We start from the raw sequence: 57,671 nt of genomic DNA on the forward strand, positions 1-57,671 counted from the left end.
GTCGCCTTGTATTCCGTGAAAATGATAACTTTCTTGTTCTGAATGCGTGAATCTTCGTGCAGGATATGCTTTAATTTCCGTATCTTATCGTCGTTTTCGGGCTTGAACTCCATCATATCTTCGATGAACTTAGAAAGTGTGTCCATATCCATCATGGTATCAACAAGCAGAGCATTGATATCGAAATCATTGACATCAAAGACTTCCTGTGTATTCCACACATAATCGGGCAGGCTGTCCTCAATATCTTCGATAGAGGTCTGATTCAAAGCTGCATATTCCTCGGCGTACCGTAGAATATCTTCTTGTTCAGCCTGTTTTCTCTCAACACGTCGCTTACTGCTCGCATCAGTATCCTTGTAGTCGTTGAGGAATTTGTTCAGACGGATATATATTTTGATACAAGTCTCCTTGAATGCTTCGATAGAACTTTCAAAGCGTTTCAGGAGCAAGATGCGGATAAGATTTACTACCTGCTGTTGACGACCTGTTACCATTTCGTCCATCTTGGACTTGTCCCCGATGAAATAATCATCGCTGTACGGCGAATAAATGGCAAGGGACAGGATCGTTATCGTTTTTCCGTTCTTGTCCTTGCGGTCAAAAGACTCCTTGAAGTCCTTTATCAGTCTGCCGTATGACTTTTCGAGGGAGTAGTTCGCAACTGTCGGCGGTTTTCTCTCGGAGAAAAGGACATTATTACCTTGCTCAGTCAGCAGACTCCGCTTAACGTAGGCACGACTGCGCTGTACAACAAGCTCCGTCACAAGTTTGTCTGCGCGGATAATATCACCGGATATATCAAAAGAATCGCTGATGGCTGTACCCGAAACCTGATCAAGCTGCTTCTCCATTTTTTTGAAATGACCTGAAAGACTATGGATACCCAACGGAGCAGCGGAGAAATAATCTTCCTGCCTATGAGTGAACAACTCAATAAGATGCTGTAAATCAAGGAAACTGTTATTGATCGGTGTGGCTGTCAGCATAAACATCTGCTTTTTACAGCCTGTCTGCATCATATCAAACAGCTTTCTGTATCTGTTGGAGGAACGGTTGCGGAAATGATGTGCTTCATCTATGATAATAATTTCCGCCTGCTGTGCGATCTGATTCATTAGATTCTGATTTTTATCAAGCAGCAGGTCGGTATGATTGATGATCTTGAACGGGTAGAAGCCCTCTAATATCTCAGGGATAAGGCGTTTTATAGTTACTTCCCATACGGATACCCTTGCAGATGCAGGAACGATCAGTACGACATTTTTACGCTCCTTCTTTACGAAACGCTCTATCAGCATCATGCCGACAAAGGTCTTGCCCAAACCTACACCATCACAAAGAAAAGCACCTGAATAACGCTCTGCTATCTGGATAAGGCTGTTATAGCCGTCCTTCTGATACTGCGACAAGCCTTTGTATACGACCGATTCGTTTTCTTCCCATTCAGATACTGTTTCCTCATGGCTCTTGAAATACTCATACATTGAGCGTAGATAAACATCATAAGGACTGAACTCACGGCAGTGCATCTCCATGACCTTTAACACAGCCTCGGTAATATCCGTGCCGTTCTGCCAATGCTCATCAAACCACTTCTGAAGCTGTTCAACTTCATCTTTTACCTGAACATTCAGCTCGATATTCTGCGTCAGTCCCGCCTTTGTAAAGTTGCTTGATCCGACCAGGGCATATCCCGAAGGAACATTCATAGCGGAGATAAACTGATCTCTGTATTCGTCACGGAAATATGTGATATATGCTTTAGCGTGAAATTTATTGCTGTCATATACACGGCACTCGATCTTGCCGGACTTCATAGCCTTTATGATAGCCGGAACGCCAATAAGGAATTCATTCTTTTCCTGCTCACGCTCCATACTGTTACGGAAACGCTCAATCATAGTCTGTGCTACTTCTTCTATGACATCTTTGGTGCGCTTAGTTACTTCGTTGCCGAGGATAATGCGTATCTTGTCGAGCTTCTGCCAATCTTCCCCTAAAGTGAGCAGACCGCCGATCTCGAAGTATCCTGTTGCAATATCCATCTGCTTGGAAATCGAACACCATTCGGAAAGATAATTCTTTACAGAAGCCTTTTCGCTGCTGTTGTCAACTATATATAAAGTATCGTGTGCCATTGCAATCCCCCTGACTATTGCATAATTCATAAAAGGGATCATAATGCTTTCAGACTGCATACCTGATAAATGCGGTGTTATACTATGTAAAGTATCTGGGGAGAGAGTAGGTTTCTTGAAATAGATACTTTTACGAAATCCGCATATTTTAACAGGTATTTGCTTTGAAAGACATAATATCCCATAATGAAATTATACAAGATTTTCCGTAAAATTTCAAGTATCAGGCTGAAAATCGGCGGTTTGTATACAAGAGGACTGACTCAGATGTGCAGATTGCTATTCTGAGGGCATTGGAGGGCTACTGAATGGAGAAAACAGGTATAACTATTACAAAGCGTAAAGATGGACGGTATGTCGGGAAGTTCATCGCTGAATACGCCGATAACGGCAAAGCGCAGTATCACTATGTCTACGGCAAGACCTATGAAGAAGCCGAAAACAAGGTGATGATAGGGCGAGAAATTACCACACGCTATCTTTCGGGCAGATATATCAAAGTCGGCAAGGTGTATCGGGAATGGCTGAATGCCGTGGTGAACCGTGTCAAGGAATCTACGCTTGCCAACTACCGGAACAAGTTTGAAAAGCACATTCTCCTCGAATTCGGAGATATACCCTGTGCCGACCTGACCGCAGGCAGGATAAACGCATTTATAAACAAAAAGCTCGCAGACGGATTATCTGCAAGCTATGTGAGGGATATATTTACTGTTTTCAAAACGATGCTGAAATATGCACAGGAGGAATATGGGTTCAGGCTTTCCCTGAAAAATGTCGTTCTTCCTAAAGCCGAAAGAAATCAGGTCGAGAAGATCAGCGATGCAGAGCAGAAAAAGCTCGTTTCATATCTGAAAGCCAATATGTCGCTGACTGCTTTCGGTATCCTGCTGTCGCTTTTTATGGGACTGCGTATCGGTGAGCTTTGCGGGCTGAAATGGGAAGATGTGGACTTTCGGAACAAGATACTGCATATCCGCAGGACTGTTCAGCGTATCAGTTCTGCCAACGGCAACAGGAAGACAAAGATCGTGATCTCAGCACCGAAGTCGGCAACATCGTTCAGAGAGATTGCTATCCCCGATATGCTCATGGAATATTTTGAAATGTTCCGTGATGAAGCCGATCATTTCATCTTATCGGGTACAGACAAGCCTGTTGAACCCCGCACAATGCAGTACCGCTACAAGAAGATACTGCATACTGCTGATGTGGAAGATCACAACTATCACAAGCTCCGCCACACATTTGCGACCAATTCCGCAGAGAAGGGATTCAACGTCAAAGCCCTGTCCGCCGTTCTCGGTCACAGCAGTGTCCCCCTGACACTTAACCGATATATCCACCCTGACCGCACCTATGAACGCAGGCTGATGAATATGTGTATGCAGTTGTAAATTGTTGTCAGAACAGTATCTTGACAATTGAATACTGACGGTTTTACGCTGTTTTTTGAGCTTTATCGTGAATGTATCTATTTCAAGAAATCGGCTTTTCTGTATTATAGAGCAACTGCGCGCAGGTCTTGCGCTGTATGCGCGCTGAATATGTGAAAAAAGCTCTCTACGATCATGTGGAGAGCTTCATAAACGTAATTAAGGCTCCCAGAATACTCTGAGAGCCTTGTTATTTCACATATATAGAAATAGATTGCCTGCACTATCAGAAAAGCTGTCCTGAATCAACGTCTACCTTGACTGCAAATCTATTCTGGAAGTGTAGTTCCTCTACGATAATAACTGCGGTATTATCAGGAGCCTTCCTGAGCGAGCCTACAAAGGTTATCTGCCCACCTTTTGAGTAGAGAAAACTTACTGATTTAGCGTTGTCATCAAATGCAAGACAGGTAAACGTGTCTGTCTCAACGGTATCAATGCCATTTCGTTTCGGCTGGTCAACAGCAATACTGAATTTGCAGTAGCTGCAATCCTCCACAGTTACAACGTCCAAATCGGTGGTGATGCGTCCTGTCATCATGATCTTGTTTAACATAGTCTACTACTCCTTTCAGTCCTCGTCGCTGCACTCGTCCAGCCCGTGCAGGAGCTGAATATAAACGCATTCAGCTCGTTCATGCTCCTCGCCGTCGGCGGACATCATAAGTTCAAGGAAGTATGCCTTAGCTTGTTCGTAGTCATTCCAGACCTCACGCTTACCGTTGCATATGGTAGTGACTTTGTTTGATCTCGGCATTGCCAATTCAGGTGTTTTCAACATAGCTGTTACCTCCAAAAGTTTTATCGTGAATCCATTATAGCGGATAATTATTTCAGAGTCCAGCATATCAGGATAATTGTAATAATCTTTGTGCAGGGCGCAGCAATATTACAATTATCCCCGGTGCAATGCGCTGTATTATTCAAGGTCATTTCGCTTGCGCTTTTTCTGCTGGTCACGGCTCCGTTCCTGACGGAGATACTGTTCGATCTCTCTTGCCGCCTCGGATAACTCTCTTGCCTTCTGATCGACGGCTTTGTATTCTGCATTCTTCTGTACCCGTTGTGCAGTCAGATCAGCGATCATCTTCTCGAATTTCTCCACAGAAGGAGTAGTCCCATCGGGATACCATTCCAGTATTTTTTGTGTAAGCATATAATGCTCGGCAAGTGATTCACTATGTTCATTTTTATACTTTTCTTTTTTACGTCCGTTGAGCGCCATATATTCCTGATGTATCGGTTTCACCTCACGGTATTTGCGGAGCGTTTCTGCACGTTCTTCAAGCGACTTGATCTCACCTGAAATGTGGTTAAGATCCTGCACAAGTGCTACCCTTTTACTGAAAGCTGAAATGCCGGAAGTCTTGGCTTCATCAACCGTTACGCCGTACTTGGCAAGAATGTTCAGTGCCTTGCTTGTGATCTTCATATTCTCACGGTCAATGGCATCACGGATAAACTTGTTTTCTTCAGCCTTCGGGGAAATAACTCTAACTTTAGTTTTCGGAGTATAAAGCATTATGCCATTGTACTGTGCGATACGGGCTTTTATCTGCTCAGTCTCATAATACCAGCCCAGTGTTTTCGCCCTTGTGAATTTTGCACGGGAATTATTCTCTTTCTGCTCTGCAAGCATATATTTCAGGTCGATTTTATGGTCAGGATTATAATCGACAAGTATGCCGTACTCAGCGCATTTCAGAAGGAAATCATCAAAATCTTTGCTGACCTTTACTACCTGATCTATGGCATATTTCAGCTTGGCTTTCCATGACAGACCTTGACGGGACATATCCCATTCCCAATGGCTCTTGCCTTTGCTCTGTTCGGGGTTCTGAATGATGGACAGATTGTTCTCACTGCATAGCTCGTCCGAGATGCGCCGAAGCTCTGCCCAGGCACGGTCTTTCTTATTGCCTTGATTATGCTCAGTTTCAAACGTTTTGCCCGTGATCATGTTCGTATTATTTACGATTATATGTGCGTGGATATGCTCATGATCTTCGTGTACGGCAATGACATATTGATACTGCTCTTGCAACAGTCTATGGCATAGTTCTTCTGCAATCTCCATAGCTTTTTCAGGAGTGACTTCTCCGGGAGAAAAGCTCTGAATTATGTGCTGTGCTTGGGTGGTGCTTCGTCCTGTTCCAAACCGTTGTCGGACAGCTCGGAATTGTTCGGCTGCTCGGACTGGTTCTGTCTCGCACATAAAAGACTGGACAAGTGCATGACCTCTGGTCTTATTCCCGTCCACGATGTATTCAAGGCTGTCGCACACTGAACTCCTGATTGAATGTAGTTTAGTAACTGCCAAATCTCGTTCACGCTCGCTTTCATTGTTGTAATATCTTCGCTGTAAGCACGTCCTGTTCCGTTCACTCTGCGGGCTACCTGATTCACATTCGCAGCAAGCCCACGAACTGCACCGACGATGTTCTTCATATCGTCCTGATCTATCATCAGAACATAGTGTGCTTTGGTGCAGTCACGGACATAGCTGGACTTTCTCATTTTAAGCAAATCAGCCTGCTTGCAGATATGCTCCCACTCCGTATCATTGAAGCGAATATTAAGAGTATGATTACGGCACTGATCCCGTCCGTCGATATATTCCTGTTCGTCTGCTGTGAGATTATCGAGAGTGACCTTTTCAAGCACTCCGTCAAGCTCCTCTTTCAAACCATCACGAGTATAGTTCAGAGTAAGTTCCGCGCTGTCCTTGTGACCGTAATCACGCTTGTAGATTTTCTCTGCCTTTGTCATAAAATCTTCCTTTCGTTCCTGACCGCATCAGCGGTCTTTTTTATTTAGGGGTCTTAGGGGAACTTTTCCCCTGACAAGCATCGTGTTTTGTTGCCCGTTTTCCGAAACGCGGCACAAAACACCGTGCTTGCAAACTGAGAGTGCCGATTTCATCGACACTTATATAATCCGCCTGCGGCGGTTGTTTTCTCGCTGTAATAGCGGGAATTCGGAGCGATAGCGACTCTATCTTTTTTTCGTCGCTCCTGCCGACGATTATATTGTAAAATTCCTCGGCGCAATTATTGCGCAAGTTGTGCGGCAGTTTGATGAAAATGTATCTTTATATATCTACCGAAGAATTTATGGTTATGTTAATGTTTCTTCTGAGAATTTTCAGTATGTTTATAGCAGTTCTTCTCATTGCTTAAAATCAACAGCGAATTTATGTTTATATTGTGTATAGAACTGTTGCATTTTTAAAATCAACTTAGTTGCATTTTCAATGATTATGTGGTATACTTAATATGTAAGAAAAGGTATGTTCTTACTTATAAACGTTTCGCATTTTGGAGGAAGATAATATTTCGGAGGACTATATGGCTCTTATTGATACTTATAGAACAAATGTTGCAAAGAAAAGAGAGCAGTTTTCCAAACTGTTTTCAGAGAAAGCTAAGGAAAATGAAAAAATAGCTGCAGCAAGAACTAAAATTGAACGTGCCAGCGATGCTATAAGAAAAACAAATAGTTCAGCTACCATTAAATCTAAAACCAATGATATAACCAGGGCTGAAAAAGACATCACAACGTCTGAGAAGAAAATTGCCGTTCTTGAAAAACAGATTGCAAAGCTTGAGAAGGAAATAGCTGATGAACAAAAGAAAGTTGAACGTGAAGAAAAGAAGATTCATGATCAACGGATTAAAGAGGAAGCCGAAATGCAGAAAAAAACACAACACCAGATTTTAGAGTTAAATAAAACAATTCAGCGTCATGCTGACATACATTCTAATTTGCAGAATCAAATAGATGAATTACAGAAATTACCTAAAACAATTACTGTATTATTTTTAGCATCAAATCCCGTAGATACTCCTTCGCTACGGTTAGATGCTGAATGTCGAGCAATACAAGAAATGATTAGGAAGTCTGAATATAGGGACACAATAAAATTTGAATCAAGGTGGGCTGTACGAACTTCTGATCTTCTACAGGCTATAAATGAAGTTAATCCTGATATTATTCATTTTAGTGGTCATGGAGATGACGATGGTACGTTAGCATTTGAGAATCCTGACGGAGAATGTAAATTAGTTACAAAAGAAGCTATGGCACAAACTATTATGACACTTTCCGATAAGGTGCGTCTGATTTTCTTTAATGCTTGCTTTTCAGCTATTCAAGCGGAGAATATCGTAAAGTATGTAGATATAGCCATTGGAATGAACACTTCTATAGGCGATGAAGCGGCACTCGTATTTGCCTCTCAGTTTTATTCTTCTATAGGATTTGGTAAGAGTATAGAAGTATCTTTTAATCAAGCCAAAGCTGCTTTAATGTTAGAGGGTATTCCTGAAGAAACAACACCCGAATTGTTTGTTCGAGATGGATTGCAAGCTAACAGTATTATTTTAGTTCAACCAGAATAACATCATCTATAAATCAGAAATATTTTCGTAAAAGCTGTGAAGCGGGATATACTTCCGCTCCGCAGCTTTTTATTATTTCCGGACAAATTACACTGGGGAAAATGGAAATTTCACTAAAAGTTCGTGCGCAATTGCGGCTGGACAAACGGCTTCATTGCGCGCTATAATTTGATTGTGGAGATACCACGTCAAACACAAACAAAACAAGGAGAGAATAAAACGGAAGGAGGTGGCGGTATGCTTACCTATGAACAGCAGACAGAAAAGCTCCTGAGCAAGCGTCAGGCGGTGCTTGACCGTATCGAGAGCGACAAGGCTGAAATTGAGAAGATCAATGCCAAGCTGAATGCTATCCAGCTCGCTAAGATCAGGGACGCACTTGGCTGTGATGAGCAGGGACTTTTTGAGCTTATTACAAAGCACCCTGAACAGCTTGCGAAGCTCAGACAGGATAGCATTGCCGAGAGAGATACAGATACATCTCAGGACGATGATGAGTTCGGTCAGCAGATGAGCTTTACTGACAAGAAAAATCCTTATGAGGAATGACGAATGATTGCTGTGATAATCGGGACGGCAGCAATGCTGTTCCGCACAGCTATCATAAAAGTATAAGGCAACAACAAAACGAGGGTAAGATAGAGAAAGCGAAGCCCTCACTCTATATGCGTAGAGATAGACAAGCAAAGGAGAAAGTTCGCTATGAATAATAAAGATAATATTGCCGTAGAAAATACGGCAATTGAAACTGTGTCCGAGTACAAGATCGGGCATACCCTTTACACGGTGACTACCGTGTTCAACCCTGCTTCAAAGGCAAGCCTTTCGGATATTCTGAAACGGCTCATAATCCGTGAGTGTGAGGATTTCCTCGGTGAATCCGGACAAGAACCCGAGAAGCAGGCTGTGTAACTTTGGAATATCGGCGCATTGTATTTATTTTCGGTGCGCGCTATAATGATAACATAGCTTGCTGTATCTGTCGGAAAGGAAGGTTAATATGACAGACAAGATCACAGCATTATATTGTCGTCTTTCACAGGACGATATGTTACAGGGTGAGAGCAACAGCATCACCAATCAGAAGGCTATCCTCAAGAAGTACGCAGAGGATAATGGTTTCAGAAACCCCATGTTTTATGTGGACGATGGTGTGAGTGGTACAACGTTTGAACGTGACGGCTTCAAGGCTATGATGGTAGATGTAGAAGCCGGAAAGGTCAGCACGGTTATTACAAAAGACCTTTCAAGACTTGGACGTGATTACCTGAAAACCGGAGAATACATCGAGATTATTTTCCCTGATTACGATGTTCGCTATATTGCGATAAATGATGGTGTGGACACCTTCAAATCTGAAAATGAACTGATGGCTTTCAAAAATATTTTTAACGACTGGTACGCTCGTGATACGAGTAAGAAGATCAGAGCCGTTTTCAAGGCTAAGGGACAGTCGGGAAAGCCACTTTCTGTGCCGATTTACGGTTATAAAAAGTCGGAAACAGATAAAAACTTATGGTTGATCGATGATGAGCCTGCAGCAGTAGTGCGAAGGATATACAAACTTTGCATTGACGGGTACGGACCGACTCAGATAGCAAAAATCCTCACTGCTGAGGGAATACCAACACCAACAGCATACGCCATATCACAGGGCAGGAATCCCGTAAACAAAAACGCCAATCTTAAACGCTGGGACGGTAGAACAGTATCGGGAATCCTCGTCAAGGCGGAGTATTGCGGGCACACCGTCAACTTCAGGACACGCAAGAAGTCATACAAGATCAAAAAGACTATTCGTAATCCGCAGGAAGAATGGCTTATATTCGAGAACACACATGAGCCTATCGTGACGCAAGAGCAGTTCGACTTGGTGCAGGAACTCCGCAAACATAAGCGTCGTCCGACTAAGCATGAGGAAGTCAATCCATTTTCGGGTATGGTCTACTGTGCGGACTGCGGAAAGAAGATGTATCTGTGTCGTGCGACAAGTCTGACCGCCGACCAGGAGCATTTGAAGTGTTCCACATATTCCTCGGACAAGGACGCTTGTTCCGCACACTTCATCAGAACTGTTGTACTGAATGAGATTGTGTTGAACGAGCTAAACAAACTGCTTGTCAGGGTTAAAGAGCATGAGGACGAGTTTGTGCAGGCGGCTATGGACAATTCCGTTCAGAAGCAGTCCTCTGAGCTTACAAAAGCAAAGAAAGCCCTGAAACAGGCTGAAAAGCGTATCATTGAGCTTGACAGGCTGTTTACAAGGCTTTATGAGGACAATGTATCAGGGAAAATTTCCGATGAGCGATTTGCTGTCATGTCCGAAGGATATGAGAACGAACAGAAGCAACTAAAGGCAAGCGTTACTGAGCTTACTGCCTATATCGAAACCGCCGAACAGAAGTCCGCCGATGTGACCACTTTCATCAGCGTGGTGCAGAAGTATGAGCATATCACAGAGCTTACGCCTGAGATCATGCACGAACTGATTGAGAAGATCGTGGTTCATGCTCCAGACAAGAGCAGCGGGCATCGCACGCAGGAAATCGAAATACATTACCGCTTTGATGTTGCCGTAACGACTGCCGTTGCTGACAGTATGAAGTACGACAAAAAGAGAAAGGTTGCGTAACCAAGGCAGTTACGCAACCTCATCTTAAAATCTTAAATACTTCTTTATCGGCGCTCCTCTAAAGCTCTCCTCCTTGGCATTCTATCTTCAGCACAGCTAAATCACCCACTTATCAAAACTTTTACACCCCAGTCTCTTTACATTTATAAAAAAATATGCTATAATGATTTGTAGTTTGCTGTAAGATGTTTACAGCATATCACCATACCATGTTCAACCACCGCAAACCCGCCTGTTTACGCGGCTTGCTTTAAATACACCGAAAGGATAGATGGCAGATTGGAGAATAATAAGATCACCCTTTACGGCTTCAATAATCTTACCAAGACCCTCAGTTTTAATATCTACGATGTTTGCTACGCTAAAGGTCAGAAAGAACAAAAGGATTATATCGAGTATATCGACGAGCAGTATAACTCCGAACGTCTTACCAAAATACTCTGCGACGTTACCGAGATGATCGGTGCCCGCGTGCTTAATATTTCCAAACAGGATTATGAACCCCAGGGCGCTTCCGTGAATGTCCTCATAGCCGAAAAGGAGCTGGATAAGGATTCTATCGACCCCTCCTGCAATCTGGGCATTCTACCCGATACTCCCGAGATGATACACGCTCATCTGGATAAGAGTCATGTGACCGTGCACACCTTCCCCGAGTATCACCCCGATAACTCTATCTCCACTTTCCGCGTGGATATAGACGTATCTACCTGCGGTACTATATCTCCCCTTAATGCCCTGAATTATCTGATAGCCAGCTTCGATTCCGATATCATCACCATCGACTACCGCGTTCGCGGATTCACCCGTGATGTGCTGGGCAAGAAGTTCTTCATCGACCACGATATCACTTCCATTCAGGATTATATCGATAAATCTACCCTTACCAAGTATGATGCCATCGATGTCAATGTATATCAGTCAAATATTTTTCACACCAAGCTGCTGATAAAGGAGATCGACCTCCAGAACTACCTGTTCAAAAAGGACGTATACGAGCTTACCCCGAAACAGCGTCTTGATATCACCGACAGCCTCCGCCGCGAGATGATAGAGATATACAGCGGAATGAACATTTATTAAGTTGTCACCAAGCCCCTTCCCCGAAAAACGGGTCAAAGGGGCTTGATATGCATATCCTCTTCAAAACCGCAATAGAAGATATGTCCCGAAAAGAATTTTTGTAGTACTGTTTTTTGTACATTTTGAATATCACATTTTTCGCAGAGTCAAGTGCTTTGCGTTAAAGAGGAGTGAGCATTTTGAGCTTAGACCAGACAAAAGCGCCGCTTTACGAGGCACTGAAAAAACACATGAAAAACCGTATCGTCCGGCTTGACGTGCCGGGGCACAAGGGCGGACGTATGAATAAAGAACTTAAAGCCTTTCTGGGAGACCAGTGTATGGCTTGCGATGTCAATTCCATGAAAAATCTGGATAACCTCTGCCACCCCGTTTCGGTCATAAAGGAATCCGAACAGCTGGCGGCGGACGCTTTCGGGGCTGACCACGCTTTCTTTATGGTGGGTGGAACTACCTCCGCAGTGCAGACCATGGTATTCACTGCCTGCAAGGCGGGGGAAAAGATAATCATGCCGAGAAACGTCCACAGGAGCGCCATAAACGCCCTTGTTGTATGCGGTGCTGTGCCTGTCTACGTTGATCCCGGCACCAACAAGCGTCTGGGCATACCCCTCGGTATGTCGGTAAGCGCAGTTGAAAAGGCTATACGCGAGAACCCCGACGCCAAGGCGGTGCTGGTGAACAATCCCACCTACTACGGCATATGCTCCGATATCCGCGCGATAGTCAAGCTTGCCCACGAACACGGTATGCTGGTACTTGCGGACGAAGCCCACGGCACCCACCTCTATTTCGGTGAGGGTCTGCCATGTTCTGCAATGGCGGCAGGGGCTGATATGGCGGCGGTCAGTATACACAAAACAGGCGGCAGCCTTACCCAGTCTTCACTTCTGCTGTGCAAAAACACGGTATCCGAGGGCTATGTCCGCCAGATAATCAACCTGACCCAGACAACCAGCGGTTCATATCTGCTGATGGTCAGCCTTGATATCGCAAGAAAGAACCTCGCCATGAACGGCAAGGAACTTTTCGCAAAGGCAGTGGCTTATTCGGACTACGCCCGCGAGGAGATAAACAAGATAGGCGGCTACTATGCCTACGGCAAGGAACTTGAAAACGGCGATGATTTCTACGCCTTCGATTCCACCAAGCTGAGCGTTCACACCCGTGATATCGGGCTTGCGGGAGTTGAGGTATATGATATCCTCCGTGATGACTACGATATCCAGATAGAATTCGGCGATATCGGCAATATCCTCGCCATAGTATCCGCGGGAGACAGAGAGCTTGAAATAGAGCGTTTCATATCCTCACTCAGCGAGATAAAGCGCCTTTATTCAAAAGACCCCACAGGTCTTTTTGACCACGAGTATATCGACCCGCAGGTGGAAATGACCCCGCAGAAAGCCTTTTACAGCGACAAGCGTGCAATGTGGATAAATGAGAGCGAAGGTCAGATATGCGGAGAATTCGTAATGTGCTATCCCCCCGGAATACCCATACTTGCCCCCGGCGAGCGCATAACAAAAGAGATAATCAGTTACATAAACTACTGCAAGGAAAAGGGATGCCTGCTGACAGGTACCGAAGACCTTGAGATAAACTATATAAATGTGGTAGAATAACAAGGGTAATAATATGGACAACAAAACAACTAAAAAACGGCTGGGCTGTATAATAATCTTTGCGGTCATAGCTGTCGGACTTGCGGTGATGGTCATATTTGCTCCCGATATAGCGAATTTTCTGCTTATGAAACAGTCTTTTCAGGAGTACACATCTTTCGGAAATAAAGAGATAAAGATGATACGCGATGATATGGGCGTGACTGTTGAGGGCAGTACAACTCCTGTTAAGCTGACGGTCAGCCATGCTGCGGGGGACTATTGCTATCAGCTTTGGTTAAAAGATATCGATGGTGCCGAAAAGTTTATGGAAGAATGCTTTGACGGCACATACTCTGCCGCTGAGATAACTGACCAATATAATATGTGTGTTTATGATTACGAGGACTATAAATTGGACAGTTCGTGTGCTTCGTACAGCTGTGAGTTTGTAAACAGCAAGGGTGTTAAAAGGTTCGATGAATATTACATAGTGTTTTACAAAGAAGACGAGAGTTTTAAAGCAAAGCTATTTGCAAGAAAAACATAACAGACACAAAGAGGGTAATAATATGGACAACAGACAAGATCTTAAAAACCCCAACGAGATAAAGCAGCCCCTTAGCAGTAACAATATACAGGGCTTTCAGGGCAACGGGGCATTCTATCAGGAACTTGCACCCACAAAGCAAAAGCGTGGTCTGCGTATAAACGCAAGTATATCGGGCAAGACCTTCGGCAGACTGGTGCTGGGCTTTGTGGCGGCTTCTGCCATCGGGCTGATAGCGGCTGTAATAGTGATACTCAGATTTATCTTCGGGTGAAGCCATGGCTGAATTTATCATACGTGAAGTACGCCCCGAAGATGCCGATGATATCGCAGAGATAAGCCGCGAAGACCTGGGATATCCCTGTGATGCGGAGATGGTAAGAGCGAATATATCGGGGCTTGACAGTTCCCGTGAATCTGTTTTCGTTGCCGAGACGGACAGCAGTGCCGTGGGATATATCCATGTGGAAGAGTACAAAACTTTGTACTTTGAAAAGATGGTGAACTATCTCGGGGTGGCTGTAAGCGGCAAATACAGACGTCTGGGAATAGGTTCGGCGCTGATAAAAGCGGCGGAAAATTGGGCTGTGGAGCGCGGTATACATCTTGTCCGCCTGAATTCGGGCAGTACCCGCACAGGAGCTCACGAGTTCTACAAGCGGCAGGGCTACATCAGCGACAAGATGCAGGTACACTTCACCAAGAGATTATGAGTACATAAAACAGGGCAGGAATGAATTTGAATGATAGAGGACTTTGACGAAAAAAGATTCTCAAAAAAATTAAATACAGGCTGTTTCACTACGCTGATAATATTTGGCGGGCTGATACTTATCGGTTTGGGTTACCTGATATATACTGCAATACACTACGCAAGAATCACCAATATCAAGTGGGACAGTTTTGATAAGGAACGCATAGCAAGGATCGAGATATTTCTCGATATGACCATGCCCGATGATGTCAAACCTGTATGGTTCAGACGGGAGTCAGGTGCGGGGGACAGCTATTCGAGGCTGATAGTCGAAAATATTAGTGACCCGCAGGATTTTCTGGGTAAAGCATTTCCCGATTCCGAGATAACAGAGTACACCACCGATGAGGAAGATATCACGAAAAATGAGGTATCCTCACCCGGCAATGAAAAGAAAAACGAACTGCAAAGAATCAGCCCCGATAGTGAATTGTTCAGCAGTTTCAAAGACGACCTGAACTTTGCAATCAAGGAAAAGGGCTACAGCATTGAATTCACCGAGATATATGACCGCGTATTCGCCGATAGAATCAAGGGTATGTATGACATCGGCTTTGGCAAAACAGACAGCGGATACTGCGCTGTGATAAGGTTTTTGACATATTAAAATATAGAAGAGAGGGAACACCATGGATCTTTGGTTTACTGAAAAGCATACGGACGATGTTAATTTTACAATAAAAGTAAAGAAACAGCTTTACTCGGGCAAAAGCTATTATCAGGAGATAGATGTATTCGACACCTACGAATTCGGGCGGGTGCTGGTGCTGGACGGCTTCATCATGCTGACCGAAAAGGACGAGTATATCTACCATGAGATGGTAACAGCCGTGCCTATGGCTGTCAATCCCGATATCAAGAATGTGCTGGTCATCGGTGCGGGTGACGGCGGAACTGTCCGCGAGCTGACCCGCTATGAATCCATCGAAAATATCGATATGGTGGAGATAGATGAACAGGTGGTGGAAGTCTGCAAGGAGTATCTCCCACAGACAGCCTGCAAGTTCGATGACCCGAGAGTACACCTGTTTTTTGAGGACGGTCTTAAATACGTCCGCAGAAAAAGCAGTGAATACGACCTTATCATCGTGGATTCCACCGACCCATTCGGTCCGGGAGAGGGACTTTTCACCAAGGAATTCTACGGCAACTGCTTCAAGGCACTGACGGACAGCGGCATACTGATAAATCAGCATGAAAGCACCTACTACGACAGCTACGTGGATATGGTGACAAGGACGCACAAGCGCATCGGCGCAAGCTTCCCCGTATCCATGGTGTATCAGGCGCATATACCCACCTATCCCTCGGGACACTGGCTTTTCGGCTTTGCCTCGAAGAACCTGCACCCCGTATACGACCTTAAAGCCGACCGCTGGAAAGAGTTCGGCATAAAGACAAGGTACTACAACACCGACCTCCACAAGGGCTGTTTCGCACTGCCCAATGATGTGCTGGAGATACTGGAGAATTCGTAACAACTGGAGGTTACTATGAAAAACATATCGTTGAAGAGAAGTTCAATTATATTCAATCTGATCGAAGGCGTTATTGCGGTTATCGCATTAACAATAAGCTATGCTTTTATTTTCGAGAAAAATAATCAAGACCATGACATTGGATTAGGTTTGTTTATTTCATTTGTATGGATGTTAGTTTTACTGATACCGAATATTTTTTACAAATTAATTGGAAAATTCCATATAAAAGATACTTTGTATTTTCAATTAGCTCCACTTGTTTTAGGTTCCGGAATATATATTATATTTCAATTAGTTCTGTATTGATTACTGACCTATCTTGGGAACACTTTTATAAAAGCAGGAGATAATGTAGAATTCGTGATTGCTGGTACTCAGGTGGTGATATAATGTGAAAATCGTTATCCGTATCGTGATCGCTTGCTATATTGTTATCCTAACGGTCTTTCAAGGACTATATATTTATTACGGCGGAAAACCTACGCTTTTCTGGCTGTCGGTGTTATTGGAAATACTCTCTGTTCTATCATTGCTTGGATCTGGAGCGGGGATCAGTCATTTTCTTTCAGTAAGAGAAATTGTTAAAAATGGGATAAGCACCAAAGCAGTAATAAAAGATCATCACGTTGAATGGAGTAAAATGAAAAATTATTATCCGATCATTCAGTTTCTTGATACCTCAAAGATCTCACATAAATATCAAAGCAAGGTCGGAATGACTATACTGCTCAGAAAATACAGAAAAGGCTCCAAAGTTAAAATATCATATCTCGAAAACGAACCGTGGGAATTCGTTATTGTTCCTGCATACTATTATCAATCGATAATAGAGATGATAATGTTTACGTTTTTGGGGCTCCCGGCTGTGATCGGCTCTTTCATTTTAGTGAAGTGCTAGATACGACCTATATTGTGAACCCTTTTATAAAGCAAGTTTTAAACACCAACGTCTATACCGAAAGGAGAATAATAATGTTAGAGAAAAATGTACAGACTTTCATCGCCTGCGACTGCGAGTACGATGAAGCAAAGATAGTAATGTTCGGCGCACCCTTTGACAGCACCACTTCATTCCGCCCGGGAACGAGGTTTGCAAGCCAGGCGATGAGGAGCGAGAGTTTTGGCATCGAGACTTTCTCGGTATATCAGATGAAGGATATGCTGGATATAAAGGTATTCGACAGCGGCGACCTTGAACTGCCTTTCGGTTCTCCCGAAAGAGCGCTGGACGATATCAAGAAAAGGACTGCCACTATCCTTGGTGACGGCAAGATACCCTGCATGATAGGCGGCGAACATCTTGTTACCCTTGGGGCAGTAAGAGCCTGTGCCGAGAAATATCCCGACCTGCACGTTATACAGTTCGATGCCCATGCCGACCTCCGCGAGGATTATCTGGGCGTTAAGCTTTCTCACGCCTGCGTTATGCGCCGCTGTCAGGAGATACTGGGCGACGGAAAAATATTTCAGTTCGGTATACGCAGTGCCGATAAGAGCGAAGTTGAATTCGTTATGCAGGAGCATACCTCCCTCAACCTTTTCGACTTCCGCACTCTCCGCGAAGTAGCGGGCTATCTCGGCAACGCACCTGTATATTTCACCCTTGATATGGACGTTCTCGACCCCTCGGAATTCCCCGGCACAGGCACTCCCGAAGCCGGCGGCGTGCATTTCGATGAACTGCTTGACGCTATCGAAGTCCTTTCCGAGCTGAATATTGTGGGCTTTGATATGAACGAGCTTTCCCCTGCCTATGACCCAAGCGGCAGAAGCACAGCCCTCGCCTGCAAGACTATGAGGGAGATGCTGTTGAGATTTCACAGGTAATATTTTCCTGCTTTCACTTTAGAACACCACTTGACCGTCGGTATACTCGGGTGTCATCTTCCCCCGCCGCAGGCGGGGGAAGATGACCAACAGCTATCCGCGGGATAACAAATCGCAACCGACCGTTGCGCCATTGCCTTTGCGTGACGGTTGACAGCGGGTGCTGTCTGTGTTATCATGGGTTTAAGGTCAGTACGGCAAAACTTTGGAGGGTGTATGGAATTTGAAAAAAAGCCCGAAACAAGCTTCCTTGTCAGGGACGAGGCAGAGAAAGTAAGCAGGGATAAGGGCATACCACCCGAGAGGTTATCAGAGTTCGCAAAATCGGGCTGGAAGGACATCATCACAAAATTCTGCTATACATTCCTGGATATGAAAAAACAGCGCGGAAGCAGCCTTGCTTACAGCTGGCTGAATTTCAGGGAAGGACTTGCCCACAGTGAGCCCGTGAGATGTGGGGCTGACGAATTCGCCTATTTTGCGCAGGTACGTGAGCTTATCCTCGCAGAGGACAGGGACAAAAAGCTGTTCCTGATACTTTCACAGGGCTGGGTCTATGAGGGCTATGCCGCGGAGATATTCTCGCTTCTGCCCGAGCTTTTCTATCTTGAAGATGCTTAAATACTTTCGCCTAAATTCAGGTGGGTGATATGCCACTGCGATGACGGCGAATGTGCTGTGTTTTCTGCCGTTAAGAACTAACCGAAGGCAGCACCGCGAAACCATATTATAGCAGGTCTTCCTTTTGTGAAGACTGCACATGAAACGCTCCGTATAATTGTTGATGATAACACCAAAAATCTCTGCCGCCGAAACGTATATATGATATAAGCGGCAAGGTGCTTCAGAACAGGTGAAAAAATTATTACGGAGGTTACAGCTATGATATGTTTGCGCGGTATTGCCCTATCTTACTAACGGGGTGATATTATGGACAGAAAACTCATGATAAGCGCAGTGACAAAATTTCTTGCAGGGCTTGTAATGCTTGCTCTGCTGATATTCCTGCCTGCGGGGACGCTTGCTTTCACACAGGGCTGGATATTTATGGCAGTGCTTTTTCTGCCGATGCTGATGATAGGCATCGTGCTGGCGCTGAAAAGTCCCGAACTGCTGAGAAAGCGCCTTAACAGCAAGGAACAGGAAAACACCTAGAAAGGCGTGGTCATATCAAGTCTGCTGATGTTCCTTGCGGGCTTCATCACGGCGGGGCTGAGTTTCCGCTTCGGGTGGCTGAGACTTCCAATGTGGGTCAGCGTTACTGCGGCGGTGGTATTCCTCATCGGCTACGCCATGTACGCCGAGGTACTCCGCGAGAATGAATACCTCTCCCGCACGGTGGAGGTACAGGAGAAACAGAAAGTCATCGACACGGGGCTTTACGGCGTTATACGCCACCCCATGTACACCGCCACCATTCTTATGTTCTGCTTTGCACCGCTTGTACTTGGTTCGGTGATATCCTTTGTGATATTCCTTGCCTACCCTGTTATAATAGTAACAAGGATAGGCAACAAGGAAAAAGTCCTGGAAAACGGACTCAAAGGCTATATCGACTATAAGAAGAAAGTAAAGTACAGGCTGATGCCTTTTGTGTGGTAGATATCTGCGGTCAGAAGCTTTCTCCGCTGTATTTTTACCAACGAAATGTTTTGTGAAAAACATACATCCAACGCTCCGTATATTTATGTAAAATCACGCCATAAAAAGGCGCCTGCCGAAACGTATATTAAATGTACGCGGCAGATGTCCGCAGAAGTGATAAAACTATTACGGAGGAACCAATTATGAAAACAAACAGGAAAATCCCGTCAGTGACTTCAATTTTAGATAAGATAGAAGTCCTGATGATAATATTAGCAATAGCAGGGATAATTTATTTTACTCATTCGTTATTCGCTTTGATAATCGGCATAGCAGGGTTAATTCTCTTCAGATACGTGAATTTATTTTCACAGACAAGTGAAAATGATATGCGGACAGGCTATGAAAAAAAATCCGGAAAAATCAAAGCAATAATGCCTGTTTTGAAAAAGATATGGGTTGTGATGATACCGTTAAGCATATTATGCTTAGCTTATGTTTCTAAGTCATTTCATAGGATTCCGCATTTTGACAGAACACAATTGGAAATAGAATACAGCGATGTGCCCGAAGGAACTGCATATGTAGACGTTCTCGTTAAGATAGACAGCAGTGATGAAAATTACACCGATTTCAATGTTATTCCCCAAAAGCTCATAAGCAAGGGAATTGACAACGAAGGTAGCTCGGTGTTCAATTCTGAACCTATAGATATAAATAAAAACAGTGAAATAGCTAAGTATGACGATGACGGCTATAAGTCACTTTCTCTACATTCAACATATGTGAAAGATTTTGACGTAGTTAAGCCATACGGATATGAACATGATGATATGATGCTGAAATGCTCTGCTGAAAAACTGTATAAACAGTACGGAAAGTTCAGGCTTGCTTATGTAGGCAAAAACGGCGAAGTTCTCGGCGTAACGAAGAAAACGTCCCACACCTATGATATTGATGAACCTTATAAAGTTATCGCTGATGGCGACAAGGCGACGTACAGTACATGGGGTAACTCACCTTTGTTTTATGTGGCTGTGTACATCATTCGCATCACGTTCTATGTAACGATCATCATTATTGCAGTGGCGATCATTAATCATAGCGCTGAAAAGATCAGCTGGGATAGCTGGGTTCGGGAACAGACCCGAAAAGACCGCGACAACAATGGCGAAAGTGGTAGAAATCTATGAACAAGGAATGGTCCGATCTTAACAAGGCTATGCAGCAGCTGCTGAAAAAGCGAGATACTTTCAATGAGGGCATCGCCGCACTTTTCAGACTGCGTGACGAGCTTTATAATACAATGCTTTCTCTGCGGGAAGAACTTTCACGCGGGGACTTTGATGCCATGCCGTACCCAAAGGCTAAGGGCTATCATTGCAAGAACATCGCCTACTCACTGTGGCATATTTTCCGCATTGAGGATATTACGGCGAATACCCTTATCGCTGACAGGGAACAGGTGTTTTTCACAGGTGACTATCAGCGCCGTATCAACTCGCCTATCATCACCACAGGCAACGAACTTTCGGGCGACGAGATAGCCGGTTTCACGAAAGTGCTGGATATCGGAGCGCTTTACGAATACACCAGTGATGTAAAGCAAAGCACCGAGGATACCCTATTGGGTATGGATTACGATAAGCTGAAAACAAAGATACCCACAGAACGCCGTGAAAAGCTTATATCCCTTGAAGTCGTCAGCCGAAGCGAAGACGCATTCTGGCTGGTGGACTACTGGTGCGGCAAGGATATCCGTGGGCTGATACAGATGCCCTTTTCCCGCCACCACATAATGCACACCGAAGCTATGCTGAGGATAAGGGACGGTCTGCCGCGGCGGACTTGATATGATAATACGCGGATATTCTCCGCTTTACCCAAATAAATTATTAAACCGAAAGGAAGATGTAAAATGTCAAGAGCTTTGATAATAGGTGCAGGAGGAGTAGCAGGTGTTGTTATACACAAGTGCTGCCAGAACAGCGAGGTGTTCACAGATATCTGTATCGCCAGCCGTACAAAGGCTAAGTGCGATAAGTTCAAGGAGGAGCTTCAGGGCAAGACCAAGACCAACATCACCACCGCACAGGTAAACGCTGATAACGTTCCCGAGCTGGTTGCGCTGATGAAGGAGTACAAGCCCGATATCTGTATCAACGTGGCTCTGCCCTATCAGGATCTTCATATCATGGACGCTTGTCTTGAATGCAAGGTTGACTACCTTGATACCGCAAACTACGAGCCCGAGGATACTGCTAAGTTTGAATACAGCTGGCAGTGGGCTTACCGCGAGAGATTCGAGAAAGCAGGCATCACCGCTGTGCTGGGTTCGGGCTTCGACCCCGGCGTTACAGGCGTATTCTGCGCTTATGCCCAGAAGCACTACTTCGATGAGATAAACTACATCGATATCCTCGACTGCAACGGCGGCGACCACGGCTATCCTTTTGCGACCAACTTCAACCCCGAGATCAATATCCGTGAGGTAAGCGCAAAGGGCAGCTACATTCAGGACGGCAATTGGGTAGAGACCGAGCCTATGGAGATCAAGAGAGTATACAACTTCGATCAGGTTGGCGAAAAGGATATGTACCTGCTCCACCACGAAGAGCTTGAATCCCTGGCACTGAATATCAAGGGCATCAAGAGGATACGTTTCTTCATGACCTTTGGTCAGAGCTACCTGACACACCTGAAATGTCTGGAAAATGTTGGTATGACCTCCATCGAGCCTATCATGTACGAGGGCAAGGAGATAGTACCTCTCCAGTTCCTGAAAGCAGTTCTCCCCGACCCTGCAAGCCTTGGCCCCAGAACAAAGGGCAAGACCAATATAGGCTGTATCTTCCAGGGCAAGAAGGACGGCAAGGACAAGACCTACTATGTATACAACGTATGCGACCATCAGGAGTGCTACAAGGAAGTCGGCTCACAGGCTATATCCTACACCACAGGAGTACCCGCTATGATAGGCGCTATGATGGTGCTGACAGGCAAGTGGAAGAAACCCGGCGTATACAACGTCGAGGAATTCGATCCCGATCCTTTCATGGAAGCACTGAACAAGTGGGGTCTGCCCTGGACAGAGAATTTCAATCCTGTACTGGTAGATTAATTCATAACACTAAAAGCGAATCGTTAGTGTGTTCATTAATTGTTGACATTCGCTTATACGCCGCTGTGGACGGTCATTCCAGCGCACGTAAAGACGCAGCTGAGTATCTCTTTAGCGGCGTGTTAAGGGAATGCTATATGGTTTCAAAACTATGATTTTTTTTGAGAGACATTTTCCTATATTATGCGAGCTGTTTGAGTCGGACTCGGTGGTATTTCTTATCATCGGGGCGATGTTTGGATTCCTGTTTGGTTTCAAACTAACAAACCGCAAAAGCAGGATACGCGCTGTGATCTCATGTGTGGCGGTATACGCGGTATGTGAGGGTATAGGCAACATCCCTATGCGTGTAAACTTTTTGCTGGATTTTATTTTGCTGATCGTAGGCACAGCTGCACTTGGGGCTGTTTTGGGGATACTGCTGAATATGCCTGTTTACGGTTTTTTTGCTGAAAAAGAATAAAGATATCGTGCGGCAGCATGATAGGTATAAGGGAGGTCAGAAAGATGACTTTGTGCGAACTTGAAAGACAGCAGGAGATACGTTTCCCGCAGGCTTTCCACAGGATATACGACAGCGGTGCCATGAAGTGGCTGGAGCTTAGTCGGGCGGAGCTGAAAGCAAGTATCAAGGAGTATGTCAGTGATACCACAGCATTTCTCATGCTGGACTGCGACTGCGAGATGTACCTTTTTGAGGAAGTACAGTCGGCGGCAGAGGAACTTGCACAGCTTTCACAGTGGCAGGAGGAGGACAAAAAGCTCCGTATAAAGGACGGACTTCGGATAGTGCCTTTTGGTCACAGCGGCGGCGGGGACATCTACTGCCTGCTGTATACTCCCGATAATGCAGAGCCTATGGTGATAAGGTACTTTCACGACAGCTACGAAGCACCTCAGATCATGGGGCGTGACTTTGACGAGTTCATGTACATACAGCTTCTTCTGGCGGCGGAAAACGAGCAGGATGTTGAGGACGAGTATTTCCGCAATAATACTGCGTATCTCAGTGAGAAGTACCGTGATCTTACAGAAGGGAAGTCCGCAGATGAGCTGACAGATGCACTGTCTGAGATCAATTTCGCTCCCGCGGACATATTTGAACGAATATGACTATAGTGCAGAAAAAAGACCTTGCAAACAAGGTTATAGAACGGCTTGAAGAACAGTACCCCGATGCGATATGTTCGCTGGAATATGCACAGCCCCATGAACTGCTGATAGCTACCAGACTTTCGGCACAGTGTACAGATGCGCGGGTGAACATCGTGACTAAGGAGCTGTTTGCGAAGTTCCATTCAATCAACGAATTTGCCGATGCGGATATAGCTGAAATTGAGGAGATAGTGAAGCCCTGCGGACTTTACAAGACTAAAGCGAAGTCCATAAAAGAGATGTGCATACAGCTTCGGGACGAGTACGGCGGAGTACTTCCCGACACCCTGGAGGGGCTTACGAAACTCAGCGGCATAGGGCGCAAGACGGCGAACCTCATAATGGGGGACATATACCACAAGCCTGCGGTGGTAACGGACACCCACTGCATACGCATAACTGGCAGACTGGGACTTGTGAAGAACAAGGAGCCTGCAAAAGTTGAGGCGGAGCTTTGGAAGATACTTCCCCCGGAGAAGAGCAGTGACCTGTGCCACAGGCTGGTGCTTTTCGGCAGGGAGTATTGCACGGCAAGAAGCCCGAAATGCGGCGGCTGTCCGCTGAATGACATTTGTATTTCAAAAACTGAATAGACTGCAGTTTTGCGGGTATAATGATACCGAGGGTGACCTCGGTATTTTTTTATGGGGGTGTATGTATTGGAAGAAAATAAAGGTCTTGCCGAACTGCTGGGTAAGGATAAGGAGAGCAGAGCGTTTTTTGCATCCCTTTCTCCTGAACTGCGCAGGCTGTTGATGAAGAATGATGCGGGCAATTTCATTATGCTTCACCGCGCAGTCTCAGAAAGCGGCAGACAGACATTCGCAGCAGGGGATATGACCGACGGACAGACAGTATCAGCTTCTGAAAGAACGGGTTCATTCCCGTGTGGAGATGATATTTCCCGGGAAACATGGGAAAAGCTTGGCGGCAGCTGATAGTATTACAAAAAGACACTTCCGCCATAAACAGGCAGAAGTGTCCGTTGATTAATATATTCTGATCATCCGGTTTACACTCCAATTGATTTGGTGTAATATCAGAACTAGAAATACTCGGCGCTTATCCTGATAACATCAACACGATGATTCATTGTTATATAGCACTTTGTAATGGTGTGTTAATGGGATGACCATGTTATATATTGTAATCAGCAACATTATTACGCTCGGTGATCAGGGTGATGAGGTCACTTTTGGATATCGGCTTTGAGTAGAGATATCCCTGAGCGTAGTCAACCTCAAGATCGCGAAGCATTTGCAGCTGATGTTCTGTTTCAACGCCTTCCACAAGTATCTTGCGGCGCATCTGTCTTATCATACGCACGCTGCTTTCAAGGATTATCTGTCCCATCTGACCCTTTTCTGCACTCCATAGAATACTCTTATCTATTTTGACAACATCAAAATCAAGTCGGAATATAGACTGCATATTTGAATATCCTGTGCCGTAGTCATCCATAGAAAAGCGGAATCCCTGCCTTTTAAGGATCCGTACGACGCGGCTGAGTATGCTGTAATCACTGGCAGCTATGGATTCGGTTATCTCGAAATTTATCATTTTTTTGTCAATTCCGAAGCTTTCTGCTATCTCTATGATATGTTCAGCAAATGAGGGCTGCATACACTGCAGCACCGATAGATTAACATTTATGCATTCCATGCCGTTTTCTTCGGGAAATCCGCTGTTGATAAATGAGCATACTTCACGGAAAACATATTCATCAACTTCGTCGATAAGACCTATCTGTTCTGCTATTGGAATGAATTCATCGGGGAACAGGTTGCCCATTTCGGGATCATGCAGACGAATTAGTGCTTCAGCACCGTACAATCTGTTATCCTCGACGTAGAAAGTAGGCTGGTAGAATACCTCAAAATTATGCTGTTCAAGTCCGCGGGCAATAGCACTTTCAACAGCAGCACGTCGAAGCAGATAGTCAAGGTCTGAGCCTGTGAGGATGTTTTTATCAAGCTTATTCGGAACAGGGCTGTCCGCCATATACAGCGCATCACTGACACTTCGTATTCTTTTAGGTACATCAGCTGACATTATGAGTACTTTCAGAGGGATCTCATTATCGCCTATACGCCATGGCTGTTCAAACCTTTCACTTATGGTTTTTGCAAGCCATTCTACCTTTTGTTCGTCTGTGCCCATGACAGTTATCATAAATGTGCCCGGATTTGTGCTGTAGATATAGTATCTTGGCACAAGTGAACGCAGGTATTCAGCCACAAGTCTTGAAAGTGCTTCTGAATTATCCGAACCTGTAGCACGTTTGATTATCTCGGTATTCGTGATTTTTATACACAGCAAAGAAAGATTTTTTCCGCTGACTAAATATGTATGCATATCAGCTGTGACAGCGCGGCGGTTATATATGCCCATGCCTGCATCCATGCGGTCATCTTCTATTTCGATAGCTACCATAACACCGAGAAGGGCTATAGCCTCTGAAAGCAGCTCAGAGCGGATGTCATAGTTTATCAGCTGTAAGCATATCCCGAATATCACCAGTATAAAGAAGTATAGCATAGCTGTTCTGCGTTTACGGTTCAGTGCACGCCATGAGAACAGCAGCATGAATATTGCCATGGTTATATACAATCCGCTTATGACATAAACTACCATCAGTCCCCAGTTGCGGTGATAAGTCATATTGCGGTCATAGTAATACATACAGTTTGTAGCCGGATTAAGAAGTACTATCAGTTCGATTATTATCTCGGGGAAGGCGAGGGCGATATAGCGTTTTCGCTTGCCGTTGAAATTAACACCGCATACCGAAAATACGTATAGCAGGAATATTGCGGGAACGGATGAGTGTATCAGGAAGTAAGAAAAATGCCCTGTTTTTACAAGTATCTCAGCTGTATGAGATATAGCAGCGCGGGAATTATTGCAGACTGCAAGTATCTCGGATATGCAGTTGAGGTCCAGCATTATAAGCATAGTAAGATATATTTTATTCTGCTGTTTGTCCGTACGTCGGTTAAGCAGCGTAAAAAGTATGCCGGTAGTGCCTATGAGCATTGAAGCGGCGTACATTACGATCTTTGATATGGTTATATATGACATTTGCTCCCTCCTCTTTGAAAGGATCTTATAATCCGGTCAGTCTTTAATTACAGCAGATCTATTTTTAAACGCTGTAGACTGACCTTATTTTATAAAATTATTATAACATATTATTACGCAAAAGTAAAGATATAGAGGGGGAAAAATGAATATTTTTCTGATAATGCTGCTTTACCACAAAGATACTGAGGATATGTTTACCTGAATTATAACTTCAAACCGCTTTTATCGACCAAGATCGCTTATTTGTGTACAAAAAAACTCCCTTGCCGATTATCAGCATGGGAGTTTTATATATTTAATAATCAATTTCTTCTGTTATGCTCTGGGCATAGCGTACACGGAAAACGTGTATTATCTGTGCAAATATTATAAACACAAGACCCAGTGCAAGAAGTATGCAGTTTACTATGATCAATCTGTCAGTAACACCGTATATCGCACCGGTGATCGCATAGTAGATACTTGGATCTTCCATGAAAAGACCGTCAAAATAGCCTGAGAAGCGTAAGTAAAGTGACGGTATCAGGAATAACAGTGAGCTGCAGAATAAGATTGTTCCGATCCAATAAGGCAGATCAAATGGATGATGCCTGTCAATGTACCACATCATACCCAAAAGGCTCAGAAGTAAAAACAGACATATACCCATAGCCATGCCCATTTCAGGCACGATCTTCTTAAATATAGAAGAATAATGGCTGTCAGCCAGTTTCTTTACCATAAGTATATCAAAGGATGATACAACTTTCTTTTCAGCATTATCAAGGGTGTTGTCGATCAAAGAGTAATATTCCTGATCCTTTTCTATATTATTGGCTTCTGAATATTTCTCAACATAGTCGATAACATCAACTTCAAAGTCTGTAAAATCGTAATCAACAACAGGTTTTGAAAGAGATCTGCCGAACATATATTCAAGAGAGCTTCTCACAAGTTTTTTAGCAGTTGCAGAAACTTTCTTTTGGTTAAGACTCTTGGTATAGACTTCCTTGGGAATGGATGTTGGATTGGAGTACTGACCGAAGTATTCATCCAGTTCATTATACAAGGCGGTATCAGCTCCGCTTTTACTTATTGTCCAAACGTAATAATCTGTATTGAAGATCATAGTATCGCAGAAAATAAGCAGCTGCATGATTACTGCGGCAATTGTTGCGAATATGGCTAAGGTCAGCATCGGGCCGTAATGATATAATCTTTTCATTCCTTTCATTCCTTCGTCTTGACCTCTTTCCATTCAATATCCTCCAGCTTGCATATATACGCAAGTCGATATTCAGACATACCGAGTTTACCATTGTTCCAGCACGTATACATAGTAAGTCTGTCATCGTCTGTGGGATACACGTATTTGTAATCCTTCTCGTGGAAAACGACTCTTTCATTTATAACGTAGGTACACTTGCAGTAAACAGTCTCAAGTGTAACAACGTCGCCGATCTCGCACTTTGGCAGATTGTAGAAAAATGTATGGTTGTGACCTGCGATAACTACATTACCGGGTCTGCCTATATATACAGAACCGTTATACCAGCCTGCACCTGATTCGAGAACATACGGATCAGTACCGCTGTATACAGGCACGTCTTTAAGACCTGCAGCCTGACAGTTCAGCGTAGCATAGAAATCACCGTAGTAAGGATAGACAATGACGTGTTTTTCCTGCTCGCCATTGACCTCTACCTCGATCTCCTTTATCTGATCCGGAGCATCATCATCACGGTACTTGTTAAGTGTACGCAGATTTCTGACTTCCATTGGTGTAGCACCAAAAGCAGTGTCAAGATAAGGTTTATACTCTTTATAGGGTTTGAATAAAGCAAGAACAGCCACACTGCACAATATCGCCAATATCAAAAAGGGTGTGAGAACATAAGTGAATGTCCTCAACACCCGTGATGACGAAGTTTTATGCCTATGAGTGCGGTGTTCCGTCTTTTTTACGGCATCACTCATAATAATTCACTCCGAAATGTTTACTTTAAATCAAGCCTTGTTCTTCTTGGCGATCATGAATACACCAAAGCCTGCAACTGCAAGTGAAACTGCTGCAACAGCTGCTGCTGCGTTAGAAGTTTCAGTCTCAGCACCGGTAGCTGCTACGGGGTTGTCACTCTTGATAGTTGTACCGCTGCCGCCATTGTTGTTTTTGTTGCCGTTGCCGTTAGAAGAGCTGTCATTACCATGCTTATGCTCAGCTGCAACAGAGAAGTGAGCGTCATCTACCTTAGTGATAGTAACGATAACATCGTGCTTTTTACCCAGAGCGATAAGGTCATCCTGAATAGCCTTCTTATCAGCCTCAGTCCACTCCTTACCGATAAGGATCTTATCAGCCTCGGTCAGATCAGCGGGAGCCTTATTAACTACCTGCTTAGCGCCGCCCTTGCAGTAAGGTGCAACATAAGTATCTCTGATGTTGTTCAAATCAGCGATCATATCATCATACTGAGCGCTTGTGAAGCAATCCTTATGTACCTGCAGGAAATTATCCAGTTCCTGTACGTTGTTGGACTGTACACCTGCTTCTTTAGCAGCCTGAACTGTTTGTTCATATGTTGCAGCAAATGCAGATACAGACATTGTTGCTGCCATGATAGCAGCAGCTGCAAATGCGGAAATCTTCTTGATCATCTTTTTTTCCTCCAAACTCAAATGATTTAAGGCATAGCCTTAACTATTCCTTCTTTGACACCATTAATGATATCATAAAACGTTTGAAATTGCAATAGCGTATATGTAACTTTGTGCAAAGTGCATAGATTTTTTTTAACCAATCTAATAGAATATAATAAAATAACGGTATTATTTTTTTGATTTATGCAGTATTTTGTTAATCAAATATTATCAGATGTGGAAAATGGTGCCATTGGTAAACCATTTTTACCAAATACTGTAACTTCACCGTAGTTTGTCCAGTTATACCTGACAGCTTTAGGTGACGGAACTTTTTCTGAAGCAACTATTGCTTTTCCGCCTCCGAGTGCAACATCTGCGGGGTGGAACACACCGTCTTCACCTGCTATCTCAAAGCCTTTTATACAGCCTTTGACTTCAAAGCCTTTTTCGGCATTGGAAAATTTGACCTCAGCTTTTCCATCTTTGAAAACGCAGCTTTCAAAGATCGGGCCGAAAGCATCTACGTCCATACCGTATACCAGCTTTTCAGCCTGCAGACAAAGTCTTTCACCAACAGGGAGTTTATCCTTGGGGTGAATCTCGTTGAATTCGCCCTTGTCAAGTATTACAGCTATACCTGTATTTTTAATAGTACGGAATGCTTTCATCTGTGCTGAACGTATCTTGCACCAGTGTTTATAGTCAGGGTCAGCGGCATAGCGGTGCATGGGGAGCTGTACCATTATAAAGGGCAGCGTATCATCGCCCCACACTTCGCGCCATTTTGCTATCAGTGTTGTCAGAAGTACGTAGTAGCTGTCGGGCTTGTGGTCATCCGATTCACCCTGATAATACAAAAATCCGCGTATTGTATAAGGACATACCCTCATTACCATGTTTTCAAACATATTACACGGGCGGAAGGGATTGAATTCATTTTTTGGTCCCGGCCATCCGTATACGCCTATCTTTTCTTCAAGCTGTCCCCATGACATATCCGGATCATCTTTCCAGTATTCCTGTGCTTTTGCTAGCCAGTCTTTTTCATGCTCAAGAAAGCCTTCGTATTCGGCTTTCTGTTCTTCAAGGGTCTTGCCTTTTATGGTTTCCTCATATTCCTCTATGTAAGCGGATATACGCTTGTCATTTTCAAGTGATGCTCTGTCCAGCCAGCATGAAGCCGATGTACCTCCCCAGTTGCATCCGATAAGTCCAACAACTACACCAAGTTCCTTTGAAAGCTTGCGGGCAAAGTGAAGACCAACTGCGCTCCAGCATTTTGAAGCTTCGCTGCCTGCTCTGCTCCATACTGCATTTTTGCTTTGTTCTTCAGCAGCCTCTGCTGATGCTACCTTTGGAGTGTAGTAGTAGCGTATCGGTGTATCTTTGTCAAGTTCAGCAAGATATGAGGCGCCGTCCTTTGCGTTCTGTATCTCAAGCTCCATATTGGATTGTCCGCCAAGGAACCATACCTCACCAACGGCAATATCCTTGAAAGTCAGTGTATCAGTGCCGTCTGATACCGTCAGCGTCAGATCCGCGGCTGCTTTCATCGGAGAAAGCTCGCAACGCCATTTGCCGTCCTTTACGGTACACTCTGCACTGTTATCACCGATAGCCGCAGTGATGAGTTTACCGTCTTCGCCTGTACCCCATACAGTTATGCACTTTTCGCGCTGGAGCACCATGCTGTCAGAAAACATCTGTGAACATTTCAACATTATTATTCCTCCCCGTATTACCCATTTTTATCCATACAGGATCATTTAATTACCCAAAGTATCAGTCTGGCGATAAGGTATACAGCCTGATACAGCAGAACCACCCAGCCGCCGCAAACCGTTAGTATAAACCCAAGTGCGATGCCGCTTGTGAAGCCTTCACGACCGTACTCCCTCGGGCTATTGCTGTTCCTGAGTGCAGGCGCTGCCCAACCTGAGTCGATACCGAATATGGCTGAGTGTATGCCCAGATAAAGCCACAGCACATAGTATATCAGCGAAATGCGGAATATCCATGTGAATATGAGCCCTATAATATTCAGCATCACGGCACCTCCCGAACGGTCATCCTTACTCGTCCCGATACTCTTGATCTTTCTTTTGATTTTACCACAACGATATGGTTTTGTCAACGTAAAAACGCCCGGAAAACGTAAATTTTTTCGGGCGTTCATGTTTAATTATTTGGTCGGTCTTATTTAAGATCAAAGACCCTCAGGATTGTTCTTTATAAAATTCCAGCTGCTTGCAGTCATTTCATCGAGGGTCAGCTTAGCTTCCCAGCCGAACACTTTCTTTGCCTTGTCGGGATTTGCATAGCAGGTGGCTATATCGCCCGCACGTCTGGGCATAACCTTGTACGGAAGTTCCTTGCCGCAGGCTTTCTCAAAGCTGTGAAGTACATCATAAACGGAAGAACCCTTGCCTGTTCCGAGATTCACCGCATCGCAGCCTGTATTTTCCATAACGTATTTCAGTGCGCACAGATGCCCCTTTGCAAGGTCAACAACGTGTATATAATCGCGCACTCCCGTACCGTCGGGGGTGTCATAATCATCACCGAAGATACCCAGCCTTTCCAGCTTGCCCACAGCTACCTGACATATATACGGCAGCAGATTGTTGGGTATGCCGTTGGGGTCTTCACCGATGAGTCCGCTCTCGTGTGCACCGATGGGATTGAAGTATCTCAGCAGCGATACCGACCACTCGGGATCTGCCACACATACATCACGTAGTATCTGCTCTATCATCACCTTGGTGTAGCCGTATGGATTGGTGGCAGATGTAGGCATATCCTCGGTGTATGGAGCTTTGTTCACGGGACCGTAAACAGTAGCAGAGGATGAGAATACTATCTTCTTGCAGCCTGCCTTGCGCATAGCCTGTATCAGCAGGAGAGTGCCTGTGATATTATTATGATAGTATTCAACAGGCTTGGCAACGCTCTCGCCAACAGCTTTGAGTCCTGCAAAATGGATAACTGCATCGATCTTGTTTTCCTCGAATATCCTGTCCATCGCAGCGAGATCGAGCATATCAGCTTCATAAAAACCAAATTCCTTGCCTGTTATCTTCCTTATCCTGTTAAGTGCTTCGGGCTTGGAATTGGAAAAGTTATCCATAATAACTACATCATAGCCTGCATTCAGCAGTTCAACAACGGTGTGGCTGCCTATAAATCCTGCACCGCCTGTAACGAGTATCATAGCCATGTCAGATTACCTCCGGTAAATCATTTTAATTAATATATAATCATTATACCATATTCTGCTCATATTTCAATTGACAATTCTGCTAAAAATATGTGACTGATGCTGTTACCCGCGCGAGGGTTATGACAGCTTTTCTTTCAGCTGCTTTTCGATATTATCAGCATCGTCTGAGATTATCAGGATATCAAAACCGCCTGCGCTGAATATCTTTGCGTTATCAAGTTTGGTCATTTCATCGGGACGGTAATCGCGGAATGTGGAGATGCGGTCATCAAGACGCTGTTTCAGCAGTTCCTGACCGTCAGTGCCCTCAGCGAACTTTACAACGGATACCTCGTCTGCATATCCGCCTTCTTCATTATAAAGTATGGCGCCGTCACTGATATTCTCAAAACCTGTGCCGTAAAGCCTTGCAGCGTATTTGTCATATTTCCCCTCAGACTTATGAAGCCTGCCGTCCAGGTTATCTCCGCTTATGCCTTCGATCAGTTCTTCCGCAGAGATATCCGCAGCTGCCTCTGTGCTTTCCGCCGAAGAGGACTTATCTTTATCTGCATTGTTTTTTGCGCTGCAGCCGCCAAGCATTATCGCAGCGGCAAGTATAAGTGCTGTGTATCTATTTTTCTTCGTCATAGTTGTCTGCCACCTCAAAATCTTCATATCCGTCTATCTCGTGATTTTCGTAAAGATATGATATTATAGTATTGTATATCACGCGTTTGCAGCAATCGGCAGGAATACCGAAATATTCGTCCGCCTTTTTGGATAGTTCTTCTTTTATATGAACTCCGTCATTAAGATAACCGCAAAGGATATCGGCAAGCTGTTCTGTCGTTTCTGCGCTTTCACCGAAATTCTTGCATTTCGCAGTGTTGGCGTAGATGATCGGCTTGCGCATTATGCCGGGAGATATCTCGTCGGGATCATCAGTGATTATAAGCGAAGCGCGGCTGATAAGTTTATCTGCATCAAAATCATCAGTAAGCAAGGCTATATTGTCGTGCTTCGGCAGAGCGCACGCTTCGTCATTTGTAACACCTTCAAATGCTATGGTGAAGGTGTATCCGCTTTCTGTCAGCGCATTGAGCATACTTTCGTTTTCCAGCAGTTTTTTGAAGCTGCAGAAGAATTCGCTGTCAGCAAAAGGCTCCTGCTTCACGGGGATATACCTCGCAAGCATTAGCAGCATCTTTTCGTTTCCTGATCTGTCTTTCACAAGATCGTATGATGTAAGTCCTGTCATACGCAGTACCTCAGTGTTCTCGTAGCCGTATTCAGGCTTTCTGAGTTCTTCGGCATACTCGCCGGTACCACAGAAATACAGCCGAACATTGTCGTAAAGACGGTGATTCTTCTGCAGCGTCGGCATATCACACGGACTGTTCTGTAAAAATATGGTATTAGCATGGCAAAGGCTTGCAGCTGTATTGAGCTCATCTTCGTTTGTAGGAAAATTGGTCTTCATTACATCGGGTACGGTAGTTATGTAGGCCTGTGCATTCATGAAAAGAAGCTTGTGCAGCAAAGTGCCTTTGTATAGCGGCTTGTAGCCGTCTGCGATAAGACGCTGTGCGGCAGGGCTCTCCTTGTCTGTAAGATAGTAGCAGTACAGCTCATCGTGCCTTGTCATAGCGTAACGGAACATATCTTCCGCCGCACCGCCGCCATTTTCTGTATCATCTGCAAATATCCATATATTCCTGTTCTTGAACCACGCTCTGCTGCAGCGATAAGCGGTCCTTAGTGTAAAGGGCATACCGCTGTATGCCGCACGTGCCATGGTCTGTCGGAAGTACCTTCGCTGCTCCTTCTCTGTCAGCGGAAGTGTTACCAGTCTGCCGCTTTCGGCACGGGCGAAATATCCGTTGCCCAGTGGGAAAATGCTGTCAGGAGCTCCGTTTTCAAGTTTGCTCCCGCGAGAACTGAACAGCGCTTTAAGTTCGTATTTGCAGCCTTTGAACAGTATAAAGAACCTGAGCTCATTTCTGCCATCTGCGATAGGTACGCTCAGATGGAACGTGCGCTTTCTTTCCAGCTTTTTTCCGAAAAACATTGTGGGCTTGCCTTTTCGGTCATAGGTAAGCTTGTATTCGCTGCCCGCGTATTCTGCCGTGACCTTTGTGCGGCGCTCACTGAAAATGTTGTCGAAGCTTCCGTCTATCTCAATATTATCCTTGTAAAGGTTAAGCTGTACTATCTCGATGAACATATTTGTGCTGTCTGAAAGGATTATGTCCTTCTGCACCGAAAACAGTTTTTCGCTGTTGTAGCTTATATCGGGGAAATAGTTTTCGTGACCGTGCTTCAGACCTAGCAGAAGACGCTTTTCCTCAAAGCGGCAGTTAGATATTTTGTCCAATATTCCGTACACATCACATATTACTTTGTCCTCTACGGGATGCAGTACCTTTTGCAGAGTGTCCGTCAGATATTTTCTTTCTTCCTCGGGATATTCGTTTTTCACCAGACCTCTGTTTATGCACCTGATTACTTTCGAAGTTATGAAATGCTGCAAAAACAGTGGCAGTCTTCCGTCTTTACCCTTGCAGTTTTCGGTAAGGGGGATAAGACATTTTTCAAATACAGCTACCGGGTTTTCTGCAGGAGTAGGCTTGCGGTCTGCCAGCCATGCGGTCAGGCGGTCATCGTAGTAGAATCTTTTGCCTTCGCACAGGGCATTCAGCATACATTTCTGCTGTGTGAATTCTCCTGCTTCTGTTTCAAATATGTGCTGTGCAGCAAAAGATGTACGAAATAATGTACACTCAAACGATGACGGGAAGCAGCTGTGATCCTTGTCAAGCATGATAATACCTGCTTTTGCTGACATCGGGAAGAAAAGATCCTCACCTCTGCCCACAAGTCTGCCGCAGGCGATATCTATGCTGCTGTCATTATCCAGCTTTGTTATCAGCTTTGAAAAATAGTAAGGATCTACCTTTGCGCCTGCACGCATAACGGTGCAGTGATCTGCATTGGCATATTTGATGAATGTGTTCAGCAGTTCGGCTTCACTCTTGCCGCCGATGTTTATAAAGGCTGTCATTCCGAAATCCGAAGAACGCTCCAGGTACAGCTTTTTTCTGTCGTCCTCGGTGAAGTCACCTGCGATGATGAGGAAGATATCCTTAACGAGTCCGCCCGATTGTCCTGCGATGTTTTGTACAGTGTCTAGTGCGACTCTGTCGGAAGCCCCTGCTATAAGCAATACAGAAAGCTTCATATCTCTTCCTCCTTTCTGCCGAATATCTCAGCTATTATCCTGTCGGTGGAATGTCCGTCACAGCTGCCCATGTGATATCTTACACATTTTTCCAGTTCTGCGGCAGAACGGTGATAAAGTTCATTTTCTATGGCATCAGAAAGCTCAGCTGCATTCTGTGCAACTGTGGTTGGAAAACTGTGATAATCAACATAGAATCCGCGCTCCGTATCGAAGTCGTCAAGATCGGGCGCGAAGAATACGAAAGGCTTGCGGTAAAGCAGCCAGTCGAATACCACGCTGGAATAATCTGTTACAAGTATATCTGCCACAGCAAAAAGCCGTTCTGCAGGGAAACCGTCATCTGGCTGCATATGCGGATGCAGCTTTTTAATAAGGTACCAGCCGTTATCGGCGCATACTTTTTCAATATCCTCACCGCCTACCACGTATGGCTCGGCTGCGTTTCCGCGGAATGTGGGAGCCCAGAGCACTATCTTTCTGCCGACAGCCTCGGGGTGGGCTTCAAAGAATTTTTTCCTGCAGAGGTCATTGTACTTGCGGCTGTAATATATGTCAGTACGGCTTATACCCAGTGAGCGCACATTATCGTATCTCTGGCGGAAAGAGCGAGCTATCACGGGGGCAACACAGGGTGCGCTTACCGTCCACAGGTCATAACCGCCAAAGACCTCACCTTTATAAAAGGATGGTACACAGTCTTCGGAATCATAGCCTGCTTTTTTCAGCAGTCCCCCAGAATGCCAAAGCTGTGTGACAAAGGTACCGCTGCGCTTGCGGCAGCTTGATACGGGCAGGAAGGTGTCACATATAAACACATATTCAGCCCTGCCGTAAGCTATCATAAAATCAAGTATAAATCTTACCAGCTCATGCTTTGAGCATTTCTTGAGATCAAGGTAAAACTCCTTTACGTGTACTCCCTTCATTTTTGCGACTTTGTGCCGCATCACACGCATACTGAACGGACAATTGCTGTGGTGGGCATCTGCAAACAGTACAAGACCTTTTTCTATCTTGCCGCGTGAGAAAATAAAATATATACATGGCAGAAGCATATTCTGCAAAAGCATCTTAGCGATCTGCCTGAGTTTCAGTTTAAGGCTCATGGTGAACTCCTCGTAAGTGATGTTATGTAAAGCCCGCAGTACTAATGGCTGTAACGGGCATATTCTTCCTTATACAGTATAACACAAATATATCGGGGTGTCAATCTTGCCCCTTTGAGTATGGACAGGGTAGTTACGGTGAAGAGTATCAAGTTAGCAAAAATCAGTTAAAGAATCACAAAAAATGAACATTAATGCAGGCGCGTATTGTTGACTTGTAACTATAAATATGATATAATAAATACGTTATTTACACGGCAGAGATCTCTGCCGGACGACTTTATATCATGCGCCTCTGCGGCGCCACAATAATAGAGGAGGATTCATTAATGAAGATCTATTCGGTCAACGATCCCGAATTCAGAGAGTTCGGAAAGGTACTGGAGGGCTATGATACCAAGGAGCTTATCGCGGCTATGAATGCTGTTGAAATGCCTGCAGATGGCGTTGCATACGAGCCCTGGATAGATTCTCTGGAAAAATGCGGCATATTCAAGTCCCTGGAGAATAATGCTTTCGGTGGTATGCCCATAGAACTCGGTATGTGCTGGGGTCATAACAAGTTACTGAACTGCCTTGAGTACCACAGGAACAGCGAGATAAACATCGGTGCGACAGATTTCGTTCTTCTGCTTGCCAAGCAGGAAAAGATAATCGACGGCGTGCTGGATACCGCTGATGTAAAGGCATTCCGTGCACCTGCAGGTGCTGTTGTTGAGGTTTATGCTACATCTCTGCACTATGCTCCCTGTCAGACTGAGGACGGTGGTTTCAGAGTAGCTATAGTACTCCCAAGAAACACCAATACAGATCTTGCCAAGGGCGATATAATTGATTCAGAGGACAAGACCCTCTGGGCAAGAAACAAGTGGCTGCTGGCTCATGCTGATTCTGCTGAGGCAAAGCAGGGCGCTTACATCGGTCTGAAGGGCGAGAATATATCTATCTGACCACTGTAACAGTGTAATACAAAAAAAGAAGCATCGCGGAGATGCTTCTTTTTTTGTATTATGGTTATCCATATTTTGTATTTAAGTCAGGCGAAAAGCTTTTTGCCTTTTATCCTTGCTGCAAGTTTGGAGATATCTGTAATATTGAATTTACCGTCGCAGTTCACATCAGCGACGACCTGTTCGTATTCGCCGATACTTCTTTTGCTTTTTATGTGGGCAGCGGCTTTTGATATATCGGTAACATTCAAAGTACCGTCACCGTTTATATCCCCGAGCCTGTTTAAGTACACATCTATATCGGAAGGGACATTGTTTCCGTCGAATTCCATAACTCTGGTCACATAGCCGTCAGCTTCCATCTCGATCCTGTACTCAGTGTTGTTGGTGATTTGTGAAAACGGATCCGGGCTCCACGAGTAAAACAAATCCATATTCATTGGTGACGGGAACTGATCGCGGCAATAGATCACTTGACCATCGGAATAAACAGTTACCTTGATGAGTGAAACACCGTTGACAAGCAGCAGCATGGGATTGCTGTAATTTTCGCATTCTTCGGATCTTACAGCATACCTGATCTGTCTGTTGTTGTATTTCTCGGTAAACCTGGTATTATATGGAAGTGCTTCCCACTCGTATGTTTTTTCATTATATATCTCCCAGCCCTTTGAAACTATCTTTCCGTTATAGATATGATCAGGTACCTTTATATCTTTCAGCAGCGTGCCCTTATCTATACGCTGTGAACTGGGTATAGAGTTGACAAACGGCAGATTTTCGGTATATGTCACTGAATTGTAGCCCCTGTCAGTGATAGTGATAGTATAGTCAGAAAGATCGGTTATGTCGTAGCTGAATGTCAGGCAGCCGTTCTCATCGGGAACCGCAGGTAAAGCATCGAAGAAATCATAGTCATATTTATCGGGCTGTATATAAAGTACATCATCAAAGAATGAGAACAGATCTGTGCTGCTGATCCTGTTTTTGGGTACAGAACCTACACCCGTTCCGGCAGGGATGATACTGCTGTTGGGATCCAGGTTGTTTATCGCAGTCTGAACGGTATCAAAAGGTATACCCTTATTATCTCCGCTGCTGCTGCCGATTATGTATATTCCCTCGGGATGTTTGTCCTGTGCTTTTATAGTGAGTATCTTTCTGCCGCCTTTTTCAGCGATCTTTATGTCGCTTACAGAGGGAGGCACAGTATCGACTGTTATGCCTAAAGACTTTTTCTGTGCAGTGATATCACGGTCACTGTGCATCGGTTCCATTTCGAGATCGAGGGTATAATCACCGTCTTCGGCAAAGTATACAGGGTCGAGATATATCTGGGATGCCTCTTGTGTGTAGATCGGGTTTTCGTATGACAGAAGGGGTATTATGCTTCCGTTCTGACCGGTCATATATGCTTTTTTGAGTATGCCTGTGCGTTTGCCGAAATAATTATAGCACATTATGTCAGCTATATCGTCCTGATTGGGTGAAATGAAATATCTGTGACGGGTAGCTTCATCCATCTTTTGGGATGCTGTTTCAAAGTCTTCGATCATAAATGCGTTAAGGTATTCGGATATGGATACCGAAGCCGGAAGGTAATTGCCGAGAAGCGGAGTTTTCATAACGTTTTCCATAAATTCCGTATTGCCTTCAATGAAATCATCACCGATGATCGGTGCAGCGTTCCAGTCACCGTGGAAGCCTGTTATCGGTACAGATATGTCTGAACAGTACTCAGCCCCGGAAAGTGTAAGGTAACCCTCAGCGAACCAGCCGTTTTTGAATATCCCGTCAAGTGTGTTAACATTGTCGGGGTCAAGGGTCACATTAACGGTGAAGGTCATCTCACTGCCGGCCTTTACGGATATATCATCCGTTGAAAATACTGCAGAATGTTCAAGGACTGCCGGCTTATCCGTGAGGATCGGTGAATATGTGAATTCATCATCTTCCACTGATTCGGATATCATTATAAGATCCGCACTCTTAAAGTGTACATCCTTGTCACCGTAATTATGCAGGGTAACATCGAAACTGAATTCATCACCCAGCATTGAACCGAGGCATACGGATGCATCTCCGTTGTTTGTCATGGTAACACAGCAGTTGCCCAGGGCATTCATATCCACCATTCCTGCGCCCTGTCTTCTGGGAGAGTATGGGATGTCGTCAAGCATTACCTTTTCGGCGGTATTCATAAGCAGAGCCTTGACAAGTGCTGTCTTTTCACTGCCCGAGACCTTCCATCCCTTGTTTTCGATATACTCCGCAGCCAGTGCCGAACAGCCTGCCGCAAAAGGTGTAGCCATAGAAGTTCCGTCCATGCTTTCGTAACCATCATACGAAGCAGAAAGCACTCCCTGACCGGGGGCTGCTATCTCGGGCTTCAGTTCAAGTGTCTGTACACTGCCTATAGATGAGAAATCAGCTATACCCTTTATTTCATGCTCGGTATATTCATCAAGATCTACGATGATATGGTGATCGGTCTGGGCAAGCACTCTTTTGCTGCCGCTGAGATCTGTTCCTATGGCGATAAAATCAGGGTCATCAAAAAGCTGATTCTCTGAATGAAAATCATTATCGCATGAGCACAGCAATACACCTGCAGCACCTGCTTTTTTAGCGTTTAGTTCAGTTTCGTACAGATCATTCCTGAAAGAAACATTTTCTACCAGCACAAGCTTTCCCTTAACGTCATGGGCTTCTATCTCTTCTTTGCTGCCTGAACCGCAGTTTACAAATTCGTATTTAACTTTACCGTGTTTTTCTTCTGTTGTAGATGCTAAACAATATACTTTCGTGTCGTCAGCAAGTTCCATTCTGTTATACAGATCAAAGGATACACCGGTGGCTGCAACAGTGAAAACATCATCAAGAAAACCGGGAGTATCTATTATACTGCGGTCAACATCTGCGGGGTCAGATTCGGGAGTGCCGGAATTTCCTACTGCTGCACATACTACTACCCCTGCATTATCAGCGTTTTTCAGAACTGTTCCGTAAAGTTCTTCCTGATCGGTGCTCAGACAGTGCTGCCCGAAACTCAGGTTGACAACGTCTGCGCCCAGCTTTACAGCATCTTCAATACCTGCCACAGCTACAGAGTCATCTATAGAAGGTCCGAAATAGGGACTGTAATCAAATCCTGCCATGAATATAAGCTGTGCATCGGGCGCTGCACCGCTCATCATATCACCGTCATCGTACGGATCCACTCTGTTGCCCGCAGCTATGCCGCATACGTGCGTACCGTGGAACATCTCCTCGACATCACTGCCGACAGCATAGCGATCGTCTTTATTGATAAGTGATACCGCGTATGGGATCTTGCTGCTGCGATAGGCTGAGTCGGGGTCGATATCGAAATTCAATCCTCGGTTCTCCACAGCATTTTTGATATCATCCTTTGTGAGCTTTACGAAAGAATCATCCTCGAAGGCTGAGAACATCTCATGGTCGAGGTTAAGCTCGGTATCAATAACAGCGATGACCTTGCCCTTGCCTGTGATATCCGTATCGGCGCAGAATTTATTTATGCCCGTGAGTTCACGGTAGGTCTGCATACTGGGTATCTGGTTTGTTTTTGATATCATTATGTCCTTTATACCGCTGAGCTTGCCGGCTTCATCTATCAGTTCGCGGGGAAGCGTGCAGGCAAAACCGTTGAATACTGCATCATAAGTAAAATCCAGCTCTGCATCAGGGTATAGAGAAAGTATCTCCCCGAAAGCATTGTGACGCATATTTTCCAACTGCTGTACTCTTGCCTTTGCAGCGTAGGTATCAAGATAGTCCGCACCCATATCTCCCTTATCTGCAGCAAGTACAGGGTCACCGTAAAGCTCCACTATGACCTGCACTATATCGTCATATACAGCTTTTTTCTCGGTGCCAAGGGCAGCTGCAGGAAGTATATACGATGTACCTACTGCGACTGCAGAAACTATTCCTGTTAATTTTTGTAATGATTTTTTGTTCATATTGTCACCTCTCAGAATAAAATGTAAAAAAATGGTGTTTATCATTTGAAAGACTTATTTCGCAGAACTTTATACTTTATAAATTATACCTTAACTAATTATATTTGTCAATGATTATCCTGATACTTATGAAAATATTAAGAAGCCCCGGAAATGTCAGTCAAGCTTGCTATTGCTAAAATAACGAAAGTATGTTATAATGTCTCTACAGGGAGTGATGAACGTGGACGAAATGTCTTTTTCATACAGGGTCAAGTCAGAGATCATCGAGAGGATAAACACCTCACAGAAAGCTGATGCCTGTCTTATGGGGCTGCTGTGCTGCTGTAACGAACTCAGCGACAAGGGTATACTTTTTCTTACCGAGAACACTTTGGTAAAGGATTTTTTCGTGCGCAACGTGTGCAGGATACTTAAAGACGATGCCGCTGTGGACGTAAGTGAAGCCGAGCGCCGAAGCGGTGTAACGCTTTACAGCCTTACTATGCCCGATAAGGAGCAGAGGATATATCTGCTTGACTATTTCGGTATGGATGAGAGCAGAAGGCTGACAGAGGAGTATCTTCCCAAGGATAAGTTCTTCCCTCAGCTGGCGGCAGGGATATTTCTCGCCTGCGGTTCTGTGAATGATCCCAGCAAAAAGTATCACATGGAATTCGTTATGCCCACGCTGGATCTCTGCAACGATCTGGGTCTGCTGCTTATCGAGCGCCATGAGATCCTCCCGAAGCACGTTGAGCGCAAGGGTGCTCAGGTCATGTATATAAAGGAGTCCGAGAATATTATTGATATGCTGACGCTTATGGGTGCTACAATGTGTTCAATGGAACTTATGAACGTCAAGATGGAGAAGGATGTCCGCAATAAGATAAACCGCGCCATGAACTGCGATAACGCCAATATAGATAAGACCCTGCGTGCGGCTGAGCGGCAGGTGGCTGATATAGAGCTTATAGATCAGAAGATCGGACTTTCGGCGCTCCCCGAACAGCTGAGGGAAATGGCTGAACTCAGGCTTGAGAATCCTGATTACAACCTGAAACAGCTGGGTGCCGAGATGAACCCGCCCATATCCCGTTCAGGTGCTAATCACCGTTTGCAGAAGCTTGCTGAAATGGCTGAGGATCTGAGAAAAAAGCATGACGCTGATCGGAGCTGATTTTTGCTCACGGTGAAAAAATGTTTTCCGTGTTAAGATGGTTTCTGCACTTGACAAAAGTTGGATTTGGGTATATAATAATATCGTTATTTATTTGACAAAGGCAACTTATTATAAAACGGTAAATTGCGGTCTTATTGTGAGTGAACAACTCAATACCGCTGACCATGACTCGGGAGGGCAGTTCATAGATGGGTAAGAACGGTAATATATCAACATCGGTCATAAAACGTCTGCCGAGGTATTACAGGTTCCTTGGTGAGCTTGAAAAGCAGGAAGTCGAGAGAATATCTTCAAGGGAGCTTTCCGAGAAGATGAATCTTACTGCATCTCAGATAAGACAGGATCTTAACTGCTTCGGCGGTTTCGGGCAGCAGGGCTACGGGTATCATGTAAAATCTCTCAGGGAGGAGATAGGGCATATACTCGGTGTGGATAAGGAATTCCCGACTATACTTATCGGTGCGGGAAATCTCGGCAAGGCGATCGCCATGCATATAAATTTCGCTTCCAGGGGATGCAGACTTGTAGGTATATTTGATGCTAATCCCCGCCTGACAGGTGAAACTGTCGGCAGCATAGCCATAAGGCATACCGATGAGATAGATGCTTTCTGCGAAGAGGAACACCCTGTCATCGCTGTGCTGTGTATACCAAAGGCGAATACACAGGCTATAGCGGATAAGCTTGTTGAGCTTGGCATAAGATCATTCTGGAATTTTTCACATTACGATCTTACCATTGATCACAAGGGCATCGAGGTTGAGAACGTCCATTTGGGTGACAGCCTGCTTACTCTTACCTATCGTACAAATCAGCTGGATAAGCCTGAGGAATAAGAACATATAGATGCAGCCCGTGAGAATCATCTCGCGGGCTTTTTTGTACCAGAAACGGCATACCGCAAAGGTATGCCGTAAGATCTTTATATTGATGATGTATACTGCTATATGAGTCTGCGGATACATACTATAGGTGGATTATACAGCTGGTAGTAGGCAAGTTCGGAGTATATTATGCCCACACTGCTGTTAGCAGCGTGTACTATCCTTCCGTTGCCGTTGTATATTGCTACGTGGGTTATACTGCTTATGCCGCCGTATCCGAAGAATATAAGGTCGCCTTCCTGCAGATCGTTATAGCTTACGGCTGTGCCGTAGCTTGCCTGCGAAGCCGCAAAATGCGGCAGAGATATGCCTATCTGAGCGTAGGAAAGCATAACAAGTCCCGAGCAGTCATTGGCGCGGTAGCTTGCACCGCCCCATACATACGCACCGCCTACGTTGCTGCGGGCGTATTCCATAACTTTATTTATCTTTGCCTGACGCGAATCATCTATCGGCTGTGGCTGAGGCTCGGGTTCCGGCTCGGGCTCAGGTTCAGGCTGAGGCTCGGGTTCCGGCTGAGGCTCCGGCTCAGGCTGAGGTTCGGGCTCGGGCTCTTCCGTCTTTTTGGTTGTAGTTACCTTTTTCTTGGCAGTAGTAACAGGCTCGTTATCAGTAGGCTCGTCCACATCGGGTGAAACAGTGGTCTGCTTCGTAGTAGTTGCTTCATCCTCCGAGCTGTCGCCTGCGGTCTTCTTGCTGCCCTCTGTCTTCTCTGTTACGGGAGCGGTAGTAGTCTTGACGGTGGCAGTCTTTCTTGCTTCGGTGAGTTCTGAAGAACGCAGTTCCATTGCCGCTTTATCCAGCGCCATGGTATCCAGCTTTCCGTCAGCACTGTCAATGAGCTTTTTCAGCGTCGCTTTCTCTTTGTTCAGTTCTTCTCTCATAGTTGAGTACTGTGCTGTCTGCGCCTTCAGTTTCTCCGAGCTTTCCGCTATCTCGGCTTCTACTGCCTCTATCTCGCGCTTTTTTTCCATAAGCTCGTCCAGTGCTTCATCATCGTGAGAAGCTACGCGCTTAACAAGTTCAAGACGCATCAGTACATCAAAGAAATCAGAGGAATTTACAAGTACATTTTCGTATGAACTTATACCGCCTGCAACGTACATGGTTTTCAGCCTTTTCATGAATTCGGCTTTCAGTACCTCTATCTCCTCGTTTTTCTTTTGCAGATCATTTTCCGCCGCGAGCAGACGGCTGTCCAGATCTACCATAGCATCTTCATTTTTCGCAAGCTGTTCCTCTACGTTGTCGATCTTTGCTTTTACCGCAGTGTACTGAGTTTTCAGCGCTTTAAGATCGCCTTTCTGCTTTTCAAGCTCAGCTTCTGCCTCAGCTATTTTTTTATCAAGTGCCTCCTGCTCGGCTTTCAGCAATTCCAGCTCTGAACTGTACTCCTCATGAGAAGGGGCTGCCGATATGCTTAGCATATTCTCCTTGCTGCCCGCATTTCCGAACACGCCTGCTGCGAGGGTAAGTGCAAGACAGATGGCTATGGCTTTCTTGACTGTATATTTATTGTTTATCATTTTTTCGGTCTGTCCTTTCAGCTGCCGTAGAACGTTATGGTTTGTAACCGTAACGTAATTTTTTATTTAATTATACTCAAAATCGGCAGCCTTGTCAAGTTAAATATTTCTGAACATGCGGTAAATAGGAGTTTTTCATGGCTTGAAATGCCGAGAAAGGTTACATTTCGCTTACATTGTGATGAATTTATGAAACTTTTTCGTTGGGATCTTTTTCTGTTTTTTTCAGGGTGCATCCTTTGAAATAGTGATCGAGTATCTCCTCGCATGAACTGCCGTTCTCTGCCATGGTATTTGCACCGTACTGACTCATGCCGACCATGTGCCCGTATCCTTTTGCTGTAAATACTATACTGCTGTCATCGCACCTGAAAGTGAAGCAGGGTGAAGCTATACCGCAGGCAGAAACGAACTTCTGTACATCCACTTCGGTGCCGCATAATACTGCCGAAGTTACATAGCCCCGTTCATTTTTTTCTGTGACCAGCCATTTATCTTCAGCACCGTGTAAAGTAATGCCAAAGCATTCGTCTGCAATAGCCCGCATTTCATCGTAGGAAATGTCAGCATCACTTTCGATCCCTTTAAGTAAAGCGTCACTGCTGCTGTCGGCAGGCTGAAGATAGGGTATGTCCTGTCCCCATGCACATAAAGCGCTTTCTGTACTGCCCGATGATGCCGAATGATAAGCAGCTGTCACAGGCTCACCTTTATAAGTAAGTATCCAAGGTGCTTTGCGGACTGCTTTCAGTACTCGGCGCCGCACTTTGTCATGATCGCTCTCGAAGTGATCCTTTGCCTCCTCAGGTGTTAAAAAACTCTGGTAGATATTGTCATCATCACTGATAACAGCACCGTGCAGCGAGGGCGTGGGATCTTTCTCTTCGCTGAGGGTGCGGCGGTATATGTAGGTCCTTGCCAGTACAGCCTGTGCTTTTAGTGCCTCCTCATTGAAATCAGCAGGCATCTGAGCAAGCACTGCTCCGACGATGTATTCCTCCAGCGGGTATTCCACTACCTTGTTTTCATGGTTCAGATATACCCTGACATTCATATCCTCATCCGTTTTCTTTATACCCGTGAATACAAGACACGGTATCAGTGCCATACATACCGTCAGCACAACAGCGCATTGAACATCAGCTCTCATCCTATGACCTCCCGGAGTAATGTTTGTCCGTATGTATTATATATATGCACGCAGCACAGCATATAGAACTGTTTTGAATAAAACGGCTATCCTCATATAGACAGATAAAACAGCCGTACATGACTCATCGTGTACGGCTGCAGCTATGTAATTTTATGTTATGATCACTTTCCCTATCCTACTGTTTTATAAACGGTAAAGTCACCAGCGGACTTTCCACCTCTCGCTGAGCTTTTCAGCGCTTTCGCTCACCTGAACGGTTTTCTTTTCGATCTTTTCACTATGGCAAAGCTCTGAAAGATGCTTTTCAAATGTATCTTCATCAACGGGTATATCTGCTTTGCTGTCAGTCCATGAGGATACATAAGCCGCATTTGATATGGAGAGGGAACTGAGTCCTTCTTCACCGGGGGCGATAAGCTCTGCACCGTCAAGGATAGCATCGGCAAAGTTATTGAGTATCAGCGGATGACCGTCGGGCTCCTCGGCTGTAAATTCCTCATAGTCGCTTTCAGGCCATACAAAGCCGTCCTTGCAGTTGAAGCAGGTCACACGCTCGTCCTCTTTCAGCTTCCACCATTTTAGCTTGCCGTCTTCCAGCACCAGCTTGCCTTTAGTTCCCGATATCTCAAGGCGGTTCGAGCCGGGAGCTTCACCCGTTGTGGATATGAACACAGCGGTAGCGCCGTTTTCATATTCGCCGTAGATAGTAACATCGTCCTCAACACCTATGTTGTGATATTTTCCCACGGTGCAGAAGGCTCTTATACTTACAGGCATACCGAATATCCACTGCCACAGGTCAAGGTTATGTGGTGCCTGGTTCAGCAGAACACCGCCGCCTTCACCGTTCCAGGTGGCACGCCAGCTTCCCGAGTCGTAGTAAGCCTGTGTGCGGTACCAGTTGGTGACTATCCATACCAGCCTTTTGCGCTCACCCAGCTGACCGCTCCTGACTATCTCTCTTGCCTTTGCGTATATAGGATTCGTGCGCTGGTTGAACATTATGCCGAATTTAACATTTGCAGCCTTGGCAGCCTCATTCATCTCACGTACCTGTCTGGTGTATACTCCCGCAGGCTTTTCTGTCATAACGTGTATGCCGCGTTTAAAGCACTCAATTGCGAGCTTTGGGTGGTCATAATGCGGCACAGCTATTAGGGCTGCGTCAATAAGACCGCTGTCAAGCATTTCTTCTGCATTGTCAAATGCCTTGGCTGACGGGCATATCTCACTTGCCTTGTCAAGCTTCTCGCATACGATATCCGCGAAAGCAGTAACAGTTATCCTCGGGCTTTCGCCTTTCATTATGCTCCTCAGATGACCGCTGCCCATATTTCCCATACCAATGATACCAAGTCTGATCTTATTCATATGCCTGACCTCCTGTCAATTCTTTAAGTGCCGATACTGCTGCAGCAAATGCCGCCTGCGAGTCGGGGTATACATATTTTCCGATGTTTGATTTTTTATCAGCTTCAAGATCTTCAAGTCCCTTGAATACCGAAAGATGAGGTTCTACCGTCAGCACCTCTCCCTTATATTCTCCCAGCAGATATGCTATCTCACCCGCGCCTTTTCCTGCAGGTACCACACTGCCGTCTTCAAGTGCATCCTTGATGTGCATATATTCCACATAAGGCAAAAGCTTACTCCATGCCTCTTTAGTGTCCTGACCGCACTGGATGAAATTGGCAGGGTCGAATATACCCTTCAGCTGCGGAAGCGCTTTGTGTATCTCCAGACATTTATCTGCAGTATCGCCGTATATTCCTTTTTCGTTTTCGTGGCACAGTATGATACCGCTGCCCTCAGCTGCTTTGATAAAGCGTGTCAGCTTTTCAAGCACAGGTCCGATCTCATCGGTGCCGTAAAAACTGAAAAGCCTTAAATGCCTGCATCCCAGTATATCTGCGTTTTCAAGGCATCGTTTGAAGCTTTCAAGGTGCGGCTCAAAGTCATCGTTTATGCCTATCTTGCCGTAAGGTGAACCTATAGACCATACACCAAGTCCTTCTTCATCCAGCCTTTTACGTATCTGCTTCGCTTTTTGCTGAGATATATCTGCTATGTTTTCTCCGTCAACACCTCTTATCTCAAGCAGGCTTACCCCGTTGTTTTTCATCGCATATATCTGCCCCTCAAGATCATTGGCTGCCTCATCTGCAAATGCTGCTATTTTCAGTTTCATAAAGATGACCTCCTTCTGTTATTTTCTGAGTATATGATATCATAATCAGATATGCATTACAATTGTTGAATTATTCAAAAGTATTGCAAATCGGGTCATTTTGTGGTATGATATAAACAGGGGGTGAGAGTATGGATATCCTGAATGAATTTACAGTCGGTGATATGTATATCCGCCATGCCATTGATGAAACTCCGGATGGCAGGAACTATGATCTTCATATCCATGACAAATGTGAGATATTTTATTTCATGGTTATCCCTTTAACACACCATTACAAAATGCTATATAACAATGAATCATCGTGTTGATGTTATCCTTCCCCCGCCTGCGGCGGGGGAAGGATAACCGCCGAGTATTTCTAGTTCTGATATTACACCAAATTAATTGGTGTGTAAACGGGATAATCAGATTTTATTTTATATCAGGCAGTGCCGAATACCTTGTGGAAGGTTCTGTATATCCGCTGAAAAAGGGGAGTATGCTCATCATGCGTGCGGGTGAAGCACACTGTATAAGGATCCTTCGTGCCGACAGGTATGAGCGCTATGCAATAAACTTTCCCTTATCTGCCTTTGAAAGCATAGATCCCGAGGGTATGCTGACATCCATTTATACCGCCCGTGAACTCGGTGAGAATAACCACTTTCATATGAGCGGGTATGAAGATATATTTGAGCAGATGTGTGACAGCTCGCTTGACAGCTACAGCAGACAGGTAAAGATAAAGGTAGGTATCCTGAGGATTCTTGATGCGCTCAATGATGCATCAAATAAAAAACATCATCCGCCTGCAGAAAACAGCTTTGAAGCGCAAATGCTGAGATATATCAATGAAAATCTGTTCGATAAGCTTACAGTTGACAGCCTTGCGGAGCATTTCTTCCTTAGCCGTTCACAGTTCGGCAGAGTGTTCAAAAAAGCCACAGGTGCTTCTCCGTGGGATTATATAACTGCAAAAAGGCTCATAACAGCCAAGGAAATGATAGAGAAGGGTTACACAGCCAAAAAAGCCGCCGAGGATTGCGGCTTCAGTGACTATTCATCGTTTTACAGGGCGTTCGTCAAAAGATTCGGAAACAGCCCTAAAGGCTGATAGTTAATTATTTGATTTTGATAAAAAATCGCTTTACTTTTCCCGGGAAATATGATATACTTATCAAGTAGTGTATTTTGATCTTTATATTTGCGGGAGGTGGGTAAATGGCAGGCAAAAAAGATAAGAGCTTCGTCCGTAATGTCGCTAAGGAGCGAACTTACCGAAATCAGAACGAGGAGTATGACGACGCTTATTTCAAATGGCGTGCCGATGAGACCAATCAGTTTTCCTTCAACTATGTACACGATTCGCGTGAACATTCATATATGGCAGGAAGAGGTTTTATAAAACACGATGCTGATACTGCCGAGAGTGAAACTCTGCATAACTGTCTGAGGCTTCTTGGTGCTGTCATGCTGGTGATGCTGCTTTTTGATGTGGTCAATTATCTGCTGGCGATATATCTTAACGGAGGCACCTGCAGCGCTGTGTTTTTTTCAAACAGGTTCTCATTCGGAGAGGCTTCGGAGTATTCCTGCATAGTTTATACCTGTGTAAGTATACTTAAATACATAACGGCTATCGTCATATATCAGGTGCGATCAAAGCTTCAGCGTAAGGTGGCTTTGCCTGCAGGCAGCGGTAATGACACGGCTGAATTCAGGGCAACGGCAATAATGATGCTGCTTCTGATAACCGTAATGGGCAGATTTGCCAGCTTCATACTTTCTACGTTCCTCAGCGTTGTAAAGGTCGATTCGGTATATATGTATATGTTTGACAGCAACGAGCCAATGATACAGGCGATGTCGATAGCTTACAACTGCCTCATAATGCCTGTTCTCTGTGAGATCCTTTTCAGGGGGCTGGTACTGCAGAGTTTCCGTCAGTTCGGTGATTCCTATGCTGTAGCTGTGGCGAGCATAGCCTGCGGACTCGGCTTCTACGATCTTTCGTATATAGGCTATTCCATAATCTGTTCACTGGTAATAGGCGTATTCACGGTACGTTCCGGTTCTATCGTTACTGCTATTCTTATGCATATGGTGACTAACGCTGTGAATTACGCAGTGGTATATGTAGGGCTTCTTAACCGTGGCCTGGGCCGTATACTTGCAATGGCTGTCTGCGTGCTGATATTTGCGGGCGCACTGGTGGCATATACAAGGCTCAATTACCGCAAGGGCTGGAGCTTCAACTCGGATACTAATGAATCCGAGCTGACATTCACAAGGAAGATAAAGATTATGCTGTCATCGAATACAGTGGCTATGTGGTTCGTATGTGCGCTTGTACTGACTATAGTGAATATGAGGATAGGTCAGTGACACGGGATGAGATGTATATGCGCAAGGCACTTGAACTGGCTGCACTTGCAGCTGATGAGGACGAGGTGCCTGTAGGCGCGGTAGTTGTTAAGAAAAGCACAGGCGAGATTGTTGGCAGAGGATTCAACAGAAGGGAATACGGACGTTCTCCTCTTACCCATGCTGAGATAGTCGCGATAGATGAAGCCAGCAGAAAGCTGGGCGGCTGGCGGCTCATAGACTGTGAACTGTTCGTTACCCTTGAACCCTGTCCCATGTGTGCAGGCGCGGTGATAAACTCAAGGGTGGAGCGTGTAGTGTTCGGGGCATATGATAAAAAAGCAGGCTCCTGCGGTTCGGTGGTGGATCTTTTTGGTCTGCCCTATAACCATAAACCCGAATGTATCGGCGGAGTACTTGAGGAGGAGTGTGCTGCTGTACTGACTGAGTTTTTCAAAGGTCTGCGTAAAAGGAAGGTAAAAGTGAATGAGTAGCAGGATATGGTTAGTATTGGCGTGTGTATACGGCATTGTAAATCTGATAGTGTTCGGTATGTACGCCCTTGATAAAAAGAAGGCGGAGGGCGGTAAATGGCGCACACCAGAAAGCAAGCTGATATCTGCCGCGATAGTTGGTATAATAGGTGCTTTGCTTGGCATGGTGGTTTGTCATCATAAGACCCGTAAGTTAAAATTTGCTGTGGGTCTGCCGATCATTTTCTTTACAGAGGTCATAATGGTGACAATGGTATATGTTAAGTTTATACTTCCCAAATAATAATTGCATTGGCTGTGCACGTAAGCACAGCCTTTTTTGTTGTGATTTTGTGTATAAAAAAATATTAATATATGTAGAGATAATCATTTTAATATATAACTTTTGACTGAGTTTAAACAAAATTAAATGATATAAAGATGATATTTTAGCTATCATTTCGTAAAATCTCCGAAATGTACATAAAATTACTACAAAAATGACATGATATGCTATTGTATTATCGAAAAAGATATGTTATTATAACCATAAAGAAATGTTAGTATATTTAAATAAACATAGGTGTAATTAAATTGAAACTGTCAGGAGGTTAAAAAATGAAGAATGCATTTAAACGCATTGCAGCAGCGGCTGCTTCACTGACGATGGCTGCAAGCATCAGCACAGGTATACTTACCGCTAACGCTGCTTACGGTCAGGGCGGCAACGGCACCGCCATAATGGAGTATCTTGATCGGGGTATTTACGCTATCAGGTCAGGTAACGGTATGTTCATCAGCTGGCGCTTCAACGCCAACGATTCAGATTATACCGAGTTCCGTCTTTATCGCGACAATTCTCTCATTTACACAAGCAAGGCGGGTCAGGCTACCAATTACTGGGATGCTTACGGCTCCGATAACTCGGTATACCGTGTTGATACTGTGGTAAACGGCACAGTTAAGTCATCCGATACCAGCAAATTCACATCGGGCTCGAATTATTTCGACATAAAGCTCAACAATCCCGATTCAAGCAAATATTCACCCAACGACTGCTGTGTGGGCGATGTTGACGGCGACGGACAGTACGAGATAATCTTGAAATGGGATCCCAATGATTCCAAGGATAATTCTCAGACAGGAAATACCAGCAAGGTGTATATCGACTGCTATACCCTTACAGGCAAGCAGCTGTGGCGTATCGACCTTGGCAAGAATATCCGCGCAGGTCAGCACTATACCCAGATGTCAGTAGCTGATTTTGACTGCGACGGCAAGGCAGAACTCATCACCAAGACCTGTGACGGCACTGTAGACGGAACAGGCAAGGTCATAGGTAATGCAAATGCCAATTATGTTGACAGTTCAGGTACCATTCTTACAGGTCCCGAGTATCTCACCCTGTTTGAGGGCGCAACGGGCAAGGCACTGGATACTATAGATTTCCCCGTGTCAAGAGGTACTGCAACAGGCAGCACAGCTAAAAGCACATGGGGCGATAACTACGGCAACCGCTGCGAGAGATACAACTCAGCTATCGCTTACCTCGACGGTGTTCATCCCTCGGCTGTGTTCGGCAGAGGCTATTATACTAGACTTACACTTTCCGCTGTAGATGTACGTGACGGTAAGCTTTCAAAGCGCTGGGTATATGATTCAGGCTTCAACACAAGCGATCCCGCTTATGGTCAGGGCAACCACAATGTAATGGTCGCTGACTTCGATAACGACAGCAAGCAGGAAGTATGCATGGGCGCATCCTGCTTTGACGATAACGGAAAATTGCTCTGGTCCACAAAGCTGGGTCACGGCGATGCTATGCACGTAGGCGATCTTGACCCCAACCGCGAAGGCATAGAGGTATTCCTCTGCCACGAGAGCGGTAATTACGGTATATCCCTCATCGACGGCAGAAACGGAAACAAGATCTGGCACTATGACGGCGACAAGGATACAGGCAGATGCTGCGCAGATAACATCTATGCAGGTAATACAGGTGCTGAATTCTGGGGCTCAAGACCCGCAGGCGCTGTATATAATACCTCAGGCAAGCAGATAGGCAGCAAGCAGCCCTCCACCAACTTCCTGATATACTGGGACGGTGATCTGGAGCGCGAACTGCTCAACGATGTATCTATCACCAAGATGAAGGGTATAGATAATTATCAGACAATATTTACAGCAGACGGCTGTGCATCGAATAACGGCACAAAGGCTGTACCTTGTCTGACAGCTGATATTTTCGGTGACTGGCGTGAAGAACTGGTACTTCGTACATCGGATAACTCAAAACTCCGTGTATACTGCACAAATACCGAAACAAGCTACCGCATGACTACCCTGATGCACGATATGCAGTATCGTATGCAGGCAGGCTGCGAACAGTCATCTTACAATCAGCCTCCTCACCCCAGCTTCTATCTGGGCAGTGAAAAGGGCGTTCCCGCAAGACCCAATATCAAGCTTAACAACACTCCTCCCGAGCCTGTTAGCGGAAAGCTCGTAAAGAACTTAACTGTCAAGGATTCTGCTAATGCTTCAGGCTGGCAGCTTGTAAACAGCGCCTACACAGGCAGTCTTATCTACGGTGACAGAGATTTCACCTATACTTCTCTTGCTTCCGACCTTCAGAACAGTGAGTATATCATGACAGCCTGCGACTCCAAGAACACTGATTCAGATCTTGCTGAATTTACAGTTGAAGAGCCTGTTGATGTATATGTAATGGTAGATACCCGTGAGGAAGAGGCTAACTCCGTACCCTCATGGCTGAGCGGCTACTCAAGAACATCACTGACCGCAACATCAAGCAACGATGTGACTTTTGTAGCTTACAAAAAGTCATTCAACTCAGGCGACAGAGTAGTACTGGGTACAAACGGCATGACAGGTTATGTAGTTAACTACACTGTATTCGTGAAGGAGCAGTCCACACCAATGGCTCCTCCTCCTTCCGTAAGCAATATCAGAGTTAATTACAACACTCAGTACCACCAGATACAGTTCGTCTGGGATAAGCTTTATGGAGCTGACAAATATGGTATCGCTGTATACCTTGCAGGCAAGTGGAGAGTACAGACAACCAACATCACTACAAACAGCTACGTAACACCTAAGAACCTGACCCCCGGTATGTCCTACAGGGTAGCTATCGCAGCAAGGGTAAACGGTGTATGGAGTACTACTGAAGCTATCAATAATGCAGTAACTGTTACTGTAAGATAACTACAGCTTAGATGTTCGGGGATTATATACGACTTCCGAAAAAATAAGATAGAATATCAAAAGGGTCCGATGCATTTATGTGTCGGGCTCTTTTGTTTGTTGCGCTTAAACGAAAAGATCGCTGCGATACCAAAGTATCACAGCGATCTGTTGTTATATCTCATTTCTGTTTTCAAGTGCTTTATACAGTGTTATCTCATCTGCATACTCCAGCTGACCTCCGATAGGCAGCCCGAATGCAAGCCTTGTGACTTTTACACCAAGAGGCTTCAGCAGCTTTGATATATAGAATGCTGTAGCATCGCCTTCCACTGTGGGATTGGTCGCCATGATGACTTCATCGGCGGTGCCTGAGTTTATACGCGCAAGCAGCTCCTTTATTTTGAGGTCATCGGGTGATACTCCGTTTATCGGAGATATCAGACCATGCAGCACATGATATACGCCCTTATACTCTCCCGTACGCTCGATAGCTGTGATATCCTGTGGACTTTCCACCACGCATATCACACCGTGGTCGCGCCTGTCATCGTCGCAGATAGGACATAGCTGTCTGTCGGTATAGTTCTGACATTCTTTGCAGAGGTGTACGTTTTTATGTACATTAAGTACCGCGTTGGCAAAAGCTTCAGCGTCCTTGTCGCTCATACGCATAACGTGATAAGCCAGCCTCTGGGCGGATTTCATACCTATGCCGGGAAGCTTTGCGAACTGCTCGGTGAGCAGAACGAGAGGCAGTGCGTTAGTTTCAGCCATTTTTTAGAACAGGCCGGGGAAGGATACGCCGCCTGTCAGCTTCTGCATCTCAGCATCGCTGATCTCATCCAGGTTGTCAACAGCAGCATTGAATGCAGCCTTTACCAGATCCTGCAGATCCTCGATCTCCTCGGGATTAACGATCTCGGGAGCAATCTTCAGATCGAGAACGTTTCTCTTGCCGTTGATAGTAACTTCAACAACTCCGCCGCCTGCAGTGCCCTTGAACTCTCTCTGTTCGAGATCAGCCTGGAGTGCAGTGATCTGATCCTGCATCTTCTGAGCCTGCTTCAGCATCTGATTCATATTGTTGGAAGGACCCTTGCCCATTCCGTTGGGTACTCTTGCTTTCATCTTAATTAACTCCTTAATTTGATTTTTTTATATCGACTTCGATATCAAGCTTTTTAGCCTTTTCAAGCAGCCTGTTGATCGGGTTTTCCTTATCTTCGGGCGATACATTTTTTGCCGACTTAGCTTTGATATTGAAGGTCTGTCCGAAGTTTTCCTTCAGCACCTCGCTGATTATGGAGTGTGCATTCAGTTTTTTGAATTGCTGGAAGAAAAAGTCATTGTCTACTATTATGAACACCGTACTGCCGCCGATGAATGCATTTGATTTCCGTAAAAATCCACTTATGGCAGGATTTCTGCGGCTTATCTCATCAACGATGCCCTCCCAGTTTTTCAATGGCTGAATCTTTGAAGGATCCATCTTCTTGAAATCGGGATCGGGTTCGGGCTTTGGCGGAGCTTCAACTTCCTGCTTCGGGATATCTGCCACAGCGCCGCTGCGTACTGCATCTTCAAGTCTTGCAATGCGTTTGAGCAGTTCACCGTCGGGCATACCGGGCTGAGATACAGCCGCAGGTGCAGCTTTGCCGAATGAGGAAGTGCACAGCCTTATGACGCACATTTCAAGTTCTATCCTCTTGGAAGTGCTTCTTGCCAGCTTGTCCGAACTTTCCTGTAAAAGGGAAATACATCCCAGTATCTCGTTCAGGGACATCTTATGTGCGATATCCTCTATACGCTTCATTTCATCGGGAAGACAGGTTATAAGCTCTCTGCCGTTATCTATTGTAGCCGCCAGCATCACGTTCCTCATTTGTTCGAGGAGCTCGCCTGCCAGCACTTTAAGGTCTTTGGACATTGAATGCAGCTCGTTTATTCTTTTTAGTGCACCTGCTGCATCCTTGTCTGCTATGCTTTCGAGTATATCAAACAGGTAATCCCTGCCTGCGATACCCGAAGCGTTCGATACCGTATCTATCGTGATATCATCCGAAAATGCCACACACTGATCCAGCAGCGAAAGCGCATCTCTCATGCCGCCGTCGGAAAGTCTTGCTATAAGTTCAGCCGCATCCTCATGGAGAGTGAACCCCTCCTGACCTGCGATATACGTTAGTCTTGCCACGATATCCTCGGTCTTTATACGGTTGAAATCAAAATGCTGACATCTTGATACTATTGTCGCAGGGACTTTCTGTATCTCCGTGGTCGCCAGTATGAACTTTACATGGGGAGGCGGTTCCTCCATAGTTTTCAGCAGAGCGTTGAACGCCCCTACCGAAAGCATATGCACCTCGTCGATGATGTAAACCTTATATTTACACATCTCGGGTGTGAACATAACGCCCTCACGCAGTTCTCTTATATCGTTGACGCTTGCATTGGATGCCGCATCTATCTCTATGATATCACCCAGTGAACCGTTATCTGCGGCTTTGCATATCTCGCATTCACAGCATGGCATACCGTCCTTGCCGTGTTCGCAGTTCACTGCTTTTGCAAATATCCTTGCGCAGGTGGTCTTACCTGTGCCGCGTGAACCTGTGAACAGATAAGCGTGTGCTGTTTTACCGCCGATTATCTGGTTTTTAAGTGTGGTAGTGATGTGAGGCTGAGATACAACGTCGTCAAAGGTCTTTGGACGCCATTTTCTGTATAAAGCCTGATACACATTCTCACTCCCTTAATAAAAATCGATCCGACA

At 45.1% G+C, this 57,671-nt stretch carries 56 protein-coding genes and 1 pseudogene (1 of these 57 running past the window's edge); 34 read left to right on the forward strand and 23 right to left on the reverse strand.

Going from position 1 to position 57,671, the window contains the following annotated elements; translation table 11 throughout:
• A protein-coding gene (locus RUMAL_RS06145) for a helicase-related protein (RefSeq protein WP_013497898.1) crosses the window boundary here: on the reverse strand, positions 1-2,141 show its 5' portion. It extends 955 nt beyond the left edge of the window; the window shows 2,141 of its 3,096 coding nt (coding positions 1-2,141); it begins with the start codon at positions 2,139-2,141; its stop codon lies beyond the left edge, outside the window.
• 308 nt (positions 2,142-2,449) lie between these two features.
• On the opposite strand from RUMAL_RS06145, the gene RUMAL_RS06150 reads away from it, so the two are divergent.
• On the forward strand, positions 2,450-3,538 hold the full coding sequence (locus tag RUMAL_RS06150) for a tyrosine-type recombinase/integrase (RefSeq protein WP_013497899.1): 1,089 nt from the start codon (positions 2,450-2,452) through the stop codon (positions 3,536-3,538).
• A gap of 265 nt (positions 3,539-3,803) precedes the next feature.
• Here the strand turns inward: RUMAL_RS06150 and RUMAL_RS06155 are convergent, their stop codons facing one another.
• The 4 genes and pseudogenes from RUMAL_RS06155 to RUMAL_RS22845 form a co-directional block, all read right to left on the reverse strand.
• Complete coding sequence (locus tag RUMAL_RS06155) at positions 3,804-4,133, reverse strand: single-stranded DNA-binding protein (RefSeq protein WP_013497900.1); 330 nt, start codon at positions 4,131-4,133, stop codon at positions 3,804-3,806.
• Positions 4,134-4,148: 15 nt separating this feature from the next.
• Positions 4,149-4,358, reverse strand: coding sequence for a hypothetical protein (locus RUMAL_RS06160; RefSeq protein WP_013497901.1), 210 nt, complete (start codon positions 4,356-4,358; stop codon positions 4,149-4,151).
• Positions 4,359-4,496: 138 nt separating this feature from the next.
• Positions 4,497-5,861: a relaxase/mobilization nuclease domain-containing protein gene (locus tag RUMAL_RS06165; RefSeq protein ID WP_242843403.1), complete on the reverse strand. Its 1,365-nt coding sequence runs from the start codon at positions 5,859-5,861 to the stop codon at positions 4,497-4,499.
• A 77-nt stretch (positions 5,862-5,938) separates the two neighbouring features.
• Positions 5,939-6,346: pseudogene (locus RUMAL_RS22845) on the reverse strand (plasmid mobilization protein); the annotation flags it as partial.
• A 578-nt stretch (positions 6,347-6,924) separates the two neighbouring features.
• On the opposite strand from RUMAL_RS22845, the gene RUMAL_RS06175 reads away from it, so the two are divergent.
• The 24 genes from RUMAL_RS06175 (at position 6,925) to RUMAL_RS06285 (ending at position 24,706) form a co-directional block, all read left to right on the forward strand.
• Positions 6,925-7,977, forward strand: a complete 1,053-nt coding sequence (locus RUMAL_RS06175) for a CHAT domain-containing protein (RefSeq protein WP_013497904.1) — start codon at positions 6,925-6,927, stop codon at positions 7,975-7,977.
• Positions 7,978-8,214: 237 nt separating this feature from the next.
• Positions 8,215-8,526, forward strand: coding sequence for a hypothetical protein (locus tag RUMAL_RS06180; protein ID WP_013497905.1), 312 nt, complete (start codon positions 8,215-8,217; stop codon positions 8,524-8,526).
• Between the two features lie 153 nt (positions 8,527-8,679).
• The gene (locus RUMAL_RS06185) at positions 8,680-8,889 is read left to right on the forward strand and encodes a transposon-encoded TnpW family protein (RefSeq protein WP_013497907.1); all 210 of its coding nucleotides are present in this window, start codon (positions 8,680-8,682) and stop codon (positions 8,887-8,889) included.
• An 88-nt stretch (positions 8,890-8,977) separates the two neighbouring features.
• Entirely contained in the window at positions 8,978-10,609 is a 1,632-nt protein-coding gene (locus tag RUMAL_RS06190) for a recombinase family protein (RefSeq protein ID WP_013497908.1), read from the forward strand.
• Between the two features lie 279 nt (positions 10,610-10,888).
• Positions 10,889-11,692 (forward strand): adenosylmethionine decarboxylase, encoded by an 804-nt coding sequence (gene speD / locus RUMAL_RS06195; RefSeq protein ID WP_013497909.1) that lies wholly within the window; start codon positions 10,889-10,891, stop codon positions 11,690-11,692.
• Positions 11,693-11,868: 176 nt separating this feature from the next.
• Positions 11,869-13,317 carry an aminotransferase class I/II-fold pyridoxal phosphate-dependent enzyme gene (locus RUMAL_RS06200; protein ID WP_473241518.1) on the forward strand — a complete coding sequence of 483 codons (1,449 nt, stop codon included), beginning with the start codon at positions 11,869-11,871 and terminating at the stop codon, positions 13,315-13,317.
• A 13-nt stretch (positions 13,318-13,330) separates the two neighbouring features.
• Complete coding sequence (locus RUMAL_RS06205; protein WP_013497911.1) at positions 13,331-13,846, forward strand: hypothetical protein; 516 nt, start codon at positions 13,331-13,333, stop codon at positions 13,844-13,846.
• A gap of 22 nt (positions 13,847-13,868) precedes the next feature.
• Positions 13,869-14,120: a hypothetical protein gene (locus tag RUMAL_RS06210; protein ID WP_013497912.1), complete on the forward strand. Its 252-nt coding sequence runs from the start codon at positions 13,869-13,871 to the stop codon at positions 14,118-14,120.
• 4 nt (positions 14,121-14,124) lie between these two features.
• Entirely contained in the window at positions 14,125-14,559 is a 435-nt protein-coding gene (locus tag RUMAL_RS06215) for a GNAT family N-acetyltransferase (RefSeq protein WP_013497913.1), read from the forward strand.
• A gap of 30 nt (positions 14,560-14,589) precedes the next feature.
• Positions 14,590-15,207, forward strand: coding sequence for a hypothetical protein (locus RUMAL_RS06220; protein ID WP_013497914.1), 618 nt, complete (start codon positions 14,590-14,592; stop codon positions 15,205-15,207).
• A 22-nt stretch (positions 15,208-15,229) separates the two neighbouring features.
• Positions 15,230-16,078, forward strand: coding sequence for a polyamine aminopropyltransferase (gene speE / locus RUMAL_RS06225; protein WP_013497915.1), 849 nt, complete (start codon positions 15,230-15,232; stop codon positions 16,076-16,078).
• Between the two features lie 15 nt (positions 16,079-16,093).
• Positions 16,094-16,387 (forward strand): hypothetical protein, encoded by a 294-nt coding sequence (locus tag RUMAL_RS06230; protein WP_013497916.1) that lies wholly within the window; start codon positions 16,094-16,096, stop codon positions 16,385-16,387.
• 85 nt (positions 16,388-16,472) lie between these two features.
• Entirely contained in the window at positions 16,473-16,979 is a 507-nt protein-coding gene (locus tag RUMAL_RS06235; protein WP_013497917.1) for a DUF3592 domain-containing protein, read from the forward strand.
• Between the two features lie 74 nt (positions 16,980-17,053).
• The gene (gene speB / locus RUMAL_RS06240) at positions 17,054-17,908 is read left to right on the forward strand and encodes an agmatinase (RefSeq protein ID WP_013497918.1); all 855 of its coding nucleotides are present in this window, start codon (positions 17,054-17,056) and stop codon (positions 17,906-17,908) included.
• A gap of 216 nt (positions 17,909-18,124) precedes the next feature.
• Positions 18,125-18,529: a DUF6756 family protein gene (locus RUMAL_RS06245; RefSeq protein WP_013497919.1), complete on the forward strand. Its 405-nt coding sequence runs from the start codon at positions 18,125-18,127 to the stop codon at positions 18,527-18,529.
• A 309-nt stretch (positions 18,530-18,838) separates the two neighbouring features.
• On the forward strand, positions 18,839-19,063 hold the full coding sequence (locus tag RUMAL_RS22390) for a hypothetical protein (RefSeq protein ID WP_242837720.1): 225 nt from the start codon (positions 18,839-18,841) through the stop codon (positions 19,061-19,063).
• A 6-nt stretch (positions 19,064-19,069) separates the two neighbouring features.
• Complete coding sequence (locus RUMAL_RS06250; protein ID WP_242837719.1) at positions 19,070-19,510, forward strand: methyltransferase family protein; 441 nt, start codon at positions 19,070-19,072, stop codon at positions 19,508-19,510.
• Positions 19,511-20,034: 524 nt separating this feature from the next.
• Positions 20,035-20,685, forward strand: a complete 651-nt coding sequence (locus RUMAL_RS06255) for a hypothetical protein (RefSeq protein WP_154662816.1) — start codon at positions 20,035-20,037, stop codon at positions 20,683-20,685.
• Positions 20,682-21,344 carry a hypothetical protein gene (locus RUMAL_RS06260; RefSeq protein WP_013497921.1) on the forward strand — a complete coding sequence of 221 codons (663 nt, stop codon included), beginning with the start codon at positions 20,682-20,684 and terminating at the stop codon, positions 21,342-21,344. The genes RUMAL_RS06255 and RUMAL_RS06260 overlap by 4 nt, the downstream gene beginning before the upstream one ends.
• Positions 21,345-21,410: 66 nt before the next feature.
• Entirely contained in the window at positions 21,411-22,613 is a 1,203-nt protein-coding gene (locus tag RUMAL_RS06265) for a saccharopine dehydrogenase family protein (protein WP_013497922.1), read from the forward strand.
• 208 nt (positions 22,614-22,821) lie between these two features.
• Positions 22,822-23,076, forward strand: a complete 255-nt coding sequence (locus RUMAL_RS06270) for a hypothetical protein (RefSeq protein WP_154662815.1) — start codon at positions 22,822-22,824, stop codon at positions 23,074-23,076.
• 44 nt (positions 23,077-23,120) lie between these two features.
• Positions 23,121-23,726, forward strand: a complete 606-nt coding sequence (locus tag RUMAL_RS06275; RefSeq protein ID WP_013497924.1) for an SMI1/KNR4 family protein — start codon at positions 23,121-23,123, stop codon at positions 23,724-23,726.
• Entirely contained in the window at positions 23,723-24,361 is a 639-nt protein-coding gene (gene nth / locus RUMAL_RS06280; RefSeq protein WP_013497925.1) for an endonuclease III, read from the forward strand. The genes RUMAL_RS06275 and nth overlap by 4 nt, the downstream gene beginning before the upstream one ends.
• Before the next feature lie 57 nt (positions 24,362-24,418).
• A complete protein-coding gene (locus RUMAL_RS06285) occupies positions 24,419-24,706 on the forward strand; it encodes a hypothetical protein (protein ID WP_419247553.1) in 288 nt (95 codons plus the stop codon).
• 199 nt (positions 24,707-24,905) lie between these two features.
• Here RUMAL_RS06285 and RUMAL_RS06290 read toward each other — a convergent pair whose 3' ends face one another.
• From RUMAL_RS06290 to RUMAL_RS06335, 10 genes are all read right to left on the reverse strand, one after another.
• Positions 24,906-26,849, reverse strand: coding sequence for an EAL domain-containing protein (locus RUMAL_RS06290; RefSeq protein ID WP_013497927.1), 1,944 nt, complete (start codon positions 26,847-26,849; stop codon positions 24,906-24,908).
• A gap of 298 nt (positions 26,850-27,147) precedes the next feature.
• Positions 27,148-28,089: a hypothetical protein gene (locus RUMAL_RS06295; protein ID WP_013497928.1), complete on the reverse strand. Its 942-nt coding sequence runs from the start codon at positions 28,087-28,089 to the stop codon at positions 27,148-27,150.
• On the reverse strand, positions 28,062-28,610 hold the full coding sequence (locus RUMAL_RS06300; protein ID WP_242843404.1) for a class D sortase: 549 nt from the start codon (positions 28,608-28,610) through the stop codon (positions 28,062-28,064). Before RUMAL_RS06300 ends, RUMAL_RS06295 begins: the two co-directional genes overlap by 28 nt.
• A gap of 228 nt (positions 28,611-28,838) precedes the next feature.
• Entirely contained in the window at positions 28,839-29,486 is a 648-nt protein-coding gene (locus RUMAL_RS06305; protein ID WP_013497930.1) for a hypothetical protein, read from the reverse strand.
• A 203-nt stretch (positions 29,487-29,689) separates the two neighbouring features.
• Positions 29,690-31,192 (reverse strand): sialate O-acetylesterase, encoded by a 1,503-nt coding sequence (locus RUMAL_RS06310; protein ID WP_013497931.1) that lies wholly within the window; start codon positions 31,190-31,192, stop codon positions 29,690-29,692.
• Positions 31,193-31,233: 41 nt separating this feature from the next.
• Positions 31,234-31,518, reverse strand: coding sequence for a hypothetical protein (locus RUMAL_RS06315; RefSeq protein ID WP_013497932.1), 285 nt, complete (start codon positions 31,516-31,518; stop codon positions 31,234-31,236).
• 159 nt (positions 31,519-31,677) lie between these two features.
• The gene (gene galE / locus RUMAL_RS06320) at positions 31,678-32,688 is read right to left on the reverse strand and encodes a UDP-glucose 4-epimerase GalE (RefSeq protein ID WP_013497933.1); all 1,011 of its coding nucleotides are present in this window, start codon (positions 32,686-32,688) and stop codon (positions 31,678-31,680) included.
• Positions 32,689-32,808: 120 nt separating this feature from the next.
• Positions 32,809-33,321, reverse strand: a complete 513-nt coding sequence (locus RUMAL_RS06325; protein ID WP_013497934.1) for a DUF4358 domain-containing protein — start codon at positions 33,319-33,321, stop codon at positions 32,809-32,811.
• Positions 33,305-35,911 (reverse strand): hypothetical protein, encoded by a 2,607-nt coding sequence (locus tag RUMAL_RS06330; protein WP_013497935.1) that lies wholly within the window; start codon positions 35,909-35,911, stop codon positions 33,305-33,307. Before RUMAL_RS06330 ends, RUMAL_RS06325 begins: the two co-directional genes overlap by 17 nt.
• On the reverse strand, positions 35,908-37,020 hold the full coding sequence (locus tag RUMAL_RS06335; protein WP_013497936.1) for a CDP-glycerol--glycerophosphate glycerophosphotransferase: 1,113 nt from the start codon (positions 37,018-37,020) through the stop codon (positions 35,908-35,910). The genes RUMAL_RS06330 and RUMAL_RS06335 overlap by 4 nt, the downstream gene beginning before the upstream one ends.
• Before the next feature lie 329 nt (positions 37,021-37,349).
• Here RUMAL_RS06335 and RUMAL_RS06340 point away from each other — a divergent pair, with 329 nt between their 5' ends.
• Positions 37,350-37,970: a DUF4867 family protein gene (locus tag RUMAL_RS06340; RefSeq protein ID WP_013497937.1), complete on the forward strand. Its 621-nt coding sequence runs from the start codon at positions 37,350-37,352 to the stop codon at positions 37,968-37,970.
• 86 nt (positions 37,971-38,056) lie between these two features.
• On the opposite strand, the gene RUMAL_RS06345 is transcribed toward RUMAL_RS06340, so the two are convergent.
• On the reverse strand, positions 38,057-41,956 hold the full coding sequence (locus tag RUMAL_RS06345) for a S8 family serine peptidase (RefSeq protein ID WP_013497938.1): 3,900 nt from the start codon (positions 41,954-41,956) through the stop codon (positions 38,057-38,059).
• A 217-nt stretch (positions 41,957-42,173) separates the two neighbouring features.
• On the opposite strand from RUMAL_RS06345, the gene whiA reads away from it, so the two are divergent.
• Positions 42,174-43,115 carry a DNA-binding protein WhiA gene (gene whiA, locus RUMAL_RS06350; RefSeq protein WP_013497939.1) on the forward strand — a complete coding sequence of 314 codons (942 nt, stop codon included), beginning with the start codon at positions 42,174-42,176 and terminating at the stop codon, positions 43,113-43,115.
• Between the two features lie 191 nt (positions 43,116-43,306).
• On the forward strand, positions 43,307-43,954 hold the full coding sequence (locus RUMAL_RS06355) for a redox-sensing transcriptional repressor Rex (protein ID WP_013497940.1): 648 nt from the start codon (positions 43,307-43,309) through the stop codon (positions 43,952-43,954).
• 107 nt (positions 43,955-44,061) lie between these two features.
• Here RUMAL_RS06355 and RUMAL_RS06360 read toward each other — a convergent pair whose 3' ends face one another.
• The 4 genes from RUMAL_RS06360 to RUMAL_RS06375 all read right to left on the reverse strand — a co-directional run bounded on the left by RUMAL_RS06360 (position 44,062) and on the right by RUMAL_RS06375 (position 48,869).
• Complete coding sequence (locus RUMAL_RS06360) at positions 44,062-45,528, reverse strand: C40 family peptidase (protein ID WP_013497941.1); 1,467 nt, start codon at positions 45,526-45,528, stop codon at positions 44,062-44,064.
• A gap of 187 nt (positions 45,529-45,715) precedes the next feature.
• Positions 45,716-46,678, reverse strand: coding sequence for a stage II sporulation protein D (spoIID, locus tag RUMAL_RS06365; protein ID WP_013497942.1), 963 nt, complete (start codon positions 46,676-46,678; stop codon positions 45,716-45,718).
• A 201-nt stretch (positions 46,679-46,879) separates the two neighbouring features.
• Positions 46,880-48,052, reverse strand: coding sequence for a Gfo/Idh/MocA family protein (locus RUMAL_RS06370; RefSeq protein WP_013497943.1), 1,173 nt, complete (start codon positions 48,050-48,052; stop codon positions 46,880-46,882).
• Positions 48,045-48,869: a sugar phosphate isomerase/epimerase family protein gene (locus tag RUMAL_RS06375; RefSeq protein ID WP_013497944.1), complete on the reverse strand. Its 825-nt coding sequence runs from the start codon at positions 48,867-48,869 to the stop codon at positions 48,045-48,047. The genes RUMAL_RS06370 and RUMAL_RS06375 overlap by 8 nt, the downstream gene beginning before the upstream one ends.
• 131 nt (positions 48,870-49,000) lie before the next feature.
• On the opposite strand from RUMAL_RS06375, the gene RUMAL_RS06380 reads away from it, so the two are divergent.
• The 6 genes from RUMAL_RS06380 (at position 49,001) to RUMAL_RS06405 (ending at position 54,916) form a co-directional block, all read left to right on the forward strand.
• A complete protein-coding gene (locus tag RUMAL_RS06380) occupies positions 49,001-49,180 on the forward strand; it encodes a hypothetical protein (protein ID WP_013497945.1) in 180 nt (59 codons plus the stop codon).
• 179 nt (positions 49,181-49,359) lie between these two features.
• Entirely contained in the window at positions 49,360-49,965 is a 606-nt protein-coding gene (locus RUMAL_RS20625) for a helix-turn-helix domain-containing protein (protein WP_162145122.1), read from the forward strand.
• A 107-nt stretch (positions 49,966-50,072) separates the two neighbouring features.
• Positions 50,073-51,236, forward strand: a complete 1,164-nt coding sequence (locus RUMAL_RS06390; RefSeq protein ID WP_013497947.1) for a CPBP family intramembrane glutamic endopeptidase — start codon at positions 50,073-50,075, stop codon at positions 51,234-51,236.
• The gene (tadA, locus tag RUMAL_RS06395; RefSeq protein ID WP_013497948.1) at positions 51,233-51,709 is read left to right on the forward strand and encodes a tRNA adenosine(34) deaminase TadA; all 477 of its coding nucleotides are present in this window, start codon (positions 51,233-51,235) and stop codon (positions 51,707-51,709) included. The genes RUMAL_RS06390 and tadA overlap by 4 nt, the downstream gene beginning before the upstream one ends.
• Positions 51,702-51,992, forward strand: a complete 291-nt coding sequence (locus RUMAL_RS06400) for a DUF1294 domain-containing protein (protein WP_037304396.1) — start codon at positions 51,702-51,704, stop codon at positions 51,990-51,992. Before tadA ends, RUMAL_RS06400 begins: the two co-directional genes overlap by 8 nt.
• Positions 51,993-52,306: 314 nt before the next feature.
• Entirely contained in the window at positions 52,307-54,916 is a 2,610-nt protein-coding gene (locus RUMAL_RS06405) for a rhamnogalacturonan lyase (RefSeq protein ID WP_013497950.1), read from the forward strand.
• 153 nt (positions 54,917-55,069) lie between these two features.
• Here the strand turns inward: RUMAL_RS06405 and recR are convergent, their stop codons facing one another.
• The 3 genes from recR to dnaX are packed head-to-tail and all read right to left on the reverse strand — an operon-like array spanning position 55,070 to position 57,638.
• Positions 55,070-55,672 carry a recombination mediator RecR gene (gene recR, locus RUMAL_RS06410; RefSeq protein WP_013497951.1) on the reverse strand — a complete coding sequence of 201 codons (603 nt, stop codon included), beginning with the start codon at positions 55,670-55,672 and terminating at the stop codon, positions 55,070-55,072.
• A 3-nt stretch (positions 55,673-55,675) separates the two neighbouring features.
• A complete protein-coding gene (locus RUMAL_RS06415) occupies positions 55,676-56,026 on the reverse strand; it encodes a YbaB/EbfC family nucleoid-associated protein (protein WP_013497952.1) in 351 nt (116 codons plus the stop codon).
• Positions 56,027-56,039: 13 nt separating this feature from the next.
• A complete protein-coding gene (dnaX, locus tag RUMAL_RS06420; RefSeq protein ID WP_013497953.1) occupies positions 56,040-57,638 on the reverse strand; it encodes a DNA polymerase III subunit gamma/tau in 1,599 nt (532 codons plus the stop codon).
• Positions 57,639-57,671 lie beyond the last annotated feature (33 nt).

This window comes from Ruminococcus albus 7 = DSM 20455 (genome assembly GCF_000179635.2).
Taxonomy (GTDB): Bacteria; Bacillota; Clostridia; order Oscillospirales; family Ruminococcaceae; genus Hominimerdicola; species Hominimerdicola alba.

What these genes read in the sequence shown, in the direction of transcription:
- RUMAL_RS06305 (WP_013497930.1), bottom strand. Translation starts at nt 29,486, where the DNA reads ATGATCAAGAAGATTTCCGCATTTGCAGCTGCTGCTATCATGGCAGCA.
- RUMAL_RS06190 (WP_013497908.1), top strand. Translation starts at nt 8,978, where the DNA reads ATGACAGACAAGATCACAGCATTATATTGTCGTCTTTCACAGGACGAT.
- RUMAL_RS06345 (WP_013497938.1), bottom strand. Translation starts at nt 41,956, where the DNA reads ATGAACAAAAAATCATTACAAAAATTAACAGGAATAGTTTCTGCAGTC.
- RUMAL_RS06335 (WP_013497936.1), bottom strand. Translation starts at nt 37,020, where the DNA reads ATGAGCCTTAAACTGAAACTCAGGCAGATCGCTAAGATGCTTTTGCAG.
- nth (WP_013497925.1), top strand. Translation starts at nt 23,723, where the DNA reads ATGACTATAGTGCAGAAAAAAGACCTTGCAAACAAGGTTATAGAACGG.
- speE (WP_013497915.1), top strand. Translation starts at nt 15,230, where the DNA reads ATGGATCTTTGGTTTACTGAAAAGCATACGGACGATGTTAATTTTACA.
- RUMAL_RS06155 (WP_013497900.1), bottom strand. Translation starts at nt 4,133, where the DNA reads ATGTTAAACAAGATCATGATGACAGGACGCATCACCACCGATTTGGAC.
- RUMAL_RS06185 (WP_013497907.1), top strand. Translation starts at nt 8,680, where the DNA reads ATGAATAATAAAGATAATATTGCCGTAGAAAATACGGCAATTGAAACT.
- RUMAL_RS06295 (WP_013497928.1), bottom strand. Translation starts at nt 28,089, where the DNA reads ATGGAAAGAGGTCAAGACGAAGGAATGAAAGGAATGAAAAGATTATAT.
- RUMAL_RS06265 (WP_013497922.1), top strand. Translation starts at nt 21,411, where the DNA reads ATGTCAAGAGCTTTGATAATAGGTGCAGGAGGAGTAGCAGGTGTTGTT.
- RUMAL_RS06340 (WP_013497937.1), top strand. Translation starts at nt 37,350, where the DNA reads ATGAAGATCTATTCGGTCAACGATCCCGAATTCAGAGAGTTCGGAAAG.
- RUMAL_RS06415 (WP_013497952.1), bottom strand. Translation starts at nt 56,026, where the DNA reads ATGAAAGCAAGAGTACCCAACGGAATGGGCAAGGGTCCTTCCAACAAT.
- RUMAL_RS06355 (WP_013497940.1), top strand. Translation starts at nt 43,307, where the DNA reads ATGGGTAAGAACGGTAATATATCAACATCGGTCATAAAACGTCTGCCG.
- RUMAL_RS06300 (WP_242843404.1), bottom strand. Translation starts at nt 28,610, where the DNA reads ATGGAAGTCAGAAATCTGCGTACACTTAACAAGTACCGTGATGATGAT.
- RUMAL_RS06330 (WP_013497935.1), bottom strand. Translation starts at nt 35,911, where the DNA reads ATGAAGCTTTCTGTATTGCTTATAGCAGGGGCTTCCGACAGAGTCGCA.
- RUMAL_RS06380 (WP_013497945.1), top strand. Translation starts at nt 49,001, where the DNA reads ATGGATATCCTGAATGAATTTACAGTCGGTGATATGTATATCCGCCAT.
- RUMAL_RS06220 (WP_013497914.1), top strand. Translation starts at nt 14,590, where the DNA reads ATGATAGAGGACTTTGACGAAAAAAGATTCTCAAAAAAATTAAATACA.
- RUMAL_RS06290 (WP_013497927.1), bottom strand. Translation starts at nt 26,849, where the DNA reads ATGTCATATATAACCATATCAAAGATCGTAATGTACGCCGCTTCAATG.
- RUMAL_RS06400 (WP_037304396.1), top strand. Translation starts at nt 51,702, where the DNA reads ATGAGTAGCAGGATATGGTTAGTATTGGCGTGTGTATACGGCATTGTA.
- RUMAL_RS06325 (WP_013497934.1), bottom strand. Translation starts at nt 33,321, where the DNA reads ATGACGAAGAAAAATAGATACACAGCACTTATACTTGCCGCTGCGATA.
- RUMAL_RS06370 (WP_013497943.1), bottom strand. Translation starts at nt 48,052, where the DNA reads ATGAATAAGATCAGACTTGGTATCATTGGTATGGGAAATATGGGCAGC.
- RUMAL_RS06245 (WP_013497919.1), top strand. Translation starts at nt 18,125, where the DNA reads ATGGAATTTGAAAAAAAGCCCGAAACAAGCTTCCTTGTCAGGGACGAG.
- whiA (WP_013497939.1), top strand. Translation starts at nt 42,174, where the DNA reads ATGAACGTGGACGAAATGTCTTTTTCATACAGGGTCAAGTCAGAGATC.
- recR (WP_013497951.1), bottom strand. Translation starts at nt 55,672, where the DNA reads ATGGCTGAAACTAACGCACTGCCTCTCGTTCTGCTCACCGAGCAGTTC.
- RUMAL_RS06275 (WP_013497924.1), top strand. Translation starts at nt 23,121, where the DNA reads ATGACTTTGTGCGAACTTGAAAGACAGCAGGAGATACGTTTCCCGCAG.
- RUMAL_RS06210 (WP_013497912.1), top strand. Translation starts at nt 13,869, where the DNA reads ATGGACAACAGACAAGATCTTAAAAACCCCAACGAGATAAAGCAGCCC.
- RUMAL_RS06205 (WP_013497911.1), top strand. Translation starts at nt 13,331, where the DNA reads ATGGACAACAAAACAACTAAAAAACGGCTGGGCTGTATAATAATCTTT.
- RUMAL_RS06175 (WP_013497904.1), top strand. Translation starts at nt 6,925, where the DNA reads ATGGCTCTTATTGATACTTATAGAACAAATGTTGCAAAGAAAAGAGAG.
- RUMAL_RS06180 (WP_013497905.1), top strand. Translation starts at nt 8,215, where the DNA reads ATGCTTACCTATGAACAGCAGACAGAAAAGCTCCTGAGCAAGCGTCAG.
- RUMAL_RS06360 (WP_013497941.1), bottom strand. Translation starts at nt 45,528, where the DNA reads ATGATAAACAATAAATATACAGTCAAGAAAGCCATAGCCATCTGTCTT.
- RUMAL_RS06405 (WP_013497950.1), top strand. Translation starts at nt 52,307, where the DNA reads ATGAAGAATGCATTTAAACGCATTGCAGCAGCGGCTGCTTCACTGACG.
- RUMAL_RS06160 (WP_013497901.1), bottom strand. Translation starts at nt 4,358, where the DNA reads ATGTTGAAAACACCTGAATTGGCAATGCCGAGATCAAACAAAGTCACT.
- speB (WP_013497918.1), top strand. Translation starts at nt 17,054, where the DNA reads ATGTTAGAGAAAAATGTACAGACTTTCATCGCCTGCGACTGCGAGTAC.
- spoIID (WP_013497942.1), bottom strand. Translation starts at nt 46,678, where the DNA reads ATGAGAGCTGATGTTCAATGCGCTGTTGTGCTGACGGTATGTATGGCA.
- RUMAL_RS06150 (WP_013497899.1), top strand. Translation starts at nt 2,450, where the DNA reads ATGGAGAAAACAGGTATAACTATTACAAAGCGTAAAGATGGACGGTAT.
- RUMAL_RS20625 (WP_162145122.1), top strand. Translation starts at nt 49,360, where the DNA reads ATGCGTGCGGGTGAAGCACACTGTATAAGGATCCTTCGTGCCGACAGG.
- RUMAL_RS06260 (WP_013497921.1), top strand. Translation starts at nt 20,682, where the DNA reads ATGAACAAGGAATGGTCCGATCTTAACAAGGCTATGCAGCAGCTGCTG.
- RUMAL_RS06315 (WP_013497932.1), bottom strand. Translation starts at nt 31,518, where the DNA reads ATGCTGAATATTATAGGGCTCATATTCACATGGATATTCCGCATTTCG.
- RUMAL_RS06310 (WP_013497931.1), bottom strand. Translation starts at nt 31,192, where the DNA reads ATGTTGAAATGTTCACAGATGTTTTCTGACAGCATGGTGCTCCAGCGC.
- RUMAL_RS06390 (WP_013497947.1), top strand. Translation starts at nt 50,073, where the DNA reads ATGGCAGGCAAAAAAGATAAGAGCTTCGTCCGTAATGTCGCTAAGGAG.
- RUMAL_RS06230 (WP_013497916.1), top strand. Translation starts at nt 16,094, where the DNA reads ATGAAAAACATATCGTTGAAGAGAAGTTCAATTATATTCAATCTGATC.
- galE (WP_013497933.1), bottom strand. Translation starts at nt 32,688, where the DNA reads ATGGCTATGATACTCGTTACAGGCGGTGCAGGATTTATAGGCAGCCAC.
- RUMAL_RS22390 (WP_242837720.1), top strand. Translation starts at nt 18,839, where the DNA reads ATGGACAGAAAACTCATGATAAGCGCAGTGACAAAATTTCTTGCAGGG.
- RUMAL_RS06375 (WP_013497944.1), bottom strand. Translation starts at nt 48,869, where the DNA reads ATGAAACTGAAAATAGCAGCATTTGCAGATGAGGCAGCCAATGATCTT.
- RUMAL_RS06215 (WP_013497913.1), top strand. Translation starts at nt 14,125, where the DNA reads ATGGCTGAATTTATCATACGTGAAGTACGCCCCGAAGATGCCGATGAT.